General features: G+C 38.1%; 50 protein-coding genes. 23 read left to right on the top strand and 27 right to left on the bottom strand.

Features of this window, described 5'->3' with window-relative positions:
* Positions 1-896: autotransporter outer membrane beta-barrel domain-containing protein (locus tag QS62_RS09030; protein WP_197496289.1), on the top strand; the 896-nt coding region annotated here is incomplete at its 5' end.
* A gap of 198 nt (positions 897-1,094) precedes the next feature.
* On the opposite strand, the gene QS62_RS09025 is transcribed toward QS62_RS09030, so the two are convergent.
* The 8 genes from QS62_RS09025 to yjgA all read right to left on the bottom strand — a co-directional run bounded on the left by QS62_RS09025 (position 1,095) and on the right by yjgA (position 8,599).
* A complete protein-coding gene (locus QS62_RS09025; RefSeq protein ID WP_066109077.1) occupies positions 1,095-1,712 on the bottom strand; it encodes a YfgM family protein in 618 nt (205 codons plus the stop codon).
* 11 nt (positions 1,713-1,723) lie between these two features.
* Positions 1,724-3,007, bottom strand: a complete 1,284-nt coding sequence (hisS, locus tag QS62_RS09020; protein ID WP_066109072.1) for a histidine--tRNA ligase — start codon at positions 3,005-3,007, stop codon at positions 1,724-1,726.
* Positions 3,008-3,034: 27 nt separating this feature from the next.
* Positions 3,035-4,150 (bottom strand): flavodoxin-dependent (E)-4-hydroxy-3-methylbut-2-enyl-diphosphate synthase, encoded by a 1,116-nt coding sequence (ispG, locus tag QS62_RS09015; RefSeq protein WP_066109069.1) that lies wholly within the window; start codon positions 4,148-4,150, stop codon positions 3,035-3,037.
* A gap of 30 nt (positions 4,151-4,180) precedes the next feature.
* Complete coding sequence (locus QS62_RS09010; RefSeq protein WP_231923697.1) at positions 4,181-5,290, bottom strand: RodZ domain-containing protein; 1,110 nt, start codon at positions 5,288-5,290, stop codon at positions 4,181-4,183.
* An 83-nt stretch (positions 5,291-5,373) separates the two neighbouring features.
* A complete protein-coding gene (gene pilW, locus QS62_RS09005) occupies positions 5,374-5,934 on the bottom strand; it encodes a type IV pilus biogenesis/stability protein PilW (RefSeq protein WP_066109066.1) in 561 nt (186 codons plus the stop codon).
* A 27-nt stretch (positions 5,935-5,961) separates the two neighbouring features.
* Positions 5,962-7,083 carry a dual-specificity RNA methyltransferase RlmN gene (gene rlmN / locus QS62_RS09000; protein ID WP_066109063.1) on the bottom strand — a complete coding sequence of 374 codons (1,122 nt, stop codon included), beginning with the start codon at positions 7,081-7,083 and terminating at the stop codon, positions 5,962-5,964.
* A 238-nt stretch (positions 7,084-7,321) separates the two neighbouring features.
* Positions 7,322-7,951: a superoxide dismutase [Mn] gene (sodA, locus tag QS62_RS08995; RefSeq protein ID WP_066109060.1), complete on the bottom strand. Its 630-nt coding sequence runs from the start codon at positions 7,949-7,951 to the stop codon at positions 7,322-7,324.
* A 117-nt stretch (positions 7,952-8,068) separates the two neighbouring features.
* On the bottom strand, positions 8,069-8,599 hold the full coding sequence (gene yjgA / locus QS62_RS08990) for a ribosome biogenesis factor YjgA (protein WP_066109057.1): 531 nt from the start codon (positions 8,597-8,599) through the stop codon (positions 8,069-8,071).
* A 114-nt stretch (positions 8,600-8,713) separates the two neighbouring features.
* Here yjgA and pmbA point away from each other — a divergent pair, with 114 nt between their 5' ends.
* From pmbA to tilS, 5 genes are all read left to right on the top strand, one after another.
* Positions 8,714-10,063: a metalloprotease PmbA gene (gene pmbA / locus QS62_RS08985; protein WP_066109054.1), complete on the top strand. Its 1,350-nt coding sequence runs from the start codon at positions 8,714-8,716 to the stop codon at positions 10,061-10,063.
* Between the two features lie 265 nt (positions 10,064-10,328).
* The gene (locus QS62_RS08980) at positions 10,329-11,273 is read left to right on the top strand and encodes a bile acid:sodium symporter family protein (RefSeq protein WP_066109051.1); all 945 of its coding nucleotides are present in this window, start codon (positions 10,329-10,331) and stop codon (positions 11,271-11,273) included.
* An 86-nt stretch (positions 11,274-11,359) separates the two neighbouring features.
* The gene (accA, locus tag QS62_RS08975) at positions 11,360-12,313 is read left to right on the top strand and encodes an acetyl-CoA carboxylase carboxyl transferase subunit alpha (RefSeq protein WP_066109048.1); all 954 of its coding nucleotides are present in this window, start codon (positions 11,360-11,362) and stop codon (positions 12,311-12,313) included.
* A gap of 12 nt (positions 12,314-12,325) precedes the next feature.
* Positions 12,326-13,189 carry a pyridoxal kinase PdxY gene (gene pdxY, locus QS62_RS08970; protein WP_066109045.1) on the top strand — a complete coding sequence of 288 codons (864 nt, stop codon included), beginning with the start codon at positions 12,326-12,328 and terminating at the stop codon, positions 13,187-13,189.
* A 4-nt stretch (positions 13,190-13,193) separates the two neighbouring features.
* On the top strand, positions 13,194-14,489 hold the full coding sequence (tilS, locus tag QS62_RS08965; RefSeq protein WP_066109042.1) for a tRNA lysidine(34) synthetase TilS: 1,296 nt from the start codon (positions 13,194-13,196) through the stop codon (positions 14,487-14,489).
* Between the two features lie 6 nt (positions 14,490-14,495).
* Here tilS and purN read toward each other — a convergent pair whose 3' ends face one another.
* Together purN and purM are read right to left on the bottom strand one after the other, a co-directional pair.
* Entirely contained in the window at positions 14,496-15,146 is a 651-nt protein-coding gene (purN, locus tag QS62_RS08960) for a phosphoribosylglycinamide formyltransferase (RefSeq protein WP_066109039.1), read from the bottom strand.
* Positions 15,146-16,186: a phosphoribosylformylglycinamidine cyclo-ligase gene (gene purM / locus QS62_RS08955; protein ID WP_066109037.1), complete on the bottom strand. Its 1,041-nt coding sequence runs from the start codon at positions 16,184-16,186 to the stop codon at positions 15,146-15,148. The genes purN and purM overlap by 1 nt, the downstream gene beginning before the upstream one ends.
* 206 nt (positions 16,187-16,392) lie before the next feature.
* Here purM and upp point away from each other — a divergent pair, with 206 nt between their 5' ends.
* The 3 genes from upp (at position 16,393) to hda (ending at position 19,123) form a co-directional block, all read left to right on the top strand.
* A complete protein-coding gene (gene upp, locus QS62_RS08950; RefSeq protein WP_066109034.1) occupies positions 16,393-17,019 on the top strand; it encodes a uracil phosphoribosyltransferase in 627 nt (208 codons plus the stop codon).
* Positions 17,020-17,070: 51 nt separating this feature from the next.
* Positions 17,071-18,327 (top strand): uracil-xanthine permease family protein, encoded by a 1,257-nt coding sequence (locus QS62_RS08945; protein WP_066109031.1) that lies wholly within the window; start codon positions 17,071-17,073, stop codon positions 18,325-18,327.
* A gap of 100 nt (positions 18,328-18,427) precedes the next feature.
* Positions 18,428-19,123: a DnaA inactivator Hda gene (gene hda, locus QS62_RS08940; protein WP_066109028.1), complete on the top strand. Its 696-nt coding sequence runs from the start codon at positions 18,428-18,430 to the stop codon at positions 19,121-19,123.
* A 2-nt stretch (positions 19,124-19,125) separates the two neighbouring features.
* Here the strand turns inward: hda and QS62_RS08935 are convergent, their stop codons facing one another.
* The gene (locus QS62_RS08935; protein ID WP_066109026.1) at positions 19,126-19,434 is read right to left on the bottom strand and encodes a DUF5377 family protein; all 309 of its coding nucleotides are present in this window, start codon (positions 19,432-19,434) and stop codon (positions 19,126-19,128) included.
* A gap of 112 nt (positions 19,435-19,546) precedes the next feature.
* Between QS62_RS08935 and QS62_RS08930 the strand changes: the two genes are divergently transcribed.
* Entirely contained in the window at positions 19,547-20,608 is a 1,062-nt protein-coding gene (locus QS62_RS08930; RefSeq protein ID WP_066109023.1) for an AI-2E family transporter, read from the top strand.
* Positions 20,609-20,613: 5 nt separating this feature from the next.
* Here the strand turns inward: QS62_RS08930 and mreD are convergent, their stop codons facing one another.
* The 3 genes from mreD to QS62_RS08915 all read right to left on the bottom strand — a co-directional run bounded on the left by mreD (position 20,614) and on the right by QS62_RS08915 (position 23,220).
* Positions 20,614-21,102: a rod shape-determining protein MreD gene (gene mreD, locus QS62_RS08925; protein ID WP_066109020.1), complete on the bottom strand. Its 489-nt coding sequence runs from the start codon at positions 21,100-21,102 to the stop codon at positions 20,614-20,616.
* Between the two features lies 1 nt (position 21,103).
* A complete protein-coding gene (gene mreC, locus QS62_RS08920) occupies positions 21,104-22,102 on the bottom strand; it encodes a rod shape-determining protein MreC (protein ID WP_066109017.1) in 999 nt (332 codons plus the stop codon).
* A gap of 65 nt (positions 22,103-22,167) precedes the next feature.
* The gene (locus QS62_RS08915) at positions 22,168-23,220 is read right to left on the bottom strand and encodes a rod shape-determining protein (protein WP_156536746.1); all 1,053 of its coding nucleotides are present in this window, start codon (positions 23,218-23,220) and stop codon (positions 22,168-22,170) included.
* A 344-nt stretch (positions 23,221-23,564) separates the two neighbouring features.
* On the opposite strand from QS62_RS08915, the gene QS62_RS08910 reads away from it, so the two are divergent.
* Positions 23,565-24,362 (top strand): YadA family autotransporter adhesin, encoded by a 798-nt coding sequence (locus tag QS62_RS08910; protein WP_066109015.1) that lies wholly within the window; start codon positions 23,565-23,567, stop codon positions 24,360-24,362.
* Between the two features lie 101 nt (positions 24,363-24,463).
* On the opposite strand, the gene QS62_RS08905 is transcribed toward QS62_RS08910, so the two are convergent.
* The 5 genes from QS62_RS08905 to QS62_RS08885 all read right to left on the bottom strand — a co-directional run bounded on the left by QS62_RS08905 (position 24,464) and on the right by QS62_RS08885 (position 31,633).
* Entirely contained in the window at positions 24,464-27,538 is a 3,075-nt protein-coding gene (locus QS62_RS08905; protein WP_066109012.1) for an efflux RND transporter permease subunit, read from the bottom strand.
* Positions 27,539-27,561: 23 nt separating this feature from the next.
* Positions 27,562-28,752, bottom strand: coding sequence for an efflux RND transporter periplasmic adaptor subunit (locus QS62_RS08900; protein ID WP_066109009.1), 1,191 nt, complete (start codon positions 28,750-28,752; stop codon positions 27,562-27,564).
* A 28-nt stretch (positions 28,753-28,780) separates the two neighbouring features.
* Positions 28,781-29,356 carry a TetR/AcrR family transcriptional regulator gene (locus QS62_RS08895; protein WP_066109006.1) on the bottom strand — a complete coding sequence of 192 codons (576 nt, stop codon included), beginning with the start codon at positions 29,354-29,356 and terminating at the stop codon, positions 28,781-28,783.
* Between the two features lie 196 nt (positions 29,357-29,552).
* On the bottom strand, positions 29,553-30,641 hold the full coding sequence (locus QS62_RS08890; RefSeq protein ID WP_066109003.1) for an aldo/keto reductase: 1,089 nt from the start codon (positions 30,639-30,641) through the stop codon (positions 29,553-29,555).
* Between the two features lie 134 nt (positions 30,642-30,775).
* Positions 30,776-31,633 carry an alpha/beta fold hydrolase gene (locus tag QS62_RS08885; protein ID WP_082966170.1) on the bottom strand — a complete coding sequence of 286 codons (858 nt, stop codon included), beginning with the start codon at positions 31,631-31,633 and terminating at the stop codon, positions 30,776-30,778.
* 107 nt (positions 31,634-31,740) lie between these two features.
* On the opposite strand from QS62_RS08885, the gene QS62_RS08880 reads away from it, so the two are divergent.
* A complete protein-coding gene (locus QS62_RS08880; protein ID WP_066109001.1) occupies positions 31,741-32,652 on the top strand; it encodes a LysR family transcriptional regulator in 912 nt (303 codons plus the stop codon).
* 2 nt (positions 32,653-32,654) lie between these two features.
* On the opposite strand, the gene QS62_RS08875 is transcribed toward QS62_RS08880, so the two are convergent.
* Both QS62_RS08875 and QS62_RS08870 read right to left on the bottom strand, forming a co-directional pair.
* Entirely contained in the window at positions 32,655-33,482 is an 828-nt protein-coding gene (locus QS62_RS08875) for an NADPH-dependent F420 reductase (protein WP_269147576.1), read from the bottom strand.
* A 154-nt stretch (positions 33,483-33,636) separates the two neighbouring features.
* Complete coding sequence (locus QS62_RS08870; protein WP_066108996.1) at positions 33,637-34,926, bottom strand: citrate synthase; 1,290 nt, start codon at positions 34,924-34,926, stop codon at positions 33,637-33,639.
* Positions 34,927-35,286: 360 nt separating this feature from the next.
* Here QS62_RS08870 and sucA point away from each other — a divergent pair, with 360 nt between their 5' ends.
* From sucA to sucD, 4 genes are all read left to right on the top strand, one after another.
* Positions 35,287-38,100 carry a 2-oxoglutarate dehydrogenase E1 component gene (sucA, locus tag QS62_RS08865; protein ID WP_066108991.1) on the top strand — a complete coding sequence of 938 codons (2,814 nt, stop codon included), beginning with the start codon at positions 35,287-35,289 and terminating at the stop codon, positions 38,098-38,100.
* A 15-nt stretch (positions 38,101-38,115) separates the two neighbouring features.
* The gene (odhB, locus tag QS62_RS08860; protein ID WP_066108989.1) at positions 38,116-39,321 is read left to right on the top strand and encodes a 2-oxoglutarate dehydrogenase complex dihydrolipoyllysine-residue succinyltransferase; all 1,206 of its coding nucleotides are present in this window, start codon (positions 38,116-38,118) and stop codon (positions 39,319-39,321) included.
* Between the two features lie 84 nt (positions 39,322-39,405).
* Positions 39,406-40,572, top strand: a complete 1,167-nt coding sequence (gene sucC, locus QS62_RS08855) for an ADP-forming succinate--CoA ligase subunit beta (RefSeq protein WP_066108986.1) — start codon at positions 39,406-39,408, stop codon at positions 40,570-40,572.
* On the top strand, positions 40,572-41,441 hold the full coding sequence (gene sucD / locus QS62_RS08850) for a succinate--CoA ligase subunit alpha (RefSeq protein ID WP_065233791.1): 870 nt from the start codon (positions 40,572-40,574) through the stop codon (positions 41,439-41,441). Before sucC ends, sucD begins: the two co-directional genes overlap by 1 nt.
* Before the next feature lie 1,423 nt (positions 41,442-42,864).
* Here sucD and QS62_RS08840 read toward each other — a convergent pair.
* The 5 genes from QS62_RS08840 to QS62_RS08820 all read right to left on the bottom strand — a co-directional run bounded on the left by QS62_RS08840 (position 42,865) and on the right by QS62_RS08820 (position 48,198).
* Positions 42,865-44,160, bottom strand: coding sequence for an ATP-binding protein (locus QS62_RS08840; RefSeq protein ID WP_066108982.1), 1,296 nt, complete (start codon positions 44,158-44,160; stop codon positions 42,865-42,867).
* 226 nt (positions 44,161-44,386) lie between these two features.
* A complete protein-coding gene (gene gorA, locus QS62_RS08835) occupies positions 44,387-45,739 on the bottom strand; it encodes a glutathione-disulfide reductase (RefSeq protein WP_066108979.1) in 1,353 nt (450 codons plus the stop codon).
* Positions 45,740-45,846: 107 nt separating this feature from the next.
* The gene (locus QS62_RS08830) at positions 45,847-46,689 is read right to left on the bottom strand and encodes a 23S rRNA (adenine(2030)-N(6))-methyltransferase RlmJ (protein ID WP_066108976.1); all 843 of its coding nucleotides are present in this window, start codon (positions 46,687-46,689) and stop codon (positions 45,847-45,849) included.
* A 10-nt stretch (positions 46,690-46,699) separates the two neighbouring features.
* Positions 46,700-47,242 (bottom strand): methylated-DNA--[protein]-cysteine S-methyltransferase, encoded by a 543-nt coding sequence (locus QS62_RS08825; protein WP_066108973.1) that lies wholly within the window; start codon positions 47,240-47,242, stop codon positions 46,700-46,702.
* Between the two features lie 59 nt (positions 47,243-47,301).
* Positions 47,302-48,198 (bottom strand): DMT family transporter, encoded by an 897-nt coding sequence (locus QS62_RS08820; RefSeq protein WP_066108970.1) that lies wholly within the window; start codon positions 48,196-48,198, stop codon positions 47,302-47,304.
* A 184-nt stretch (positions 48,199-48,382) separates the two neighbouring features.
* Between QS62_RS08820 and ruvA the strand changes: the two genes are divergently transcribed.
* The 6 genes from ruvA (at position 48,383) to QS62_RS08790 (ending at position 52,296) form a co-directional block, all read left to right on the top strand.
* On the top strand, positions 48,383-49,000 hold the full coding sequence (gene ruvA, locus QS62_RS08815; protein WP_066108965.1) for a Holliday junction branch migration protein RuvA: 618 nt from the start codon (positions 48,383-48,385) through the stop codon (positions 48,998-49,000).
* An 18-nt stretch (positions 49,001-49,018) separates the two neighbouring features.
* The gene (gene ruvB, locus QS62_RS08810; protein WP_066108962.1) at positions 49,019-50,020 is read left to right on the top strand and encodes a Holliday junction branch migration DNA helicase RuvB; all 1,002 of its coding nucleotides are present in this window, start codon (positions 49,019-49,021) and stop codon (positions 50,018-50,020) included.
* A 233-nt stretch (positions 50,021-50,253) separates the two neighbouring features.
* The gene (gene infC, locus QS62_RS08805) at positions 50,254-50,796 is read left to right on the top strand and encodes a translation initiation factor IF-3 (protein ID WP_082966169.1); all 543 of its coding nucleotides are present in this window, start codon (positions 50,254-50,256) and stop codon (positions 50,794-50,796) included.
* Positions 50,797-50,898: 102 nt separating this feature from the next.
* The gene (rpmI, locus tag QS62_RS08800; RefSeq protein WP_013745268.1) at positions 50,899-51,096 is read left to right on the top strand and encodes a 50S ribosomal protein L35; all 198 of its coding nucleotides are present in this window, start codon (positions 50,899-50,901) and stop codon (positions 51,094-51,096) included.
* Between the two features lie 59 nt (positions 51,097-51,155).
* Complete coding sequence (gene rplT / locus QS62_RS08795; protein ID WP_066108956.1) at positions 51,156-51,509, top strand: 50S ribosomal protein L20; 354 nt, start codon at positions 51,156-51,158, stop codon at positions 51,507-51,509.
* 79 nt (positions 51,510-51,588) lie between these two features.
* Positions 51,589-52,296: an ACP-like domain-containing protein gene (locus QS62_RS08790; RefSeq protein ID WP_066108953.1), complete on the top strand. Its 708-nt coding sequence runs from the start codon at positions 51,589-51,591 to the stop codon at positions 52,294-52,296.
* A 61-nt stretch (positions 52,297-52,357) separates the two neighbouring features.
* Here the strand turns inward: QS62_RS08790 and QS62_RS08785 are convergent, their stop codons facing one another.
* A complete protein-coding gene (locus tag QS62_RS08785; RefSeq protein ID WP_066108950.1) occupies positions 52,358-52,648 on the bottom strand; it encodes a YfcZ/YiiS family protein in 291 nt (96 codons plus the stop codon).
* Positions 52,649-52,877: 229 nt separating this feature from the next.
* On the opposite strand from QS62_RS08785, the gene QS62_RS08780 reads away from it, so the two are divergent.
* Complete coding sequence (locus QS62_RS08780) at positions 52,878-54,185, top strand: porin (protein WP_066108947.1); 1,308 nt, start codon at positions 52,878-52,880, stop codon at positions 54,183-54,185.
* The last annotated feature ends 63 nt before the right edge of the window (positions 54,186-54,248 follow it).

Genomic DNA, 54,248 nt, shown 5'->3' with positions numbered 1-54,248 from the left:
GTACAACTAATCGAAGCTTAATGGAATCAGCCGATTTAATGCACCGTTATTTACCAGTCGACCGTTGTGGCGCACAAGGTGATAACCACGCTTGGATAAATCTATTAGGCAGTTGGTCAACGCAACAAGCTGATGGCAAACGTTCCGGATATGACGCTAATCATCAAGGAATTGCGATGGGAAGCGACCGTTGTTTCACTGAAAACGTAAAACTCGGTATTTATGCGAGTGCGGTACATTCTAAAGCGGATAGTCGCGGTATTGCTGATAAGCATCAAATGAAAGCCAATAGCTGGCAAGTGGGGTTATATGGTAATGCCATTACCTCAGCGAAAACCGATATTGAAGCTTATATTGGTGTCGGTAAAGCGGAGATTGATGGTAAACGTTATACCCAGCTCAACCAGAAATTAGCGAAGAGTGATTACAATGCCGATATGATGAGCGCCGGAATGGGTGTTAATTATCACTTAAGTGATGCGATTACGCCATTCTTACGCTTAGATTACACTCGTATTGGTGCGGATAGTTATCACGAAACTGGCGCAGAGTTAATGAACTTAACGGTAAAAGGTCAAACCAGCGAAGCCTTAATCGCTAGAACGGGAGTTAAATTTGATAAAGCTGTTACCGATAAACTTTCACTCTATGCTAAAGCGAGTGTCGGGGTAGATTTACTGCATCGTGAGCAAGCGATTACCGCCGCATTTAGCGCCTTACCAACCAATACCTTTAGTGTGAAAAATGGTAAGTTTGGTCGGGTGATTGGTGATATCGAGTTAGGCAGCACCTATCATTTCACACCAAATGTCAGCTTGCAATTCGGCGGACAAGCGATAGGACGTGAAGGTAGTCATTCTTTAGGTGTACAGGCGAATTTTAATATTCGTTTTTAATCACGTTTTAGTTGCTTAACGTAAATCTAAATAAAATATCTCGCTATCCGCGGGATATTTTTTTATCCAAATTTCGCCACAAAGCACAGCCCTTAATTCAAATGATAAAAAAACTCATCACAAAATATTGAGCTGAATCTAAATAATAAAAAATTCCCCTCTTTAAGCAAATAAAGAGGGGAATTTAGCAATAAAGAATTAAAGATTATTTAATTGAACTTGTAGCCATTGAGCTTCTAACGGATTAGCAGTAGTTAATGCGGTTTCAAACGCTTTTTTCGCTTCCTCTTTTTTACCCATAGCGTAGTAAATTTCGCCCATTAACATTGATTTACGACCTTGCCACGCTTGTTCAGAAACTTTATTCAAAGTCGCTAAAGCGGCATCAAATTGCTTTAATTGCGTTTGTACATTCGCCAAACGTAATGAAATCAATGATGATAAAGCAGCATCTTTGGTATTACCCAATGCTTCTGTTAATGTAGCAGCGGCTTTTTCCCATTGTTTTGCATCAACTAAACTTTTTGCTTTATCTAATAACAGGAAAGTCGCATAAACATTGTCAGGGTTTTCTTTAATAAATTGCGTTAATTGCGGATTATCAGCAGTTGGATTAGCTTCAGTTGCTGCCAAAATTTGACTAAAGTTTGCTGAAGATTGGTGTACTTTACTAAGTTGGTAGCTTTGCCAATAACGCCAGCCAAATACACCAGCAATTGCCAAAATCACTGCCAGAATAATCACCTTACCGTTTTCTTTCCACCACTGCTTAATTTCTTCTATTTGTAGTTGTTCATCACTTGTTGTATAAGCCACAATTTCTCTCCTTAATGAGATTGATAGAATGGAGTTAAATAGTTAATTATCTCGCTCATTGGTAAGGTTACTTGTTCTGCACCACTGAGAAGATCTTTGATGACGACTTGTTGTTGAGCAACTTCATCTTCGCCAAGGATAATAGCAAATTTTGCTCCAGATTTATCAGCGCGTTTAAATTGCTTTTTGAAATTACCGCCGCTGCAATGTAATAACACTTTTGTTTGCGGTAATTGATCACGAATTTGTGTCGCGACTTGTAACGCCGGTAATGTAGTGTTATCGCCCTGATGGACAATATAAATATCCACATTTGGATTGATTGGTAAATCGGCGACCACTTCTTGAATTAATAGTACTAAACGCTCTAAACCCATCGCAAAACCGACTGCTGGTGTAGCGTGTCCGCCAAGTTGCTCTACCAAACCATCATAACGACCGCCGCCACAAACGGTACCTTGCGCACCTAACGCACTGGTTACCCATTCAAATACGGTTTTGTTGTAATAGTCTAAGCCACGCACCAATTTTTGGTTGATTTCATACTTGATGCCATATTGATCAAGAATGCTGCATAGGGTTTCGAAGTGCTGACGTGAATCATCATCTAAATAGTCGTGTAATTTTGGCGCATCGTTTAACACTTCTTGTACTTTTGCATCTTTGCTGTCAAGAATTCGTAATGGATTGGTGGTTAAACGGCGTTTACTATCTTCATCAAGAATATCGAAATGTCCTTGTAAATAATCGACCAACGCAGCGCGGTAGTTCTTACGTGCTTCTAATGAACCGATAGAGTTGAGTTGTAGTTGTACGTGATCCGCAATGCCAAGATCTTGCCAAAGTTTTGCGGTCATAATAATTAATTCAGCATCAATTAATGGATTGGCAATACCAAAAACTTCTACTCCAAATTGATGGAATTGACGATAGCGGCCTTTTTGTGGGCGTTCATAGCGGAACATTGGCCCGATATACCATAGACGTTGTTCTTGGTTATAGAGTAAACCATGTTCGATACCTGCGCGGACGCAACCAGCGGTTCCTTCTGGGCGCAAAGTTAAACTTTCTTCATCACGATCATTGAAAGTAAACATTTCTTTTTCAACCACATCGGTGACTTCACCGATAGCGCGTGCAAAAAGTGGAGTAGATTCAACAATCGGCATACGAATTTCGCTATAACCGTAACTGTTTAAACGGTGTTTAACTTTATTTTCCACCCATTGCCAGAGCGGTGTATCACTCGGCAGATAATCATTCATTCCACGAATTGCTTGAATTGTTTTTGCCACGTTAATTTCCTATTTAAATTACTTAAGTTAAATTTGTTCTACTTTAATTTGATTTTTCGGATCTAAAGCACTGACACGTGCTCGAATTTGTGCTTCTAGTTGATCGATTAACTGATCATTATCAAAACGTTCTTTTTGGCGTTCGCCAGCTAAATAAAAGCCGCTTTTCTTATTACCACCAGCAACGCCAAGATCGGATACTAAAGCCTCGCCCGGCCCATTTACCACACAGCCGATAATTGAAACATCTAACGGCATCGTAATATCTTCTAAGCGTTGTTCTAGTGCATTAACTGTACCGATTACGTCAAATTCTTGACGCGAACAAGTTGGACAAGCGATAAAGTTAATACCACGAGAACGGATACGTAATGATTTAAGAATATCAAAACCGACTTTAATTTCTTCTACTGGATCAGCAGCGAGCGAAACGCGTAAAGTATCACCAATTCCCTCTGCAAGCAACATACCTAAACCGATAGCGCTTTTTACCGCACCGGATCTTGCGCCGCCAGCTTCGGTAATACCTAAATGCAATGGCTGCTTAATTTGTTTTGCTAATAAGCGGTAAGATTCTACGGCAAGAAAGACATCGGAAGCTTTTACGCTCACTTTGAATTGATCAAAGTTTAAACGGTCGAGAATATCGACATGACGTAAAGCGGATTCTAATAATGCTTCTGGTGTAGGTTCGCCATATTTTTCTTGTAAATCTCGCTCCAAAGAACCGGCATTTACGCCGATACGAATTGGAATATTTTTATCTCTGGCACAATCGACAACGGCACGAATACGATCTTCACGCCCGATATTACCTGGATTAATACGTAAGCAATCGACACCATATTCAGCGACTTTTAATGCAATACGGTAGTCGAAATGGATATCGGCAACAAGCGGTATATTGACTTGTTGTTTGATAAGTTTAAAAGCTTCTGCTGCATCCATTGTTGGTACAGAAACACGCACAATATCAGCGCCAACACGTTCTAATGCTTTGATTTGTGCGACGGTTGCTTCAACATCGGTAGTACGAGTATTGGTCATTGATTGTACGGCGATAGGCGCACCATCGCCAATCGGCACATTACCAACATAAATGCGAGTTGATTTTCTACGTTGAATAGGTGATTGTTTTAACATAGCTTAAATTCTTATTTTGATTGATTTCATTTATTGTTGTGCTGGTAGTGTTAATTTAGCAACACGACCATCAATTTTTAGTGGAACATCTTGTCCTTGATAAGTAATTTTCACATTTTGTGGTGCGCCAATAATTAATGAGTATGGCGGTTCACCTGTTAAATCAAGAATTTCACCTTGACGGTATTCACGTTCCGCTAAAGTTTTACGATTAACATCTTTTACACTTAGCCAGCAGCTTTCACCGGTAATTTCAATTTTTAAATTGTTTGGAATAACATCAGTTGCAGCAGGGGCACTTTGGTTTGGTGTCGTTGTTGCTGCGGTTGCTGATGTTGCTGTGCCATCAATTTTATTCATTTCGGTAGTTAATGCTTCGGTAGAAGTGTTCGGATAAGTAATGTTGCTATCATTACTTTTCGTGGTGTCTGTTGGTGCGGCTGCTTGTGGCGCAGTTGTTTGTGGCGCAGCATTATTATCACTAGTAATTTGTTCTACTACGGCGTTATTTTGTTGTTCCGCAGTAGCATCGGCAGTCGCTTGTGCTGAATTGTTAGCGTTATTAGCAGCATCTGGAGCGGTTAAAGTATCAGTAACTGGAGCTGGCTGATTATTCGCGGCAGTTTCAGTTGTTTTGTGCTCTTCAACAAAAGTTTCTCTTTCGCTGTTAGAACGTTGATGATCTTGCCACCACCATAATACGGTCATGCCAATAATTACAATCAGTACAATCCAACTTAGTGGACGTAGCCAATGGTGGTGAGATACGTAACGATTCACTGAATTTTTAGTGCGATGATTTTTATTTAAATCATTTTTTACTTCTTCGCCAAATACAGTTTGTGTTTGGATTAATTCCGCAGGTAGTTTGAGAAATTTTAAATAACTGCGAAGATAGCCGCGCGCAAAGGTTGCCGGGATATGTGGAATAGTAAATTCGTTATTTTCAAATTGTGTTAATACCGCTGTTTTAAGATTCGTTTTTTCTGCGACTTCTTCAATGGTTAGCCCTAATTTTTCACGAGCTTGGCGTAATTGCTGTCCTAAATTTACGCTATTAGAGAGTTGTTCTTGATCCATAATAAAAGTTAATTGTAGTTGAATAGGATAATATCTTGAGTGATGGCAATAATCTGCCATCAGTTACTCGTTAAACGTTGGGCTATTATACAGGAATGAATAACAAGAGTGGAACACTTACAAGAGATTCACTGCAATTCTTATTAATTTTTTATCCGTTGTTGCAACGCTTCTGCCTTTTCGGGTGCATATTTTTTTAGCTGCATAAGCCCAGTATTTACTTTCTGCTGATCATTGGCGAGATAGGCACAAATCACAATATTTTCGTAGGTATCAGCGAAATGATAGTAGGCTTTACTGGCTAAGGCTTTGTCGAAAAATTGGAAAGCTTGCTCAAATTGACGTTGATTACAGAGATAAGTGGCGTAATTGTTTAAGACGTCGCCATTGTCTGGCACTAATTGTAGTGCTTTTTGGTAATAGTGATCTGCTTGTTGGTTTTGTGCAGTGTGTTGATAAAAATATGCTAAACCAAGATAGGGTAAATAGTCATTTGGTGTGTGTTGTAGAGCTTTATCTAAATTCGCTTTGGCAAGTGCTAAATTACCTTGAGCTAGATAAGCAAGACCTAATTCTACTCGAGTTTTTGCTGCCGCTGCGTTACCGCTGGTCGGTTGTTTGGTAGGTGAGGAGCTACAAGAAAAAAGAGAGAGTAGTGAGAAAAATATGATGGCTAATTTAGATAAAGAAGAGATTGATAACATATTTTCCTCACTTATTTTGTTTTAAGTTTAAGATTGATTAATAGCAATTGCCTTACCAAAGGCACGTTTTTGTGCAGTACGTTTTGTACGGTCAATTACATCGCCCGCTAATTGTCCGCAAGCCGCATCGATATCATCACCACGTGTTTTGCGCACGATCACTGTAAAACCATACTCCATTAAGGTCTTTTGGAAGCGGTCAATTCTTGAATTAGAACTTTTGTTGTACGGCGCTTCTGGGAACGGATTCCATGGAATTAAATTGATTTTACAAGGGGTATTTTTTAATACTTTCGCTAATTGATGTGCGTGCTCAATTTCATCATTAACATGATCAAGCATCACATATTCAATGGTGACTTTACCATGATTGGCATTGGAGATTTTTAAATAGCGATTAACAGAATCAATTAAGGTTTGAATATTATATTTTTTGTTTAGCGGTACGATTTCATCACGTAATTTATCGTTTGGCGCGTGTAGAGAAATTGCTAATGCAACGTCGATCATCTCGCCTAATTTATCTAATGCCGGTACGACGCCGGAAGTGGAAAGCGTTACGCGACGTTTAGATAAACCATAACCAAAATCATCGAGCATAATTTCCATTGCCGGAACTACATTGCTGACATTCAATAAGGGTTCGCCCATTCCCATCATTACTACGTTAGTAATTGGGCGAACATTAGTTTCGCCAAAAGTTCCTAATACTTTAGAAGCACGCCATACCTGTCCAATAATTTCAGAAACAGTCAGATTGCGGTTGAAACCTTGTTGAGCGGTAGAGCAGAATGTACAAGCTAATGCGCAGCCAACTTGTGACGATACACAAAGTGTTGCTCGATCCGCTTCCGGAATATAAACACTTTCAATTTGTTGGTCACCAACTTGCATAGCCCATTTGATAGTGCCGTCAGAAGAACGTTGTTCTACGGCGATTTCTGGTGCTTTAATTTCGGCAACTTGTTTTAATTTTTCACGCAACACTTTGTTAATGTTGGTCATATTGTCGAAATTATCTTCTCCGTAGTGATAAATCCATTTCATAATTTGATCAGCGCGGAAAGGTTTTTCGCCAAGTGTTGCTAAAAAGTTGCGCATATCTTGACGTGTTAAATTTAATAAATTGGTCTTTTCAGTTGTTGACATAAATAAATCGCCTCGTTATTACACATTATGGCTGGAGTGTGCTTAATGTAGTGAGTATAAAAAGCACGAATTTTACTGATTTGTAGTGCGTTATGCTAGTAAATTTATTGGGTTATTTGTTGGTTGTAAGCAGAATTTTGTGCAGTAGATCGACAAAATAACAAATATTGCAAAATTAGCTGCTGTTGTAAGCATAAAAAAAGCCGCTTTAGTGCGGCTTTCTGGCAAATAAGCTAAATTATTTTGCTAAATGATCTTCATAACGTTTAGCTACGAAATCCCAGTTTACGACATTCCAGAATTCTTTGATGTAGTCTGGACGACGGTTTTGGAATTTTAAGTAATAAGCGTGTTCCCAAACATCAAGACCTACAAGTGGGAAGCCTTCGCAACCAGCAACTTCTTTACCCATTAATGGGTTATCTTGGTTAGCGGTAGAAACAACTGCTAATTTACCATCTTTCACGATTAACCATGCCCAACCAGAACCAAAACGGGTTGCAGCAGCTTTTTCAAATTCCGCTTTGAATGCGTCAACAGAACCAAAATCACGTTCAATCGCTTCTTTTAATTTACCTTGTAAAGTAGTACCTTTTTTCAATGATTTCCAGAAAAGAGAGTGGTTGAAGTGACCACCAGCGTTGTTACGTAGTGCAGTAAATTTTTCTGCTGGTACTTTATCTAAGTTAGAAGAAAGTTGGCCTGGGCACATATCTTGTAATTCTTGTGATAAACCCTCTAATGCAGCATTTGCATTATTCACATAAGCTTGGTGGTGTTTGCTATGGTGGATTTCCATAGTTAACGCATCAAAATGTGGTTCTAAAGCGTCATAAGCGTAACCTAATTCAGGTAATTTGAAAGCCATAATTTCATCCTCTGTTGTTAAAAAATGTTAATAAACGGTGTCATATAAGTACCGAAAACGGCCAAAATCTTAACAAATTTTTTGAAAGAAAACACCTTTATTTTTGATAACAAAAACCTATACATCCAAAATATGTTCTTTAAGGTATTGATAAATCTCACGATATGCTTTTGGTGGAGTATTGTTTTCCTTTTCTTTTAGCGCATTACGAATTAATGCACGTAATTTTTGGCGTTCCAATGTTGGATACTCATTAAGCAATTCGGTAATAGTTTCATCACCATTGCTTAATAAAGCTTCACGATAAGCTTCAATTTTGTGTAATAAAATTTGTTGCTGATTATGCTTATTTTCAATTTTATCCAATGCAGCTTGAATGGGTTCAACATCACGTTGCCGTAATAATTTGCCAATATATTGAATTTGACGGCGATAACTTTCACGAGAAAGACGTCTGGCCAATTGAATTGCGTCGGCGAGTTGATCATCTAATGGAATTAGATTTAACGAACTTTCCGGTAAATCAACGATTTTTTGTCCGAGCTGTTTTAACATTTCGGCATCACGTTTAATCTCACTTTTACTCACCCAAATGATCTCTTCATCCTCTTCTTCTTGCCACTCTAACTCTTTATTTTTATGTCGCATTTCCGTTTTCCTATTAGTAATAATGTGAAATATGGCGCTACATTCTAGCAGAAGATCTGTGATTTTTTATATAATCCTTTTCCATTGATAAAAAAGTGCGAAAGAGAGAAGAAGATGACGCAACAAAAACAACAAGATTTTCTACAACAGCAACAGCATCTTTGTAATGCAGTCGATTACGCTTTATCACTAGCGGCTCAAGCTGGCGCGGCTGCGGAAGTAAGTATCACGAAAGTAACAGGTTTGAGCGTTTCTACCCGTTTAAAAGAGATTGAAAATTTAGAATTTAATAATGATGGTGCATTAGGGATTTCTGTTTATGTAGGGAATAAAAAGGGCAATGCTTCGACTTCGGATTTAAGCAATGAGGCGATTAAACGTACAGTAGAATCAGCATTATCTATTGCGAAATATACTTCGGAAGATGATTGTACAGGTTTGGCACCAAAAGAGTTAATGGCATTTAATCCGCCAGATTTACAGCTGTATCATCCAACTGATATTTCGGTTGATCGTGCGGTGGAACTGGCATTATCTGCGGAAACAGCAGCGTTAGATTATGATGCTAAAATTGTTAATAGTGAGGGAGCTAGCTTTAATTCAAGTGAAGGCATTCGCGTTTATGGCAATACTTATGGGGTGTTGAATAGCTATTTATCGTCACGTTATTCGCTTTCTTGTAGTGTGATTGCTGAACAAAATCAGGCATTAGAGCGCGATTATGAATATACCATTTCTAGAAATTTTGCTGATCTTCAATCTGCATTATGGGTTGGAGAAAATTGTGCGAAAAAGACATTAGCACGTTTAAATCCGCAAAAATTAAACACATTACAAGTGCCGGTGATCTTTTTGAATGATGTGGCAACCGGTATTATCGGGCATTTAGCTTCGGCGATTAGTGGTGGATCTTTATACCGTAAATCTTCATTTTTATTAGATCAATTAGGGCAACAAGTTTTACCATCTTGGTTCCAAATTAGTGAAAGACCGCACTTATTAGGACAATTAGCTTCAACGCCATTTGATAGTGAAGGCGTAATGACACGCGATCAGGAAATTATTACGGATGGTGTGTTACAAACTTATCTATTGACTTCATATAGCGCTAGAAAATTAGGTATGCAGACAACAGGACACGCTGGCGGTATTCATAATTGGTTGGTGAAACCAAATTGTGCTGGTGGTTTGGCTGCCTTACTAAAACAGATGGGAACGGGGTTATTGGTTACTGAATTGATGGGACAAGGTGTTAATTTGGTAACAGGAGATTATTCGCGTGGTGCTGCAGGATTTTGGGTGGAAAATGGTGAAATTCAATTTCCAGTAGCGGAAATTACTATCGCAGGCAGTTTGCCGGAGATGTTAAAACAGATTATTGCGGTAACGGATGATGTAGAAGAGCGTTCAAATATTCGTACTGGTTCTATTTTAATTGAAAATATGAAAGTGTCTGGTGAATAATTTTATAAATGAGAATAATTCTTATTGACATTAAAAAATAATCTGCTACTATTCAACACAGGTCGGCATAGAGTGAGTGTGCAGTCCGAGTAGTAGTAGAGTAGAAAGTAAATTTGTAGTAGTGAAAAGGCGAGGAAGGGATTCCCCGCCTTTTCTTTTTTCTAAAAAAAAGTGATAAATCGATTGAAAATTTTCAATAAAGCGGTAAATTCTTAGAGCTTTTACTAATTAAATAATAATTTAGCAGTATCTAAGGATAAAAATTATGCAAACATTACAAAAAATCAGCCAGTTTGCTGGCAAAACTTTTTCAATCTGGGTATTACTTTTTGCCTTCCTAGCTTATCAATTTCCAAGTTTTTTCGCCGGGTTTGTTGCTTATGTGCCTTATTTATTGGGAATTGTGATGTTTGGTATGGGAATTACCTTAACAGTACAAGACTTCAGTGAAGTAGTAAAACATCCAAAAGCTGTTTTTATTGGTGTGGTAGCACAATTTGTGGTGATGCCGGGCATTGCTTATGCATTAGCAAAAGGTTTTAATTTACCGCCTGATTTAGCTGTTGGTGTGATTTTAGTGGGCGCGTGCCCAGGCGGTACTTCATCTAACGTGATGACTTATTTAGCGAAAGGAAATACGGCGTTATCTGTAGCTTGTACTTCTGTTTCCACTTTATTAGCACCATTCTTAACTCCAGCGGTATTCTATGTATTAGCGAGTCAATGGTTGGATATTGATGCTTATGCAATGTTTATTTCTGTATTGAAGATTGTGTTATTCCCAGTTTTCTTAGGTGTTCTTGCTAGAACATTATTAACGAAACAAATGGTGAAATTAGGTACTTGTACCCCATTAGTTTCAGTTATTGCAATCGTGTTGATTTTGGCTGCGGTAGTAGCAGTCAGCAAAGACAAAATTATTGAATCTGGTTTATTTATCTTCTTTGTCGTGGTGTTACATAACGGTTTAGGTTATTTGCTTGGTTTCTTAGTAGCGAAACTCTTTAAGTTGAATTTAGCAGATAGCAAAGCGATTGCGATTGAAGTAGGGATGCAAAATTCTGGTTTAGGTGCTGCATTGGCAACGGCTTATTTTAATCCGATTGCTGCAGTACCAAGCGCGGTGTTTAGTTTTTGGCACAATATTTCAGGGCCGATTTTGGCAACGCTTTTTGCTTCAATGAATAGTAAAGAAGAGTTACGAAAATAGAAAAACACTGCAATTCAGTAAAAAAAAGCATAGAATAAGCGGCATTATTTTGTCGCTTATTTCATTAACAAATAAAAAGGAACAATATGAATCAAGATTTTTTAGATTTTGAATTACCGATTGCCGAACTTGAGGCAAAAATTGACTCACTACGCGCGGTATCTGGGCAAGATGATAAAATCAATCTTGACGAAGAAATTGCTCGTTTAAAGAAGAAAAGTGAAGAATTAACGAGAAAAACTTTTGCAGATTTAACGGCTTGGCAAGTTTCTCAAATGGCACGTCATCCACAACGTCCTTATACATTAGATTATATTGAACATATTTTTACTGAATTTGAAGAGTTGGCAGGTGATCGTGCTTTTGCTGATGATAAAGCGATTGTAGGTGGTATTGCACGTTTAGATGGTCGTCCAGTGATGGTAATCGGTCATCAAAAAGGGCGTTCAGTAAAAGAAAAAGTAAAACGTAACTTTGGTATGCCAGCGCCGGAAGGCTATCGTAAAGCGTTACGTTTAATGCAAATGGCAGAGCGTTTTAAGATGCCAATTATTACTTTTATTGATACACCGGGAGCTTATCCGGGCGTTGGTGCAGAAGAGCGCGGACAATCAGAAGCGATTGCGCGTAATTTACGGGAAATGTCGATGTTAAAAGTGCCAATTATTTGTACCGTAATTGGTGAAGGTGGTTCCGGTGGTGCGTTGGCGATTGGCGTCGGTGATAAAGTGAATATGCTGCAATATAGTACCTATTCTGTTATTTCTCCGGAAGGTTGTGCTTCTATTTTATGGAAAAAAGCGGATAAAGCTTCAACTGCTGCTGAGGTAATGGGATTAACAGCGGATCGTTTGAAAAAATTATCATTAATTGACAGCATTGTTGAAGAGCCACTTGGCGGTGCACACCGTAATCTTGAACAAATGGCAGAAAATTTAAAAGCACAAATTAAAACTGATTTAGAAGAGTTGGCATTATTAGGTCACGAAGAGCTTCTAGATCGCCGTTATCAAAGATTGATGAGTTACGGTTATTGTTAGTAGGAAATTGTAATGAAGAATGTTTTATCAATACAATCTCATGTCGTATATGGTTATGCGGGAAATAAAGCGGCAGTATTGCCGATGCAATTATTAGGTGTAGATGCTTGGGCATTAAATACAGTGCAGTTTTCTAACCATACCCAATATCAACGTTGGAAAGGCATGGTGATTCCAAAAGAACAGATTGCTGAAATCACGCAAGGGATTGCGGATATTGGCGCGTTGTCAGAATGTGATGCAGTGTTATCAGGTTATATTGGTGCGGCGGAGCAAGGACAAGAAATTTTAAATACAGTAAATGCAGTCAAAAAAGCCAATCCAAATGCGATCTATTTTTGTGATCCAGTGATGGGGCATCCGGATAAAGGCTGTGTAGTGGCGCCTGGAGTTGCAGAATTTTTAGTCAGTGATGCAATGAGCCAAGCTGATATTATTGCGCCAAATTTGGTGGAGTTGCGTGAGTTAAGCGGTTTAACGGTAGAAAACTTTAGCCAAGCATTAGCAGCGATAGAAGCGATTTTGGCGAAAGGGCCAAAGACAGTGTTGGTGAAACATTTAAGTAAAGTGGGACAAGATCCAAATAAATTTGAAATGGTGTTAGCTACCCAGCAAGGAATGTGGCATATTAGCCGTCCGTTGCATGAGTTTGTTGGTCGCGATCCTGTCGGTGTTGGCGATATGACCAGTGCAATTTTCTTAGCTAATCTATTGAATGGAAAATCAGAGATTGAGGCTTTTGAGCATACAGCAAATGCGGTTAATGATGTGATGACTGTAACCAAAGAGTCGCAAAAATATGAATTACAAATCATTCCAGCGCGGAATTATATTGTAAATCCAATCAGCCAATATAAAGCGGTAAAAATTGCTTAATCATATGTGTTCATTGATTGATGAATTAATTAAACAAATTAACGAAAACGCCTTGCAGAACAAGGCGTTTTTAATTGGTTTTAGTGGTGGTGTAGATTCAACAGCATTATTGCACCTGTTTGTTGAGTTACGCCAACGTTATGATTTTCCACTACGAGCTATTCATATTCATCATGGACTAAGTGTTAATGCTGATCATTGGCTAGAACATTGTCAGCAATTTTGTGCACAATTTAAGATTCCTTTTATTGCCAAAAAAGTGCAATTAGCGTCATCAGCAAATATTGAAGCGGAAGCACGAAAAGCGCGTTATCAAGCTATTCAAGCAGAATTACAAGCGAATGAAATATTGGTTACGGCTCATCATTTAGATGATCAATGCGAAACTTTTCTGTTAGCGCTAAAACGTGGTAGTGGCGTGAAAGGGTTATCGGCAATGCCTACACAAACACAATTATTTTCAGTGCCGATTTTTCGCCCTCTGTTAAGGATTACCCGATCTCAATTAGAGCAATATATTACTGAACATCAATTAGCGACCATTTTCGATGAAAGTAATGATGATACGAGATATGAACGTAATTTCTTACGCAATGAAGTGTTGCCATTATTAAGAGCACGTTGGCATAGTATTGATCAAGCGATTGTTCGTTCTGCTCAATTATGTGCGGAACAGCAACAATTATTAGAAGAGCTATTACAACCGATTTTGTTACAACATTTGTCCGCTGATGGTTGTTTTAATCTGCAGCAGTTTGCTGATTATTCGAGAGAAAAACAAAAACAATTATTGCGGTTATGGTTAGCGCATTGGCAGCAACCAATGCCGACACAAAAACAGTTGCAAGTTTTGTTAGATGAAGTGGTGGCAGCAGAACAAGATCGCCAACCGGAATTACAGCTTAATAATCGAATGGTACGTCGCTTTCAGGATCAGCTATATTTAACACCGATCTATCAATCATTACAGCAACAGATATTGCCATTAGCAATTGGGCAAACTTTATTATTACCTGATGGTTTAGGCGAAATTAGCTGTGAACAATCTGCTCAAGGTTTGCTATTGAGTTGGCAGCAACATCAATTCGTTGTGCTACCACCAGTGAATTTTCAACAGATGACTATTCGTTTTCATTATTCAAAGAGAGTAAAAATTGCTCCGCAAGCAAAACATACTGACATCAAAAAAGTTTGGCAAAAATTAAAAGTGCCAACGTGGCAGAGAACACGTATCCCGTTACTCTTTATTGATGAACATTTTTATGGGGCTATCGGCTATTTTAAGAATTATGCAGAATAACTTGCATTATTCTGCATCTGCTAAGGTTTTAATAATCGGTGTTGTTAATGGTTGGTTATCGAAATAGGCTTGATCGCGAAATACTAAGCGTTGTTCAACAAACCAATTAATAATTTGCGGATAGTAGTATTGTTCGTAATGCTTCACTCGAGTCGATAAACTCTCTTCCGTATCTTCTGGTAAGATTGGTAACTTGAATTGAAAGACTAACTGCCCGCCATCCATTTCTTCATTGACAAAATGCACACTAAAACCATGTTCTGTATCTTTATTTTCTAAAGCACGTTGATAAGTATGTAAACCAGGATATTTTGGCAATAAAGATGGGTGAGTATTTAATATCTTACCAGCAAAACGTTGCGTAAATTCAGCGGTAAGAATCTTCATATAACCGGCTAAGACAATTAAATCAACTTGATATTCAGCCAGTAAATCACCAATGGCTTGATCCATTTGTTGGTTGTCAGCAAAATTTTTACGCACAAAAACGTGGGTAGGAATATTAGCTTTTGCTGCACGTTGTAAGCCATAGGCGCTGGCTTTATTGCTAATCACTGTAACAATATCAGCATTGAGCTGACCAGCGTTACAAGCGTCAATAATCGCTTGTAACGTTTGTCCTTCACCAGAAATTAAAACAGCAACTCTTTTTTTCATTAGCGAATCACAACTTGTTGAGTTTCTTGTGGTTCAAGGTGTTCAATTTGTCCAATCACCCACGCTTTTTCACCAGTTTGCGCTAATAAAGCTAGAGCAGTTTCAACATCTTCTTGTGGTAAAGCAATCACCATACCAACACCACAGTTGAAAGTACGATACATTTCATAAGTATCAACATTACCGTTTTCTTGTAACCAACGGAATACTGATGGCCATTGCCAGCTTTTCTCATTGATGACTGCACGTACATGATCAGGTAATACACGAGGAATATTTTCCCAGAAACCACCACCAGTTAAATGTGCAATAGCGTGTACATCAACGTGTTTAATTAACTGAAGGATAGATTTCACATAAATTTTAGTTGGAGCAAGTAAATGATCAGCTAATGGTTTTCCATCGAGTAATGTTTCTGCTGGTGAAACTTTTGCAAGCTCAATGATTTTGCGGATTAATGAATATCCATTAGAGTGTGGGCCAGAAGAGGCTAAAGCAATTAATGCGTCACCAACACGTACTGCGCTACCATCAATGATTTCATTTTTTTCCACAACACCAACACAGAAACCGGCAAGGTCATAATCGTTAGCGTGATACATACCCGGCATTTCTGCTGTTTCACCGCCAATCAATGCACAACCAGATTGTTCACAACCGTCAGCAATTCCTTTGATTACATCGCTTGCAACGTCAACATCAAGTTTGCCAGTAGCATAATAATCAAGGAAAAACAGTGGTTCAGCACCTTGTACAATTAAGTCATTAACACACATAGCCACTAAGTCAATACCAATGGTGTCATGCTTATGAAGATCAATCGCTAAACGAAGTTTTGTGCCTACGCCATCAGTACCGGAAACCAAAATTGGTTCTTTATATTTGGTCGGAATTGCACATAACGCACCAAAACCGCCTAATCCGCCAATCACTTCGGCGCGGCGAGTACGTTTTACATGAGGTTTAATTCGATCAACTAATTCATTGCCTGCATTAATATCAACGCCAGCGTCTTTATAACTTAATGTTTGTTTGTCCACATTTGCTCCTTAGGTGGGTTGACAACTATCATCGGGCGCAGATTGTACACGATTAAGCAATCGTTTGCGATATAGATCACTCATAAATGCAAGAAATATTTTGCGATAGATTAGGTTATTTGCAGATTTTTGGTAGTGAGTATGGCTATTTGCGAATTGGTAGTTTAAAATCGTGCGATTTTTTTGAATTTTGAGAGGGCAACAAAATGAAAATCGTTGAAGTAAAACATCCGCTTGTAAAACATAAACTTGGTTTAATGAGAGCGGCTGATGTTAGCACAAAACATTTCCGCGAATTAGCGACAGAAGTTGGTAGCTTATTGACTTATGAAGCAACCGCTGATTTGGAAACGGAAGTCATAACGATTGATGGTTGGTGCGGACCGGTACAAGTTGAACGTATTAAAGGGAAAAAAGTGACTGTTGTGCCAATTTTACGTGCCGGTTTGGGAATGATGGAAGGCGTATTAGAACATATTCCAAGCGCTAGAATTAGTGTAGTGGGAATGTATCGTAATGAAGAAACCTTAGAACCAGTACCTTATTTCCAAAAATTAGCGCCAGATATGGAAGAGCGTTTAGCGATTATTGTTGATCCAATGTTAGCGACTGGTGGCTCAATGATTGCAACAATTGATTTGTTGAAAAAAGCACAATGTCCAAGAATTAAAGTATTGGTATTAGTGGCAGCGCCAGAAGGTATTAAAGCGTTACAGAATGCACATCCTGATGTAGAGCTTTATACAGCATCAATTGATGATCATCTGAATGAGAATGGTTATATCATTCCAGGTTTAGGGGATGCCGGCGATAAGATATTCGGTACTAAGTAGTATTGAATATCTTTTTTTTAGTTAATTTATCCAGAGAGGTGAAACTATTTTATGAGTCAAGATACTCAATCTCAAATTGCTGAAAGCAAAGTGAAGCAGGCGTTTGTCGGTCTGCAAATGTTGTTCGTTGCTTTCGGTGCATTGGTGTTGGTGCCGTTGATTACCGGTTTGGACAGTAATACCGCATTATTGACTGCCGGTGTCGGTACGTTGTTGTTTCAATTATGTACCAAACGCCAAGTGCCAATCTTCTTAGCATCTTCTTTTGCCTTTATTGCACCAATTCAATACGGTATTGCTACTTGGGGTTTAGCAGTAACTTTAGGTGGACTGGTTTGTGCCGGTTTAGTCTATGTGGCATTAAGTGCATTAGTGAAATTGAAAGGTGTTGAAGCGTTACAACGTGTATTTCCACCGATTGTAGTTGGTCCGGTAATCATCATTATCGGGATGGGACTAGCACCAGTTGCCGTTGATATGGCACTTGGGAAAAATAGTAATTATAGCTACGATCAAGCGCTTATCGTATCAATGATTACATTATTGACGACTTTAGGTGTTGCGGTATTTGCTAAAGGAATGATGAAATTAATTCCAATTATGTTTGGTATTGCAGCTGGCTATATTGTTTGCGCTTTTATGGGGTTGATTAACTTACAACCTGTTTATGATGCACCTTGGTTTAGCGTCCCTACGATTACAACACCAGAGTTTAAGTTAGAAGCGATTTTATATTTGTTACCAATTGCGATTGCACCTGCAGTAGAACACGTTGGTGGTATTATGGCAATTAGCTCTGTAACAGGAAAAAACTTCTTACAAAAACCGGGCTTACACCGTACTTTGCTTGGTGATGGAATCGCAACATCTGTTGCTTCTTTTTTAGGTGGTCCACCAAATACAACTTATGCAGAAGTGACTGGCGCGGTGATGCTAACTCGTAACTTTAATCCAACGATTATGACTTGGGCAGCCGTTTGGGCGATTGCAATTTCATTCTGTGGCAAGGTTGGCGCCTTTTTATCGACAATTCCAACCATCGTAATGGGTGGTATTATGATGTTGGTATTTGGTTCAATTGCAGTAGTTGGAATGAGTACCTTAATTCGTGGTAAAGTGGATGTCACAGAATCACGTAATCTTTGTATTATTTCGGTAGTGATGACCTTTGGTATCGGCGGTATGTTTGTTAATTTTGGTGAAGTTTCATTAAAAGGTATCAGCCTTTGCGCTATTGTGGCGATTTTATTGAATCTAGTTTTACCAAAAGAAGCTAAGAAAGCAGAAGAAACTGAAGTATCACAATAGTTGCTGAAAAAATCGGAAAACATCAGGTGGAAAACTTGCTCAACCTGATGTTTTTCTTTATTCTTATAACCAATTTTTTCTTTGCTCATTAGGTAGTTTTTTGCAGCATCAATATATTTTACCCATTCACGAATTTGATCCTGAAACATTTGAGAATTTTGATGCACAGCATAATCAAGTGCTATGTAGTTCTTTATTTGAAAATTTTGCTCATTTACATCAACCATTTTTCTATCTATGGGGAACAAAGAGTAGCGGTAAAACCCATATTTTAAAAGCAGCAAATAATCTATTTTTACAGCAAGAACGGGCTTCTATCTATATTCCATTAACTAAAACCAATTATTTTTCACCAGAAATTTTGGAATCATTGGAAGAGTTGGATTTAGTTTGTTTAGATGATCTTAACGCGGTTGCGGGTAATCAAGAGTGGGAAGTGGCAATTTTTGATCTATTTAATCGGATTAAAGAGAGCGGTCATACGCTATTACTGATTAGTGCAAATGCACCAGCGCAGCAACTTGCGATTCAATTACCAGATTTACGTTCTCGCTTAAGTTGGGGAGAAAGTTATCAGTTAGCGGAATTATCTGATGATAAAAAAGCAGCTGTGTTGCAACAAGCTGCTCGTAAACGAGGGTTAGAATTGCCTGATGAAGTGGCGAAATTCCTATTAAATCGTTTAGATCGCGATTTAACTTACCTCTTTTCTATTTTAGACAAATTAGATAAAGCCTCTTTACAAGCGCAGCGAAAATTAACTATTCCGTTTGTGAAAGAGCAGCTTCATCTGTGATGTTAGGCTAATTGGCTTTGTAATTGTCCAATTTTGACACCTAATAAGCCCAATGAAACGGGATCTAATGACTCACCTAAAAATTTAAATAGGCTCTCTAAATCAGCAAATTCTTGTGTAAATTCAATATGATTTTCGACTTTACGGGTAAATTGATAATGTAATGATTGCTTTGTATAAATAGCATCTAATTGAATAGAAACAGTTTCAAATAAATGATTTCTTGCGCCTTCTTCACCGGGATCGCTTTGACGAATCACCCAACTATTTTGATACAGCGGATAGGTTTGAATTTCAGTTGTGTTGTTCATTATTATTTCCTTGATATTACTAGTGAAAAGGTGCGCATAGTATAGATTTAGTCTTTATTCAAGTAAATAACTTGCTTATAATCTAAGAGCTTTTGATGCAAGGAGTTTTGATATGTTAGCCGTTTTTAAAGAGTGGTATAAACGTCGTTTTAGTGATCCACAAGCCGTAGGATTATTTAGTTTAATTTTAATTGTTTTTGCAGTTTTTTATTTCTTTAGTGATCTTTTTACACCATTATTGATTGCGATTGTATTGGCTTATTTATTAGAACTCCCAATTCAATACCTTTCCACTAAATTTCGATTTCCACATATATTGGCATTAATTGTCGTTTTAGGCGGCTTTATCGCAATGGTCTTTTTTATCCTATTAGTGATGGTGCCAACATTGTGGAATCAAACGGTAAATCTCTTGAAAGATTTACCAACAATGAGTAATCAACTACATCAATGGGTATTATCATTACCGGAGAATTATCCAGAATATGTCGATTATGCGATGATTGATACGATTTTTAATAGTGTGCGTGAGAAGATTCTCGGTGTTGGTGAGTCTGCATTACGTTATTCATTAGTTTCTATTGTCAGTGTAGTCACTATCGGTATTTATGCCTTTTTGGTGCCGTTGATGGTTTTCTTCCTTATCAAAGATAAAGATTATTTAATTGCTGGAGTTACTCGATTTTTGCCGCAAAATCGCCAATTGGTAAACCAAGTTTGGGATGAAATGAAACAACAAATTGCGAATTATATTCGTGGTAAAGTGGCAGAAATTGTGGTGATGACTGTAGTCAGTTACGTTACCTTTTTGTTGTTTGGTTTAAATTATTCACTGTTATTAGCGGTCGCTATTGGTTTGTCAGTGTTAGTGCCTTATGTGGGCGCAGTATTGGTAACCATTCCACTAGCATTAGTTGCATTATTCCAATTTGGTTGGTCTGCAACATTTGGCTATTTAATGTTGGTTTATACTATTACACAAATCCTTGATGGCAATTTATTAGTGCCTCTATTGTTTTCTGAAGCAGTAAATTTGCACCCTTTAGTTATTATTGTGTCAGTGATTTTCTTTGGTGGTTTGTGGGGATTCTGGGGTGTATTTTTTGCTATTCCATTAGCCACATTAGTAAAAGCGATTATTAGTGCATTACCGCCAATTAATGTGGCTGAATAATTTGCTTAGCGTAATGATAGTTTACGGCGCAATCCACGCAAAATAAGGAACAGCCATGGCCATAACACGCCGCTTAAAATTGCGCCGGCAATTTCTTGTGAATTGAAAATGGCGCTATGCAAAAAGAGTTCCAGTAAGAAGATCGCGATGCGAATAATAAATACGCAGAGAATTACCAATAGGCTTTGCTGCCATAAAGAGAGATTGCGTAGAATCATTGAATTGACTGCAATTAAATAAGCGAATACAGAAAGAATTAACGCATGAATTCCTAAAATAGAACCGAGTACTAAATCCCAAACTAATCCAGTCAAAAAGGCCATCCCAATATTAATGCGTCCGGGAATTGCCATTACCCAATATAACAGCACTAAGATCAGCCACGCTGGACGATAACCAGAAAAATCTGCCGGCCAAGGCATAATTTCAAAGACTAAAGCGATAATAAAAGTGACGGCAATCATCAGCCATTGGAATACTACATTTGGTCTCATACTATTCTTCTTCTACTTTTTCTTTAGTTGGTAATGGCTTATCCAAGTTGTCAGCAGGTAATGCACTATTTCCTTCTGCTGGTGGCTCTGTTGATGGTGCAGCTTGTTGTGATGACAAACGTTGTTTCACCACCTCTTTAATTTGTGCTGGCGAATTACTGTTTAAGCGTTTCATATCTTCATTAGTTGGCCAAAGCAGCAACAAATAGCGTAATCTTTCTAATGAAGCGAGTGGTTTAGCAATAACGGTAGCAAAATAGTTGTTACCTTCACGAGAAACAGATTCCACAATCGCGACTGGATAACCTTCAGGGAAACGCCGACCTAAACCAGAAGTAACTAAGAGGTCGCCTTTTTCAATATCAGCAGAGCGAGAAACATTATCGAGTACTAGTTCATCTGGACGCCCTGTTCCACTAGCAATGACGCGGATATCTGAACGTAATACTTGTAATGGAATAGAATGAGTAACGTCAGAAATTAATAACACGCGACTGGTATTGTGGCCAACAGAGATAATTTGCCCAACGACACCTTTTTCATCAATCACTGGTTGGCCAACATAAGCGCCATCTTTTTCACCTTGATTGATCACCACTTGTTGGCGATAAGGATCGGTTTCAGCGGTTAAAACTTCCGCAATTTTCTTATATTCATCATGACGTAACGGTGAATTTAACAACAAGCGTAAACGTTGATTTTCTACTTTGAGTTGATCAAGTAGAAGTAAATCAGCATTTTTTTCTAACAATTGATCTTTTAAAACTTTATTCTCAATTTGTAGGGTACTGGTATCCACTAAATTATCAGATACACCATCTAACACTGAACGTGGTGTATTAGCGAGGTAATAGATCCAACTGACAGTTGTTTCTAACATACTTCGGATCTGTAATAAATTGCGTGTTTGTCCGTCGGAAAACATTAAGATTACCGATACAAATACTGCAAATATTAGTCTAACGCCAAGAGAGGGAGATTTTGTGAATATTGGTTTCATACCATCAAATTACAAAATAAAGCAGCTTGAGGACAAGCTGCTCTAATTGAGTTCAAGATCAAAGATTACTCATCACTAAAAATGTCACCGCCAAGCATATCGATCATTTCTAATGCTTCACCGCCACCACGAGCAACACAAGTTAATGGATCATCGGCAACAATAACCGGTACACCTGATTCTCTAGAAAGCAGAATATCAATATTCTTCATTAAGGCACCGCCGCCAGTTAGTACCATACCGCGTTCAAAAATATCCGCAGCAAGTTCTGGCGGACATTGTTCTAGTGCAGTGCGTACAGCACGCACGATACCATCAAGCGGTTGTTGGATAGCTTCTAAAACATCACGTGTATTTAAAGTAAAGGTTCTTGGCGCGCCTTCTGCAAGATTATGTCCATGCACTTCCATTTCTAAAATTTCATCGCCTTCTTCGATATAAGCGCTTGCTAATTCTTTCTTAATTCTTTCAGCAGTAGTTTCACCAATAGAAGAACCGAAAGTACGACGTACATAAGCAATAATGGCTTCATCAAAACGGTCACCACCGATACGTACAGAAGAGGAGTACACTACGCCGTTTAATGAGATAACAGCAACTTCAGTTGTACCACCACCGATATCGATCACCATAGAACCGGTTGCTTCTGATACTGGTAATTTTGCACCAATTGCTGCTGCCATTGGTTCTTCGATCAAGTGAACTTCGCGTGCACCAGCACCGTAAGCAGATTCTTTAATTGCACGACGTTCAACTTGTGTTGCACCTGCAGGAACACAAACTAATACACGAGGGCTAGGGCGCATAAAATTATTGCGATGTACTTGTTTGATAAAATATTGCAACATTTTTTCTGTCACAAAAAAGTCAGCAATTACACCGTCTTTCATTGGACGAATTGCACTGATACTTTTTGGTGTTCTACCTAGCATTAATTTTGCTTCACGACCCACTGCCGCGATACTTTTGAGTGAGCCAACACGATCTTGACGAATGGCAACGACTGAAGGTTCATCAAGTACGATGCCTTGACCTTTAACATAAATAAGGGTGTTAGCAGTCCCTAAATCGATAGAAAGGTCATTAGAAAATAAACCACGAATTTTTTTAAACATAATTTTCCGCTTATTTGAGTAATTAAATTAGGGTTGTTTTTTTACAGTGAAAAAATTGGTGTAAATTTACCAAAAAATCAGGCTGTTTAATAGGGAGAGGATAGGATTTTTTTGATATTCTCTCCCTTCTAAAGGAGGTGTTTTGCGATACAGAGCGGTAAAAGGTAAAAAAACAGAGTGCGGATCACAAATATCATTTTCTCTAATTGATTTCTACCCCCCCCCCTAGGTAGAATGCTTATAACAAAAAGTCTTTTTATGAATTAACTTAGAAATTAAAGCTTAAGATAAGCAATAAGTTAGTCTAAAAAATGTGAGTAACTAAACTAAAATAAGGGGAAATATCCATGTTAATTAAATTAGATAGATCATTTTTTATGTATTTAACACTGATGTTGTCAATATCTTTTAATGTTTTTGCTAAAGATGAGAGTAGTGGCGATGAAATAGTGCCTGCTGACGATTGTGCTCCTTGTGAGAGACTAGATCTTATTGATGCCATACTTGGTGTTAATACTTGGGAAAAAGTAAGCAACTATTCCGATAAACAATCAGATTTTTACAAGGATGTAGTTCTGAATTCTATTCCTGGCGAAGAGGGCAATGATCCCGATGCTGTTGCAAAAATGAAAGAATTTATAAAGGGAAACACAATAATTGGGACATTAGAAAGCGGCATAGAGACAAATAAAACTGACATTAGTGGGAATAAAACTTCGATAACAGATAACAAAAACGCGATAGATGCGAATAGAATTGTTATAACCAACAATACTAATGCGATAAATGCGAATAGAACTGTAATAGAAAATCATGAAGATCGTATTCAACAACTTGAAAGCAGAAAATTAAATTTGGATAAGCAAATTAATCAATTACATCGCGATATAAAATCATTAGATGATCGTCTTGCTAGTGGGATTGCAGCTAGCAATGCAATGGCTGGTTTAGTTTCGGCGACTAAAGATGGAAAAAGTATGATTGCTGTCGGTTTGGGGACTTATCGTGATCGTAGTGCTATTGCGATTGGAATATCAAGATTAAGTGATAATGGGCGTTGGAAAGCAAAATTTAGTTTTGCAACAGGAATGAATGGTAGTAATAAAGATCTTAGTACATCAACGTCTATTGGCTATCAATTCTAATTGTTGTTGAATCTTAAATGAAAATGTTCCTTTTTTGTTTTTAGATTATTGATAAAGGTCTGGATAATGCTCCAGACCTTTTATTTTATTAAAGGGGATAATTAAGAAGCGCTTTCTTCAAAGACTGGCAACGGCTTGTGTTTACTTGCTACTAAGGTATAAATTACCGGTAATACAAATAAGGTAAACAATGTGCCGATAGCTAAGCCAGATACGATGACGATACCGATACTGAAACGAGATACCGCACCGGCACCGCTTGCGTAAAGTAACGGAATCAAACCGGCGATCATTGCGGCGGTGGTCATCAGAATTGGACGTAACCGCACTTTTGCCGCATAGCTGATGGCTTCAATACGATCTTTGCCGAAAAGTAATTGTTGTTCTTTTGCTACTTCACACATCAAGATTCCGTGTTTGGTGATTAAACCGACCAAAGTAATCAATCCCACTTCTGAATAAATATTGAGCGTTGTACCGGCAATGCCGAATAACGACAGAATATTTAACATCAATAACGCGCCACTGATTGCCAACGGTACGGAGATCATAATGACCAACGGATCGCGCATTGATTCGAATTGGATGGAAAGTACTAAGAAGATAATCAGTACCGCTAGTACGAAAGTGACTGCAAGCGCATTACCTTCCTGTACGAATTGACGTGCTTCGCCTTTGAAGTCATAGCTGTAATTGCTTGGCAACAAAGAAGCCCCTTCACCTTCAAACCACTCTACCGCATCACCAACAGAGCTGGTCGGCATTGGAATGGCACTGATAACGGCGGAACTTAACTGATTGAAACGGCTTAAAGAAAGCGGTTCAGAGTTAATTTCCATTTTGATTAAGTTACCGAGCGGCACAGAATCACCGTTTGCAGCAGTAACGAAATAGTTATTCAAATCTTCCGGATTTAAACGGTCTGCACGCGGCACTTCAGAAATGATTTTATAGGAACGTCCGTCGATACCGACACGAGTGATTGTGCCGCCGGCGAGATAACTTCCCAATAATTTACTGATCTGCTGCATACTGATACCGTAAGTACCTGCTTTTTCTTTGTCGATAGTAATGTGCATTTGCGGTGTATCGAATTTCAAATCAAGGCTGTTATAAATAAACTTACCGGATTTTCTTGCCGCATTTAACACTTGTTCTGCCACTAACGCAATTTTGTGAATATCATCCGCAGAGGTGATAACGAAACTGACCGGAGGTCCTTGTTCACCGGTTTCAATTTCTGGGAAAGAGAAGCCGTTTACACTGATTTCCGGAATAGCTTTCGCTTTCTGGTTGATCTCATTTGCAATTTCAGTTTGGCTGCGGTCACGATTGCTCCAGTTGGTCAAACTGGCGATTGCCAATGAACGGTTGGTACTCGGCACACCGGAAATCACCATAGAGAATTCCACTTCAGGCGTTTCTGAAAGGATTTTCTCATACTGTTTCATTGCATCCTGTACATAATCAATATTGGCATTAGATGGTGCTGTACCCAATGCTAAAATCGCACCTTTATCTTCATTCGGGGTTAATTCACTGGAAAGATTGCTCATTAACACCGGCAAGCTGGCGAAAATCAATACCGCAAAGAAAATCACCAATTTACGGCTGTCCAACATCAATGCCAACATACGTTGATAGAGATCAGTTACGCTGTTCAAAGTACGTTCAACACGAATTTCCAGTTTGGTCGGATTGGTGTGAGCTTTGAGGATATTACCGCACATCATTGGTGACAGTGTTAACGCAATAATACCGGAAATAAACACCGCACCGGCAAGGGTTAAGGCGAACTCTTTAAACAGCGTTCCGGTAATTCCGCCCATCAACGCCATTGGTGAATATACCGCACAAAGCGCAATAGTCATTGAGATAACCGGAGTGGCGATTTCACGTGTACCGATAATTGCCGCACGGAATGGGGTTTCGCCCTCTTTGATATGTCGGTCGACATTTTCCAACACTACGATCGCATCATCCACCACCAGACCGATAGCGAGAATCAACGCCAGTAGCGTCATCAGGTTGATCGAGAAATCAAAGAATTGCAGCAACATAATTACCCCGATAAGTGAAATCGGAATAGTGACCACCGGAATAATCATTGCACGGAAAGAGCCTAAGAACATTGTGATCACGACAAGCACGATTACGGTTGCTTCAAAGATGGTGTGAATAACCTCGTTGATAGAGTCGTTAATCGCAATGGTTTTATCGTAAAGTACACGACTTTCGATACTGTTAGGTAAGCTTTCTTTAATAGAGTTATAAAGCGGATAAATGTTTTTTACCACAGTTAATGGATTAGCATCAGCGGCAGGATCAATGCCCAAAACAACAGCATTTTCACCATTTGCAGCTGCACGAGCATTATCACTTTCTTTATCCATATCAACTTTAGCAATATCGCCAAGTTTTACGATATTGCCATTTTTAGAGAATAACACTAAGTTGCGTAATTCATCGGCAGATTTTGTGGTAGTATCAACTTTGTTTTTATAAGTTACATAATAGCTATTGGCACTACCGGCTGCAGTTTGCACGTTATTTTGGGATAATGCTCCCATTACATCGCTGGCAGATAAACCAAGTGCAGCCATTTTTTCAGGTTGTAACCAAATGCGTAAGGCATAAGAAGCACCACCGAAAACTTCTACTTTTGCCACACCGGATACAGTAAAAAATTGAGGTTTTACAACACGTTCAATATAGTCAGTTACCTGACTGGAATTTAGTTCTTTCGAGGTGAAGCCGATATACATAATACCGGAACCACCAGTAGAAGAGGTAATAGTCGGGTCTTCAATATCGGAAGGTAATTGCGAACGAACAGAGTTCACTTTTGCCAATACATCCGCCAAAGCACCGTTCGGATCGGCATTTAACTTCATTTTTACAGTAATGCGAGAAGAACCTTGCGCACTGGATGAAGACATATAGTCAATGTTATCCGCTTGCGCAACCGCTTCCTCGATTTTTGAAGTAATAAATGCTTCGACCAATTCCGCGTCCGCTCCCGGATAAGCTGTCGTGATATTAATCACGGTAGTGACAAGTTTTGGATATTCCCGAACTGCCAGTTTTGATATTGCTTGTAATCCCAGAATGACAATCAACAAGCTAATCGAAATGGCAAGCACTGGGCGTTTAATAAAAAGATCGGTAAATTTCATCTTTTTTCCTAATTTGCTAATGCTTAAAGATTAGTTTTTGTTTCTGGTTCAGTAGCACCAATCACCGGTTTATCAACCACTCTGACATAACTGCCGCCGCTGACATTCTGCAACCCACCGGTAATGATATAGGTGCCGGCTTTAAGTGCAGGGTTTGCTGCTAATTGAGCGTGAACACTGCGACGGTCTTTAGTTTGCACTGTGATTTGTTGTGCTTTATAGACATTATCCAACGGTTGGTCGCCGAGTTTCGCTTTATCTTCTTCTGTAAGCGGAACGAGGATATAAGCGGTTTCACCATACATATTGTAGCTGATGGCAACTTGCGGCACGACCACTTGATTGGTTTCGGTTTGACGTTCTACTTTAAGATGAACGAACATACCGGAAATTAATTTGGTTTGCCCTTCAAAAGTGGCTTCCACTTCGACTAACCCGGTGGATTTGTTAATAGCCGGTTCGATCGCGGTGATTACTGCTGAGAAAGTTTCATCAGGATAAACATCGCTAACCGCTTTTACTTGCTGTTGTAGATGTAATTGACTGAGTTCGTCTTGTGAAATGCCGAAATTGACTTTCATTTTGCTACGATCTTCAACACGTACAATTTCAGTACCAGCAGTAACATACTCACCAACATTAACTTTGACAATCCCTGCTTCGCCATCAAAAGGTGCAATAATTTGGCGACGTTCAATGGTTGCTTTAAGTGCATTGATGGTGGCAACAAGGTTTTCATAAGTGGCTTTCGCATTGTCTAATTCTGTTTTTGAAACACTGTTAGTCTTTGCTAAAGAAAGATAGCGTTGATAAGTTAATTTAGCGGCAGGCAATTTTGCTTCTGAAGCAATAAGATTTGCCTTTTCAACAGAATTATCTAGTTCAACTAACACTTGTCCTTTTTTCACATGTTGACCAGATTTAATGTTTACGCTTTGGATCATCCCTGTCGATTGTGCACTTAACATTGCGCCTTGATTTGGACGGATTAAGGCGGTGCTATTGATTACAGGAATCCAATCTTGCGGTTCAATTTTAATTGCCGTAATTGGGGTAATATTAGGTGGCATATTCGCTAGAAACTCATTTGTCTTGGTTTGCTTAATAAAGTGTGCTGCAATAACTAGCGCAAATATTAAGATGGCAACCAACAAAATAATTTTTACTAGGAACTGTTTTGAACGACTAGGCTTCACTGCCTGAATATCAGTCATTTAATCTTCTCCGTATAAATGAAATTAGTTAAGAAATAGGTAAAATAGCATTCCAGCTATGTTTGATAACTTGTTCTAGCATCTGTTTATCACTTTTAATATGTAGATGTAGATCCTTTTCGACCATTTTAAAAGCACTTTCTAGGCTTAAGCTAAATAGAACTTCTTTTGGTAAATCAGCAAGTTCTCCGGATTGTTTTCCTTTATTAACGAAATGAAACCAGGCATCTTGTTCTGGATTGTGGCATTCACGTGTCATTTCATAAAAATCAGGTAATGCTTTATATTGATTCACGTTAAGAATGATGTAAGGTTTATTGTGTAATAAATCCCAAATGTTCCACCACATTTGTCGATATTGATCAAATAGTGACATTTGTGAGTTAACTCCTTTATCTATACATTCCTGAACTTGTTGGAAAATATTAAAAGCCAAGCGCTTTAAAAGTTCTTCTTTGCTTTCAAAATAGATATATATCGTACCAGCAGCAATTCCTGCTTCTTTAGCGATTTTTTGCATGGAAAGTTGGTGAATACCATATTGTGCGATTAATTTTTCCGTCGAATGGAAGATATGTTGAAGCATTTCATTTTCTGCTGTCATTGGATTATTTTGCCCCCTTCTTTTATTATGAATGAACGTTCGTTCATTCTATTTTTTTTGTGATCAAAGTCAAGATTTTTATCGAGCTAAACATCAGAAAAGAGTAGTGAAAATCGGGGTAGGACTAATATCAGAAAAACTAATAGCACAAAAGCAAAACGGTACTTTTGTGCTATGTTTAATTCAAGATAGATATTTAATAATGATCCTGTGCATCACGCGGACCGTAAGGGTGTATTTGTGAAGGTACTCCGTTAACGGTTGTACCGCCTTGATGCAGAGCAGTGGCATTACCGCGCAAAAACGCTATCGGGAACGGCAATGTCGGCTCGGTCAATTTATCCAATTGCTGAATATGTTGATCATCCAGCTGCAAGCTGAGTGCCTGTACATTGTCTTCGAGATGTGCCAAAGTGCGCGCGCCGATAATGGTCGTTTGCACACCGGGACGATTTTGCACCCAAGCCAAAGCAACACGAGGAATGGTGCTGTTCAATTCTTTGGCGATAGCGGCTAAAGCGTCAACAATGGCAAAATGTTTTTCCGTCATACGCGGCGCCATTAATGCTGCACGACCGCCGGAAACGGTTTTCAGATTATCACGTCTATATTTGCCGCTGATGCGTCCTGCCGCTAACGGTGCCCAAGGCATAACCGCCATTCCCAGTTCTTGCGCCATCGGGATCAATTCGCCTTCCACTGTACGCTCGGCAAGTGAATATTCGATTTGGGTGGCAATAAACGGTGCCCAATGGTTTTGACGGGCAATCATTTGTGCTTGTGTCGCTTTCCATGCCGGTGTATCGGAAACGCCAAGATAACGGACTTTGCCTTGTTTGACCAAGTCATTGAGAACGTTCATTGTTTCTTCAATCGGCGTATTTTTATCCCAATGGTGCATCCAATATAAATCGATGTAGTCGGTACGCAGACGACGCAACGATTCATCGCAAGCGGCAATAATTGCTCGCCGACTTGCTCCGCCGCCATTCGGGTTGCCGGGCGAAAGATTAGTACCGAATTTGGTGGCAATAATCATTTTTTGCCGTTTGCTCGGTGACGATGCAAGGTGATCACCGATAATTTTTTCGGAATGCCCTTTGGTATAGCCGTTAGCGGTATCAAGAAAATTGCCGCCTAATTCAATATAACGGTCTAAAATGGTTTGTGAATCTTTAACACTTGATCCCCAACCCAAATCTTCGCCGAAAGTCATTGTTCCTAAGGCAAACGGGCTGACACGCAAACCCGATTGACCTAAAGTGATATAGTCATCTAATGCCATACTTGGTCTCCTTAAAACAGATTGAGCCAGTGAAAAGGGAGAGGCAGCCAACATGGCGAGTAAGGCTGTACTCTGGATAAAACGTCTTCTGTTGAATGATGTTGTTTGCTCTTGTTGCATGATTTCATCTCCTTTTAACGAACGTGTTGTAATAATTCCGCGGTTTCCTTCGGTGCAGTTAACATCGCGGCGTGACTGCTGTTGACAACAAAAGTGTCGCCGATATGTTCTTGCTGAAATCGTTGATAAATAGGGCGGAATAATGCACCGTTAAAACGTCCGGCTAAAATAAAGGTATAGGCAATATGTTTAGGACGTTGTGTCAATGCTTTTGACGGTTGTAAAAATGTACCGACAGGTTGCGGACTGATGCGCGGTGCAACATATGCGGCAAGTTTCGCGTCTGTAATGCCGACTTCCTGCATAGATAAAGGCGGAATATCTTGATTATTGCCTGCTAAATCAGCCATCATCGCTAAATAGCTTTGATCCGGAATATAGCTGGCTGCTGAACGTCCTTTTTCAGGAAAGTAGGCGTCCAAATACACCATAGATGCAATACGATCCGGGATTTGGGCAACCACATTGCTGATTACCATTCCGCCGTAGCTCCAACCGACCAATACAACGTTGTGTAAATCTTCATCTAAAATCAGATTGACAATATCGTCAGTGTGGGTATCCAAATTGATGCCTGTTTGGCGTAAATGACGACGATCTCCTAATCCTGTTAGGCTGGGTGTATAGACGGTATTCCCGGCAGCACGCAGTTGTTGTGCGACATCTTTCCATACCCAACCGCCAAACCAAGCCCCATGCACCAAAACATAAGTGCGTGATTGGCGATTCTCCTGATTTGTCGATACGGCTGACGATACTGCTGTTGCAGCAGTATTTTGTGCAACGGCATGATTTACACCGGAAAACAGCAACAGTAATGAAACGAAAAAAGTCCACACCATTCGCCATTTAGCAGTAGAAAATAAATGCATAAATATTTGCCCTCATTTGATTTATTGGTGATGAGTGACATTATGAAATCTTTTATTTATACTGTGAAGAACAACAATTTGAATGTTAAGGTGAATATATTTCAACAATGAGCAGAGAAAATTTAGCCGATTTACAGGCATTCGCTTTGGTTGCCAGAGAGAAAAGTTTTGCGCGTGCAGCTGCGAAATTAGGCTTATCGCGTTCAGCATTGAGCCATACGATCAATGCTTTAGAAAAACGTTTGGGTATTCGTTTATTAACGCGGACGACACGCAGCGTATCGACAACCGATGCCGGAGCAAGATTGCTGGCAACATTGGAACCGCGTTTGGCGGATATTGAAGCTGAGCTGACCGCTTTGACGGAATTTCGCGAAAAACCGGCAGGAATGGTGCGTATCAGTGCGGCAGATTATGCCATTAATATGTTGTTGTGGACGAAATTAATGCCGTTGTTAAAGTCAAATCCGGATATTCAATTAGAGCTGAATATGAATTACGGTTTAATTGATATTGTGGCTGAAGGGTTTGATGCCGGTGTGCGTGCAGGAAATTTAATTGCAAAAGATATGGTTGCGGTATTGATTTCGCCTAATGAACAGTTAGTCGTTGCCGCCGCACCTGAATATTTAGCCCAAAACGGTACACCGACAACGCCGGATGAATTAACGCATCATAGCTGTATCAATCTGCGTTTGCCGACTTATGGCGGATTGGCTGTGTGGGGATTGGAAAAAGAGGGAAAAGCCGTTAATGTGCGTGTTGATGGTCGCGTGATTGTCAACAGTACTTTTATGGTTTTAGAAGCGACACTGGAAGGATTAGGTATCGGTTATATTCCGTTGAAATTGGCTGAACCGCACTTCCAATCAGGGCGTTTGGTTCCGTTGTTACAGGAATGGTGGACAAGTTATGATGCTTATTTATATTATCCGAAACGGCGACAAACTTCGTCCGCGTTTGCCGCTGTCTTGGATGCCTTAAGAGTGAGTCCGCCACGCAAACGGAAAACACGATAACGCTATTTTGCTTGCCGCTGTTGATAAATTTCAGCAACTAATTGTGTATGAATGGTTGGTAAATCTTCGGCATAACCGCCGACAGGAAAGTGCCGTTGCGTATTTGCCGCCATCTCTTTGACTTGTGACGCGGTTAAAGGTTTGCCTGCGTGCGTCAAATAATATTGACGCGCCTGTTCTTCATTGAATTCGTCAGGAATAGTTGGCACATACGGCCAAACATATAACGGCGTGCCGGGTTCAATCCGCCAGCTTTCAGACAGTGTACCGATATCAACCGCGTTATAACCGATGTGCTGAATAAATTCGATAACGGTTTGTTTTGCCGCTTCATCATCACCGGCAACAGGCAATGTTGTTCGTTCCGGATGATTGAGCGGACGCGCATTGGCATATAAATGATGAAAATCCAGATTATGTAACGCTTTGACGACAAAGCTGTCTTTAAGATGATGTTGAATCATTTCACTACTGGTCAAATGTGCCTGATCCAAATCGGGAAAATGACCGTCACGCACCGACGGATAATAATTCATCGTTTCGATCACGATTTTAGATGACAACGCTTTTACCGGCAGCATTTGATAAGCGGAAAACGGAATAGCGGCAATCACCAAATCGCTTTGAAAGGCAACTTCTTCTACGGATGCGATTTTCGCTTTATCACCTAAAGATTGTTTTAATGCCGACGCATTTTTCGATTGGCTGAGAATGACATCATAACCCTGTTCGACGCATAAACGTGCAAGCGCACTGCCGATCATCCCCGTACCGAGAATACCGATAGTATGTAACTGCATTGAAAACTCCTTATTTTTACAATTTTTGATAACATTATCTGTGTTTTTATTGGTGTGGAGAAGTCAATAAACTTGAATGCAGTGATGTAGAAATTTCAACAATTTAACAATAAAGAAGAGTAGATAAAAAACACCCACACCATTATCGCTAATAGTGTGGGTAAACAGTTAAGGTAGGAGGAATTTAAATTTTATCCATTGGTTCAAAATCACGTTGTTTCGCGCCAGTATAAATTTGACGTGGACGAACGATTTTGAAATTACCTTGGTTATACATTTCTTTCCAGTGCGCAATCCAACCTACGGTACGTCCTAAAGCGAACATTACAGTAAACATTGAAGTTGGAATACCGATAGCTTTCAAGATAATACCAGAGTAGAAGTCAACATTTGGATAGAGATTCTTTTCAATGAAGTATGGATCGTTAAGCGCGATACGTTCTAATTCCATAGCAACATCGAATAATGGGTTATCAATTTTTAATTCTTGTAATACTTCATGACAGGTTTGACGCATTACTTTTGCACGTGGGTCATAGTTTTTATATACACGATGACCGAAGCCCATCAAACGGAATGGATCATTTTTGTCTTTTGCACGCGCAATAAATTCAGGAATACGATCAACAGTACCAATTTCTTCAAGCATATTGATACAAGCTTCATTAGCACCACCATGAGCTGGTCCCCAAAGTGAAGCGATACCTGCTGCGATACAAGCAAATGGGTTTGCACCAGAAGAAGCTGCCGTACGAACAGTTGAAGTCGAAGCATTTTGTTCGTGGTCAGCGTGAAGAATAAAGATACGATCCATTGCTCTTTCTAATACAGGGTTGACTACATAAGGTTCACAAGGTGTTGCAAACATCATATATAGGAAGTTACCTGCGTAAGATAGATGGTTTTGTGGGAACATAAATGGTTGGCCGATAGAGTATTTATAACACATCGCCGCTAAAGTAGGCATTTTGGCCAATAAACGAATTGCTGTTAATTCGCGGTTTTTCGGATCTTTAACATCAATAGAGTCATGATAGAACGCTGCTAATGCACCACTTACCCCACACATTACCGCCATTGGATGTGAGTCACGACGGAATCCGTTAAAGAAGCGGCTAAGTTGTTCGTGTGCTAGTGTGTGACGTTTAACGAGTTGAACGAATTCTTTATATTCTTGTAAGGTAGGACGTTCTCCGAAAAGTAATAAGTAAGCTACTTCTAGATAATCTGCATTTTCTGCAAGTTGGTCAATTGGATAACCGCGGTGTAATAAGATTCCTTTGTCGCCGTCAATATAAGTAATAGATGATTTGCAAGTAGCGGTTGACATTAAGCCGGGGTCAAAAGTGAAGAGTTTTTGTGAAGTAAGTGATTGTACATCAACTGCATCATAGCCTAGTGTTGCTCTATGTACTGGTAGGTCATATTCGCGGCCATCACTAAGCGTTAGCTTTGCAGTAAGTTCTTCTGACATAAATTCCTCCTTATATTGTCTTTCTTAGAAATAAGTCAGTATGATATTGTTAGCTCATTTATATATATGTTAATAACTTGTTATGCAATATATCACCATTATTTTTTGACTGCTCCTATTTTTTTTTAAAATTAGAGGTAGATCAAAAAATTTCTGGGGATTGTTTGTTTTGTTTTTGTTAAAAATGTAACAAATGTCACAGAAAATAATTTTTTAATGGACGATAATAAGCATACTCCAATTTCGAGTGAATCTTCTAGCTATTTTATAGGAGTAACATCGAATTTGTTGTTAAACTTATAAACTAGTGAAAAAAGTTGTAGCGCAACTGTTGTAAGTAAAAAAGTGAAGGACTTATCAATGCAATCTAACAATACAATGAAAGAATGGCTCGCCTCAACCGCATTTGGAGGCGCAAACCAATCTTATATTGAAGATCTTTATGAATCTTATCTAACCGACCCTAACAGTGTTTCCTCAGAATGGCAGTCAATTTTCCAACAATGGAAAGCAGAAAACGATCAACCACATACTCCAATTAAAGACTATTTTAGACGTTTAGCTAGTGAAAGCCGTCGTGGTCAACAAACTGTAATTGATCCTGAAGCAGGTGCAAAACAAGTTCGTTTATTACAATGGATTAATGCATATCACTTCCGCGGACATTTAAATGCCAACCTTGATCCACTCAATATGTGGAACCGTCCAAAAATCCAAGAGCTCGATTATCACCATCATGGTTTTACCGATGATGAGCTAGATGAACGTTTTAATTTAGGTCATTATGCGTATCAACGCGAAAGCATGACGTTGCGTGAAATTGATAAAGCGTTAAAAGAAACCTATTGTGGGCATATTGGTTTAGAATTTATGCACGTAACTAATGTCGAAATGCGTCGTTGGTTACAAAGTAAAATTGAATCTGTATTAAATAAACCGTTGTTTAATAAAGAAGAAAAATTAACGTTCTTAAAAGAACTAACAGCGGCAGATGGTTTAGAACGTTATCTTGGTGCCAAATTCCCAGGCGCAAAACGTTTCTCTTTAGAAGGTAGTGATGCTTTTATTCCATTGATGAAAGAAATTATTCGTCATGCCAGCAAACATGGTGTGAAAGATGTTGTGATGGGAATGGCGCATCGTGGACGCCTCAATATGTTAGTTAATGTATTAGGTAAGAAACCAAGTGAATTATTTGATGAATTTGCCGGGAAGCATGCAAGTAATAGAACCGGTGATGTGAAATATCACCAAGGTTTTTCGTCTAACTTTATGACAGAAGATGGGCTAGTGCATTTGGCATTAGCTTTTAACCCATCACACTTAGAAATTGTAAGTCCAGTAGTTATCGGTTCAGTACGTGCTAGACAAAATCGCAGCCATGATACTGAACGTCAGAATGTGTTAGCAGTAACTGTTCATGGTGACTCAGCGGTTGCAGGGCAAGGAATTGTACAAGAAACCTTAAATATGTCAGCGACTCGTGGTTATACTGTAGGCGGTACCATTCGTATTGTTATTAATAACCAAATTGGTTTTACCACTTCTAATCCTAATGATACCCGTTCAACAGAATATTGTACTGATATTGCGAAAATGATTCAGGCACCGATTATCCATGTTAATGGTGATGATCCTGAAGCGGTAGCGTTTGCTGGTCGTCTTGCGGTGGAATATCGTGCTAAATTTAAACGTGATATCTTCATTGATCTTATCTCTTATCGTCGTCATGGGCATAACGAAGCTGATGAACCGTCAGCAACTCAACCGTTGATGTATAAGAAAATTAAAGGACACCCAACTCCTCGCAAAGTGTATGCTGATTTATTAGTAGAACAGCAAGTAATTTCAGAGGAAGAAGCGACAGCTATCGTGAATGATTATCGTGATGCATTGGATCGCGGTGAATGTGTGGTGCCGGAATTTGTACCAATTGATATGAACAAAATTGACTGGTTACCATATTTAAATCATAGCTGGACTTGTCCATATGAAAGCAAATTCCCACAAGATCGTTTTAAAGCGTTAGCGCATAAGATTAGTGAATATCCAGCTAATCATCCATTACAAAGTCGTGTAGCGAAAATTTACGCTGATCGCCAAGCGATGGCAAAAGGTGAGAAACCATTTGACTGGGGTATGGCGGAAACAATGGCTTATGCCACTTTACTCGATGAAGGTAACCATATCCGTTTATCTGGTGAAGATGCTGGACGTGGTACATTCTTCCACCGTCATGCCGTCTTACATAACCAAGAAAATGGTACAACTTATACTCCATTGCAACACCTTCATGATCAACAAGGTGAATTTGAAGTTTGGGATTCTGTACTTTCAGAAGAATCAGTGTTGGCATTTGAATATGGTTTCGCTACCACAACACCAAGAACTTTAACTTTATGGGAAGCACAATTTGGTGATTTCGCTAACGTGGCACAAGTTGTAATCGACCAATTTATCAGTTCAGGTGAACAAAAATGGGGCAGAATGTGTGGTTTAGTGATGTTGTTACCTCATGGTTATGAAGGTCAAGGTCCAGAACATTCATCTGCACGTTTAGAGCGTTATCTACAACTTTGTGCTGAAGATAATATTCAAGTTTGTGTGCCATCAACACCAGCGCAAGTTTACCATATGTTAAGACGTCAATTATTACGTAAAGTACGTCGTCCACTTATCGTGATTACACCAAAATCTTTATTACGTCATCCATTAGCTGTTTCAGAAATGGCAGAACTTTATGATGGCGAATTCAAAAATGCGATTGGTGAAATTGATAATTTAGATGCAAAACAAGTAAAACGTGTCGTGTTATGTTCAGGTAAGGTTTATTACGATCTGTTAGAAGAAAGACGTAAACGTGAAATCACTGATGTGGCGATAGTACGTATCGAACAGTTATACCCTTATCCACATACAGAGATGAAAGAAATTTTATCAGCGTATCAACACGTCACTGATTTTGTATGGTGTCAAGAAGAGCCACAAAACCAAGGTGCTTGGTATTGTAGCCAACATAATTTCTATGCGTCCTTACCAGAAGGCACGAAGTTGCGTTATGCAGGACGTCCAGCGTCTGCATCACCAGCGGTAGGTTATATGTCATTACATATCAAACAACAAAAAGCGTTGATTGATGATGCACTAACTATTGAATCAAAAGAATCTAACTAAGTAGAGGATATATAAATGAGTAATGTTGAAATTGTTGTTCCTGATTTGCCGGAATCTGTTGCCGATGCAACTGTTGCCACTTGGCATAAAAAAGCAGGTGATTTTGTTAAACGTGATGAAGTGCTTGTTGAAATTGAAACCGATAAAGTGGTGTTAGAAGTTCCTGCGAGTATTGATGGTGTTTTAGATAGCATTGTTGAAGAAGAAGGTGCAACTGTTGTTAGTAAACAACTATTAGGTAAGTTACGCGAAGTAAAAGAAGGCGAAGAAACTAAAGCTAGCGTTAACCAAACTGAACCAACCCCTTCAGATCGTCAACATGCTGCGATTGAACCTGATAGTTCAAATGATGCTTTAAGCCCAGGGGTACGTCGTTTACTTGCAGAAAAAGATCTTGATCCGAGCAAAATTAAAGGTTCTGGTGTAGGCGGACGTTTAACTCGTGAAGATGTTGAAGCTTATGCTGCTTCTGTATCGACTGCGAAACCGGCAGTTGAAGAAGCTGCACCGGCATTAGCAGCACGCAGTGAAAAACGTGTACCTATGACTCGTTTACGTAAACGTATTGCTGAACGTCTATTAGAAGCAAAAAATAGTACAGCAATGCTTACTACTTTCAATGAATTGGATATGACTCCAATCAAGAAATTACGTAAACAATACGGTGAACAATTTGAGAAGAAACATGGTGTACGTTTAGGCTTTATGTCTTTCTATGTGAAAGCAGTAGTAGAAGCGTTAAAACGTTATCCAGAAATCAATGCCTCACTTGACGGTGATGATATTGTGTACCACAACTATTTTGATATTAGTATTGCTGTTTCAACGCCACGCGGCTTGGTAACACCAGTATTACGCGACTGTGATCAACTCAGTATGGCTGAAATTGAGAAACAAATTAAAGTATTAGCGGAAAAAGGTCGTGACGGTAAATTAACTGTTGAAGATCTCACAGGTGGTAATTTCACTATTACCAACGGCGGTGTGTTTGGTTCATTAATGTCAACACCGATTATCAACCCACCACAAAGTGCCATTTTAGGTATGCATGCGATTAAAGATCGTCCGGTTGCGGTGAATGGTCAAGTTGAGATTCGTCCAATGATGTATCTTGCCTTGTCTTATGATCACCGTTTAGTTGATGGTAGAGAGTCAGTCGGTTTCTTAGTAACCATTAAAGAATTGTTGGAAGATCCAACACGTATCTTATTAGAAATCTAAGCTAATAATTATTACTACATTCAATCAATGCCTGCCATTAGTGATTAATGGCGGGCGGTGCAAATGCAATCAATAGGAGAAAGCATGAATTTACATGAATATCAAAGTAAGCAAATTTTTGCTGAATATAACTTACCTGTAAGTAAAGGTATTGCTTGTCAAAACTTAGAAGAAGGTTTACAAGCGATGAAAACATTAGGCGGCAATGAATGGGTAGTAAAATGTCAAGTTCATGCTGGCGGACGTGGTAAAGCGGGCGGCGTAAAATTAGCTCGTACTGAACAAGAAGTCGCCGAATTTTTTGATCGCTGGTTAGGCAAACGTTTGGTTACTTTCCAAACTGATGCGAATGGTCAACCAGTTAATACAATTTATATCGAAGAAGCTTCACAAATCCAAAAAGAGTTGTATGTAGGAATGGTAATTGACCGTTCATCACAATCAGTAGTCTTTATGGCATCAACTGAAGGTGGGGTAAATATTGAAGAAGTAGCAGCAAAAACACCACATTTATTACATAAAGTTTATGTGGATGCACTAATTGGTGGTATGCCATATCAAGGTCGTGAGTTAGCGTTTAAATTGGGTTTAAATCCAGAACAAACCAAACAATTCACACAAATGTTCTGCCAATTAACCAAACTCTTTATCGAAAAAGATGCGGCATTACTCGAAATTAACCCATTAGTAATTTTAGAAAGCGGAAAATTACATTGTTTAGATGCGAAAGTCGTGATTGATGGTAATGCGTTATATCGTCATCCAGATTTACTCGCAATGCGTGATTTAAGCCAAGAAGATCCACGTGAAGCGGAAGCAGAAGAATCACAACTTAACTATGTTGCGCTTGATGGTAACATCGGTTGTATGGTGAATGGTGCTGGTTTAGCAATGGGAACAATGGATATTGTTAAACTTCATGGTGGTAATCCGGCGAACTTCCTCGATGTTGGTGGTGGTGCAACAAAAGAACGTGTGGCAACAGCCTTCAAAATTATCCTTTCTGATAAAAATGTAAAAGCGGTATTGGTAAATATCTTTGGTGGTATTGTACGTTGTGACTTGATTGCTAACGGAATTATTGATGCGGTGAAAGAAGTTGGTATCAATGTACCAGTTGTGGTGAGATTAGAAGGAAACAACGCTGAATTAGGTCGTGAAATTCTAGCAAATAGTGGACTTAAAATTATGGCGGCCAATTCATTAACAGAAGCGGCACAAATGGTAGTTAAAGCTGCGGAGGAAAAATAATGTCTATTTTAATTGATAAAAATACAAAAGTTATTTGTCAGGGTTTTACTGGCGGTCAAGGAACTTTCCATTCAGAACAAGCTTTAGCTTACGGTACTCAATTAGTCGGTGGGGTTTCACCAAATAAAGGCGGCACAACTCATCTAGGTTTACCAGTATTTAATACTGTTCGTGAAGCAGTAGAAGCAACAGGCGCAACAGCTTCTGTTATTTATGTACCAGCGCCGGGCTGTAAAGATGCAATTTTAGAAGCGATTGATGCAGGTATTCAGCTAGTTGTTTGTATTACTGAAGGTATCCCAACAGTGGATATGTTAGTAGTAAAACAAAAACTTAACCAAACTGGTGTACGTATGATTGGCCCTAACTGCCCTGGCGTAATTACTCCGGGTGAATGTAAAATCGGTATTATGCCAGCACATATTCACAAAAAAGGTAGCATTGGTATCGTATCTCGTTCAGGTACATTAACTTATGAAGCTGTAAAACAAACTACTGATGAAGGTTATGGCCAATCAACTTGTGTTGGTATTGGTGGTGACCCAATTCCAGGTTCAAGTTTTATTGATATCCTTAAACTATTTGAAGCTGATCCTGAAACGAAAGCGATTGTGATGATCGGTGAAATCGGTGGTTCGGCAGAAGAAGAAGCGGCAGCTTATATTAAGCAACACGTCACTAAACCAGTTGTTTCTTATATTGCTGGGGTAACTGCGCCAAAAGGTAAACGTATGGGACACGCAGGTGCGATTATCAGCGGTGGTAAAGGAACCGCAGATGAAAAATATGCAGCACTTGAAGCAGCAGGCGTGAAAACTGTACGTAGCTTAGCTGATATTGGTAAAGCATTACGTGAGTTATTAGGCTAGTTAGTATTTTAATTACTAAAATTAAATGAAAGAAATCCGCCGTCAGGCGGATTTTTTGTAGCCTGGTAGAAATATATGTATATTTTACTTATCTCGCTGAAGTTAATATTTTTATTAACTATCAAAATTTAGAAATTTTCTCCTTAGAGATGAAAGAAGTGGTTAGTATAGAAACTAAATATAATATATTATTTATAAATTATAAAAATAATGTGTGTAAAATTAGTTTTGATGATTTATTTTCTATCAAAATGATATAAGAATATACTTATTAAAACATATAAAATAAAAAGTAGTTATTTAAATTAATTTTGAATAAATATATACAAGTACTGAGTTTAATAGATTTTAAAAATTTTTTATCGGAGGAAATTTCTCTGAAATGCTAAAGCTAGATATTCTAATAATTCTATATTAAAAATAAAGAAAGACTAAATAATGCAATTAAAGATTTATCAAATATTCAAGGGGATGAAGGATGTTTGATAAAAGTATGGATATAACTATTCGTCAAAAGGAATCAAAATAATGAAGAAAAAATATTAGGAGTATGTAGTATATTCATATGTTATTATGTTTGTTTTATAGTGATTTATCTGTTATTTAGATTGCTTGATTTTTTTATGATAAAGTTTTTATTTTTGATATAAATATTTTATAATAGTATGTTATCGAAAGCATTATTAGCAACAATTTTTACAGTTTTACTTGCAAAAATTGGAAAGATGTTTGGACTGAAATAATTACTTTTTTCTCAAAAATTTAGTTTATCTATATACATAATAAAAAATGAATAGAGATAATAGAAAAATGGTTTTTAGTATTTTTGATATGTTATTTATATTTGTTGGTAATTGGAACACCTATTTTTATTTTAAGATATATTAACTATGGGGATTTAATTGATTATAGAAATTTTTATTGATTGCTAAAAGGATCGATGTTTATATTCTTATTTGTATTTTATATGTTAGATTTATTAATTGAAAAATATTTTGCTAAAACTTTAATTGGTTCTGCTATTGGGAGTATTTCTGATTTTGGAATAGATAATATTTTATCAAGAAATAAAGAGGGTAATAAATAATGAAAATTTTCATATATGGATTTATTGCAGTTTATGTGGGAATAATTTCAGGAAAAATATTTTCTTTTCTATTTGATAAATACATTAATGATATTACAAGTAGCATTGATTTTTTTGAACCTATAGCAAATTCAATTATAGGGGCTATTATAATATATTTTGTACGTATAATTTTTCGAAGAAATGATTAAATACATACCATTGGCAAATAAGATATTTAAAAATTAGTGAGTTATAATTGTTAGTGAATTAGCAGAAAAAAATTATCACTAAATATCTTTTATCTGTAATCCTCAAAAACTTCATCAAATCATAAAAACAAAATAAGTTGGTATCTTAAGCTAATTTCTTACTCAAGGCATATAACGGTATATTTACCACCCAATCTTGTTCTTTGTAATCCGCCATTGATAATCGTAGTGCCTGTTTAGGTTGATACTGATCAACATACACTTTTAAACTTTTTGCTTTAAGATTTTCTTCAGCTTTTACTTCGATAGGCGTAACATCCTGTCCTTGTTGTAAAATAAAATCGACTTCGGCGGTGCCTTTTTCCGTTGCCCAGTAGAAGATAGGATTATCTTGTAGTACTAGCAATTGTTGTAAGACATATTGTTCTGTTAATGAACCTTTAAATTCAGTAAATAGACGATTACCTTCTAGTAGAATACTTGGATCTAAGTAACTTTGTGCGGCAAGTAAACCAACATCAAGACTAAATAATTTAAAAGCATTATCCTGATAAGCACTAAGAGGTAAGTGAGGTTTTTTAATACGTTGCACAGTATGCACTAAGCCACTATCTTTCAGCCATTGTAGAGCGAGCTCATAGTCTTTGCTTCTTGCACCTTTCTGTAGATGAGTATAGAAAAATTTTTTATTTTCTTTAGCTAGTTGTTCTGGGATGCTGTTCCATAAGGCTCGTACTCGTTGTACGGTTTGCCCATCTTGAATATGTTTAGAAAAATCCTGTTCATACGCCATTAATAGATTACGTTGTACTTGACGTACTTCATCTAAATTTTGTGTTGCAACAAAGTTTTTAACTGCTTCGGGCATACCACCAACGAAATAATATTGACGCAATAACTCAATATAATGAGATTTCATCGTACTAATTAACACCCAATCTTGCATCTTCAATAGTTGAACGAGATCATCTTTACCCATTGCCCATAGAAATTCTTGAAAATCCATTGGATAAATTGGCAAGAAATCGACTTTTCCTACAGGAAAAGAGGTTTGATGGTGAAGTGATATACCTAATAATGATCCTGCGGCAATAATATAAAATTGGGGAGCATTTTCATAAAAATATTTTAGAGAAGATAATGCTTGTGGTACTTCTTGAATTTCATCAAAAATCAGCAATGTATTTTCAGCCTGGATATCAACACCACTTTCAATTTTTAGTCCTAAAATCAGCCGATCGATATTGTAATCTCCAGAAAATAAGGTTTTCATTCTAGGATTGTTATCAAAATTGATATAGGCAACCTGATCAAATGCCTGTTCACCAAAATGCTGCATTATCCAGGTTTTACCAACTTGTCTTGCGCCTTGTATAATTAGCGGTTTACGATTGTTTTTTGTTTTCCATTTCTGTAATAAAGCTAAGATATGACGTTTCATTTTGCATCTTCTGTTCTGGATTTTTTATTATTATAGAGTGATTAAAACACTTTTTCCAAGGAAAAAGTGAGTTGGTTAAACACTTTTTTCAATGAAAAAATGTTATTTTTTACATTTTTTCTAAGGAAAAAGTGTGAATTGGTGTTTAGAAAGAATATCGACCTACAAAAAATATACCCCAACAAAGTTGGGGCATATTGAGATATTGAATGTTTGTGCGTTGTGTTTAACGCATAGTAACAAACTCTTCTGAGCCTGTTGGGTGAATTGCCACTGTATTATCAAAGTCTTTTTTGGTAGCACCCATTTTGATTGCCACCGCAAAACCTTGAATCATTTCATCAACACCAAAACCAATACCATGTAAACCAACGATTTTTTCTTCAGCACCAACACAAACCAATTTCATTCGACAAGGTTGGCGATGTTGAGTAACGGCAGTGTACATAGAAGTGAAAGTAGATTTATACACTTTCACCTGTTCTGCACCATATTGTTCAATTGCTTGTGGTTCAGTGAGACCAACGGTACCAATCGGTGGGTGGCTAAATACCACAGTTGGAATAAGGTTATAATCTAAATGTTCATTTGGTTTGTTGTTAAATAAACGTTCAGATAAACGACGACCAGCGGCTACTGCCACAGGAGTCAATTCAACTGCACCAGTGTTATCACCAACAGCATAAATACCTTTAACATTGGTATTTTGGTATTTATCAACTTCAATAAATCCTTTACTGTTCGTTTTTACACCAGCGGCTTCAAGGTTTAAGTTATCTGTCATTGGAACACGACCAATCGCCCAAACAAGGCAATCAACAGTTTGTGAACGACCATCTTCAAGGAATAACGTTAAGCTACCATCTGCGTTTTTGACCACTTTTTGTGGTACAGCTTGAGTATGTAAAGTTGCACCCTCGTTATTCATAATTTCAACTAAGGTTTCCACAATTAGTGGATCAAAATTACGAAGAGGAGCGTGTTTACGTACGAATAGATGCGTTTCTACGCCAAGATTATGTAATACGCCAGCAAGTTCGACAGCAATATAACCTGCCCCAACAACAGCAACGCGTTTCGGTAATTCTGTTAATGCAAATACACCATCAGAATCGATCCCATATTCTGCACCTTCGATATTTGGATGACTTGGACGACCACCAGTTGCAATTAAGATATGTTTTGCTCTGATTTGTTCACCGTTTACTTCAACAGTATTAGCGTCAACAAATTTAGCGAAGCCACGAATGACATCAACTTTGTTATTACCAAGAACACGTTCATAAGATTGATGAATGCGATCAATATAAGCTTCGCGGCTCTCACGTAATTTAGCAAAGTCAAAACGATTAACGGTAACATCAAAACCATAATCTGGAGCATAAAGATTAATAGCTTCGGCGATTTGTGCACCATACCACATTACTTTTTTCGGTACACAACCTACGTTTACACAAGTTCCGCCTAAATATTTCGCTTCAATAATGGCACATTTTTTGCCGTAACTGGCAGCACGATTAATCGATGCAATACCGCCACTACCGCCACCGATAGCAATATAATCATATTCTCTCATTATACTTTCTCCTATATTTTATTAGGTTCTGTTCAAGTATGTGTATTTTGACCAAATTCAGTCAGTGATACCAACTGTTACGATAAATCAGTTTAATCGGTAATAGCGATTTACTCTGGTGTGATCCAATTGACTGACCAATGTCCGGTTCCTTCTGGCGCTAATACTTTTGTCAAATAAGGCAATACCTCTTTCATTTGGCTTTCGAGTTTCCAAGGTGGATTAATTACAATCATTCCGCTTGCCGTCATACCACGTTGTGCTGTATCAGGACGAATTCCTAACTCAATTTGTAAGATTTTACGAATTTGTGTCGCTTCAAATGCGTGGATCATTTTTTTCACTTGTTGGCGTAAAACCACCGGATACCAAATAGCATAAGTACCTGTTGCAAAACGTTTATAGCCCTCAATGATAGCTTCTACGACTAACTGATAATCTTCTTTTAATTCATAAGGCGGATCGATCAAAATAAAACCACGACGTTCTTTTGGCGGTAATGCAGATTTTAGCTGTTGAAAGCCATTTTCTAATTTAACCTGAACATTTTGGCTTTTAAGCATATTTTTACGTAATAGTGGATAATCGCTAGGATGGATTTCGGTAAGAATAGCGCGATCTTGCGGGCGTAATAGATTTGCCGCTAATAATGGCGATCCCGGATAAAAGCGTAATTTGCCAGAATTATTCACTTTTTTAATTTGTGCTAGATAGTATTGCACAATCTCTGGCACATCTTGTCGTTCCCATAACGCGCCAATACCGTCAACAAATTCTGCTGTTTTTTCAGCTTCAAAGCTTTGTAATGAATAAAGCCCTGCACCAGCGTGAGTATCTAAATAAAGAAAGCCTTTTTCTTTTTGTTGTAAGGCTTCCAAAATTAATAATTGCACAATATGTTTTAATACATCAGCATAGTTGCCAGCGTGAAAACTGTGGCGATAACTTAGCATAAAAATCCTCTTATTTTTCTAATCGATTCCAATGTTTAGGAGTAACAAACTCAATACCCTTATCAATAAAGGTAATATTTTCGTGTTTAAGTAGATAACGTTTTACAGGCAAACCACCGCCAAACCCTGTTAATTGTTGCTGTTTCCCTAAAATACGATGGCAAGGCACAATAATACTAATTGGATTACGTCCAACGGCACCACCTACAGCACGTACTGCTTTAGGTTTACCAATACGAGTGGCAATATCAGCGTAAGTTGCTGTTTGTCCAAATGGAATTTGTAATAGTTGCTGCCAAACAGCTTGCTGAAACTCTGTACCTAGTAATTTTAATGGTAGATCAACAAACGCATCTTGTTGTCCTGCAAAATAGTTATGCAGTGCCTGTTCTGTTTGTTGTAAAACAGGATGATGATCAGTGACTAACCAATGTTCACTTTGCCGCTCAAATTCAGCAGTGAACAAAATACCAATTAAATGGTGTTGATGTGCTAATAGTTGTAATTTTCCCACAGGGGAATCCATTGTTTGTAAAAAGATCTGTTCTTTCATTTTTTCCCTCTTATGGAAGCACAAAAAAGACGCTATTTTGCGAAAAAATTGGTTAGTTCTCAAGTAGATTGTCGATTTCTACCTTTGAGTAAACCAAGTAAATTTTGAATTCGATAAATTAATAATGCCGATAAGATTAAAGCGCTACCGATAATTTTCACTGTTGTCAGTTGTTCGCCGAGTAAAATTACGCTCAAAATAATTGTCCAAACCGGTTCAAGCAGCATAATAATTGAGGCATTTGCAATATGGCAGTAGCGCTGTCCGATAGTTTGTAACATATAACGGAAATTAGTACCAATTAAGACACTGGTTGCTAACCAACCAATTGCTGATGAAGGGATCTCACTTTGCCACTCTTCGGTAAGTAAAGAGTAAGATAAACAAAGCACACCAACAACCGCAAGTTGTAATGTAGTTAGCGGTAAAGGGGCAATGGACTTGGAATATTGATTATGTAATACGAAATAAATGGCAGAGAATAATGACGCCAGTAAATATAATGAACTATCGAGTGAAAAGTGAAAATCTCCTTTAGAATTTGCTAATAAATAGACACCGCATAGCGCAGTTGGTAAAGCAATCCAGAAAGTACGCAATGGTTTATTACGAAAGACTAGCCAAGAAATTAATGGGGCTAATAACATTGATACACTTAATAAAAAGGCACCAGAACCTAAATTATTATTAAAGGTAATAGCGATAATCCAAGTCGCCATAAAAATCGCAAATACTAAGCCAGTAGAGAGTGCACGCAAAATTTCAGAATGAGTTAAACGCTTAAATTGTGGATAGGCAAAAGGGAAGAAAATTAGTGCAGCAGAGAAGAAACGTAAACCAATAAAACCAACGGGTGGAAAGCCAACTAAAGCATATTTTGAAAAGAACCAACCTGCTGCCGCTAAAATAGAAACAAAAAAGAGTATAATTTCACCGCTACCATTAATATTTTTCATGCCTGATATCCATTTTCTTTTTTTATTGTTATGTATTATCGGCATTCATTAGAAGCGTGTAAAACCTTTTTCTAAAAGAATTGATCAATTGTTGTTATAGCGAAAATGGCTTGATTAAAGTTACTGGATGTTTATACAGTTTTCTTGTATGCTATGCAGCAGTTTTTTTGTGAGGTTGAGTATAATGATTGGGCATTTACGAGGTATTTTGTTAGAGAAGTCACCGCCAGAAATCTTGTTAGATGTTAATGGTGTCGGTTATGAGTTGTTATTACCAATGACAAGTTTTTATCATCTGCCAGAAATTAATATGGAAACCACGCTTTATACGCATTTAGTGGTTAGGGAAGATGCCCATCTCTTATTCGGTTTTTATCAAAAACAAGATCGCACATTATTTCGTGAATTGATTAAAACAAATGGTGTTGGTCCTAAATTGGCATTAGCAATTTTATCGGCGATGTCAGTGAGTGAATTTGCTTATGCAATTGAGCATGAAGAGTTATCAAAATTAGTCAAAATTCCTGGTGTAGGTAAGAAAACAGCAGAGCGTTTACTGGTAGAATTAAAAGGCAAATTTAAACAGTATCCACAAGAAGATTTCTTTGTTGAGAAGAAAGTTGGTGCAACAATGGATGAACCTATTGTGATGGCGGAATCTTCGCCAGTGGACGATGCAATTTCTGCATTAGTCGCTTTAGGTTATAAACCAACAGAAGCGGAAAAAATGGTGAAACGAGTTGCACAGCCAGATCTCAACAGTGAACAATTAATTCGTGAAGCATTAAAAAATGCGCTGTAATACAAAACGGTAGAAAAGATGATTGAAGTAGATCGCATTATTAGTCCAACCGCTAAAGCAGAAGAAGAGTATATTGATCGCGCAATTCGCCCTAAATTATTACAAGATTATGTCGGACAGCCACATGTACGTGAGCAGATGGATATTTTTATCAAAGCAGCCAAAATGCGCCAAGATGCTTTAGATCATCTATTAATCTTTGGACCACCTGGGTTAGGTAAAACTACATTAGCAAATATTGTCGCTAATGAAATGGGCGTTAATATTCGGACTACTTCAGGGCCTGTTCTTGAAAAAGCGGGCGATCTTGCCGCTATGCTGACAAATCTTGAACCGCACGATGTTTTATTTATTGATGAAATTCACCGCTTATCGCCAGCAATTGAGGAAGTACTTTATCCAGCAATGGAAGATTATCAATTGGATATTATGATTGGTGAAGGGCCGGCAGCGCGTTCGATCAAATTGGATTTACCACCGTTTACCTTGGTGGGAGCAACAACCAGAGCAGGTTCGTTAACTTCACCGTTACGAGATCGTTTTGGTATTGTGCAACGCCTAGAATTTTATTCAATTCCTGATTTAACCTCGATTGTAATGCGCAGTGCCAACTGTCTTAATTTGCAAATCGCCGATGAAGCGGCACACGAAATTGCTAGACGTTCTCGTGGTACACCGCGGATTGTTAATCGTTTATTGCGTCGTGTACGAGATTATGCCGATGTAAAAAATGGCGGCTTTATTTCACAAGAAGTTGCCAAATCAGCATTAAGTATGTTGGATATTGATTCAGAAGGTTTCGACTTTATGGATCGCAAATTATTAATGGCAATTATCGAACGTTTTGATGGCGGCCCAGTGGGTTTAGATAATCTCGCAGCGGCAATTGGTGAAGAGAAAGAAACGATCGAAGATGTGTTAGAACCTTATTTAATCCAACAAGGTTTTTTACAGCGTACACCAAGAGGTCGTATTGCTACCTCACATACTTATCGCCATTTTGGGATCACTCAAGTATAAAAAATTAACAATTTTATTGCTTCTTACCGAAAAACTGGTCGGAATAGGATTATTATTGAGGAAAAATACAAGAGAGAGCTAGAGTTGTTATTGCAACCTTAACTGAAATCTTATAGAATTTGCACGTTTTTTGCCAAAGAACAGGCAAACTATTTATAAATAGAACTTCTGCTTAAGAAAAATTGTAAAGAAAGCAGTGCAGTTGTAAGTGAAATTATTAGAGGAACAAGACTATTAAAACCGTAAAAAAAGCCCCAGCAACTAATCGCCCGAATCGTATTAATGATGAAATTCGTGTGAAGGAAGTCCGCTTAATTGACCAAGATGGTGAACAAGCGGGTATCGTATCTATCCAACAAGCGTTGGAAATGGCGGAACAAGCCGATCTTGATCTAGTTGAAATAAGCCCTAATGCTGAGCCACCAGTGTGTCGCATTATGAATTACGGTAAGTTCCTCTATGAAAAGAGCAAAACTGCAAAAGAGCAAAAGAAAAAGCAGAAAGTAGTTCAAGTAAAAGAGATTAAGTTCCGTCCAGGAACTGACGAAGGCGACTATCAGGTAAAACTACGCAGCCTGATTCGCTTTTTAGAAGATGGGGATAAAACCAAGATTACGCTACGTTTCCGTGGTCGTGAATTGGCTCATCAACAAATTGGTATCGAGATGTTAGATCGTATTAAAGCAGATTTAGCAGATTTAGCTGTCGTTGAATCTGAACCATCTAAGATCGAAGGTCGCCAAATGGTGATGGTACTTGCCCCGAAAAAGAAATAATAATTAGTGCAACTCAAGTAATAGAAGTAACGATCAATTAATCGTTACTTTTTATTCGCCTAATTATTGGTGATTAATAGTAAACAATGCGGAGTTAAACTCATGCCTAAAATTAAAACAGTACGTGGTGCTGCTAAACGTTTCAAAAAAACTGGAACTGGCGGTTTTAAACGTAAACAATCTCATCTTCGTCATATTTTGACTAAGAAATCAACTAAACGTAAACGTCATTTACGTCATAAATCAATGGTTGCGAAAGCAGACCAAGTTTTAGTCGTAGCTTGTTTACCATACGCATAACCTACGGTTTTGCGAACGTTTCGTTATTTTTTAAGTACAAATAGACAAAGGAGATTCCTATGGCCCGTGTAAAACGTGGTGTTATCGCAAGAGCTCGTCATAAGAAAGTTCTTAAGGCAGCTAAAGGTTATTATGGTGCACGTTCTCGTGTATATCGTGTTGCTTTCCAAGCAGTAATTAAAGCTGGTCAATATGCTTATCGTGACCGTCGTCAACGTAAACGTCAATTCCGTCAATTATGGATTGCTCGTATCAACGCTGCAGCGCGTCAAAATGGTTTATCTTACAGCCGTTTCATCAATGGTTTGAAAAAAGCTTCTGTTGAAATCGATCGTAAGATTCTTGCTGATATCGCAGTATTCGACAAAGTTGCATTTGCTGCATTAGTTGAAAAAGCAAAATCAGCACTTTAATTAACCGAATTATTTTAGTTCGTGAGAAGGGATAGTGGTAATAACACTATCCTTTTTTATTATCAAAGGGAGAATAACGATGAAATTAAAAACAGTAGCAATTGTGGCGTTAGTGGCTTGTTTGCAAATTGGTACGGTGAATGCGGCTGTTACCGAAAATAACTTCAATGTGCAATTTCCGAAAGGGGAAAATTATGCAGAGTTAAATGGAACAATCCAAGGCTATGCCGTAGATCGTTATAGCTTTTATGCGAAAAAAGGACAATTAGCGGAATTAGAAGTATTACAAAAAGATCCACAGATTCAATTTTCCTTAGCATATGCGAAAAAAACAAAGCAAGTTGATTTAGCGGCAAGTCGTCAGTTATTACCTTATTCAGGTAAATATATTTTAAGTGTGTTTCAAACACGTAATGATGCTCGCAAACAACCGAAAGAACATCGCATTTATAATGTTAAATTAATCATTTCAGATCAGTTAGAAAAAGAGAAGCAAACCACATCTAATCACATTACTTACCGTTGCGATAATGGCAAAACATTAGTTGTGACATATACAAAACAGCAAGCGGCGGTGTTATGGCAAGATAAAACACAATTGTTACCATTGGATAAAAAGTTGAGTAACAGTAATAATCCAGTATTCGCTAATCAGCAATATTTACTTAGCTTAGATACGCTAAAGGATGAGGATTGGCAAACCAGCAAAATTAACTCGTGGCTACAATTAGGTAAAACTGCGACAGACGATAAAGTGTTATTGCAAGAGTGTGTTGTGACAAAATAACTGCATTGAAAATAATAGTGTGTAGTAAAACTACACACTATATAAAGAAAAGTTTTCGTAATTAACGAGTAGAGAGTTGGAAAATCATGGTTTCTGCTTGGCAACAGAAAGTGAAGTTTGCATTAAGTTGATAACCACCATCAACTGCAACAATTTCACTACTAATTTCACAAGGATCGCTTTCCGCTGCACGCGCTTTTTCAGTTAAATAAGCAAGTGCTTCTTTAGCTTGTTCTTCACTTTCATACACTTGACTGAAACTCACACTACAATCTTCATTATCAATTACTGTACCAACATCAACACAGCAACATACTTTTGCTTCTTCAGGTTTACATTTCATTTGGCTCATAAATAACTCCATTTCAAAAAAAGATATAAAAAAACAAATTTATTTTAACACGAGATAAAGAGAAAACGGTGCAGAGTTGCGTAATTTTGATCTATATCAAGAGTAAAATTGAACTACTGGTCTAATCACTGTATAGATAACCATAAATCGTATTGAGTTAAGGTAAAAATTTCCATAATATGCGAGCCTTAAAATTAAAATATTTTTTATAACTACAAGGAATAACTCAATGCGTTTACTTTCCAAAACTCTAATTGCAAGTTTAGTGGCAGTGGCATCTCAAGGTGCGTTCGCTTCTGCTTTCCAATTACATGAAACCTCAACTTCAGGTTTAGGTCGTGCTTATGCTGGTGATGCAGCTATTGCCGAAGATGCTTCTGTTGTAGCATCAAATCCAGCATTAATGACATTCTTTAAACGTCCTGAAATTTCTGTTGGTGGAATTTATGTAAATCCGAATATTGATTTGACTGGTACTTTCTTAGGACGGAATGCTGACCATAAGAATATTGCAACAAAAGAAGTTCTTCCTTATGTTTATAGTGTTTATCCAATCAATGATCGTTTTTCTATCGGTGGTGGCATCAATGTTAATTATGGATTAGCGACTGAATTTGATGACAATTATGCAGCTGGTCCTTTTGGTGGTAAAACTGATTTAACCACAATAAACTTTAATTTAAGTGGTGCTTATCGTGTAACTAATAATTTTAGTGTGGGTGCAGGATTAAATGCAGTATATGCTGATGCAGTAGTGGAACGTTATTTAGGTGGATTATCACAATTAGATCCACGTTTGTCTCTTCTTGGTTTAAAAAATTCTAGTGTATTACATAAATTAGAAGGTGATACTTGGGGTTATGGTTGGAATGTTGGTGCAGTTTATGAGTTTAATGAAAATAACCGTATTGGTGTATCATATCATTCACATGTATCACTAGATTTTGATGGTGATTATTCAACAGATATTCCTGTAACTCCTGCATTGATTCCTAGTTTGAGAGGACCTCTTACACTTCGTCAAGCATTAGGTGTTAAAGGGGGAAATGGTTCAGGTTCATTAACATTACCTTTACCAGCTTATTGGGAAGTGGCAGGTTACCATCGTTTATTACCAAAGTTTGCGGTTACTTATAGTGTAAAACGCACTGAATGGAGCCGTTTTAAAGAATTATATGCATATCGTGACGGACAACAATTATTCCAGAAAGATGAAAACTTTAGTGATACTACCCGTATTGCGCTTGGTTTTATCTATGATGTAGATGATAAGTTAACATTACGTGCTGGTGTAGCTCATGATGAAAGTGCTGTACCAAAAGGTTATAATTCAATCTCAATTCCAGATACCGATCGTACTTGGTACACTTTAGGGGCAACTTATCGCTTTACGCCAAACCTTTCAGTTGATGCTGGTTTTGCCTTTATTAAAGGTAAAAACTTGAAATTTACTGAAGAACAAAATGGTATTGCAGGAACATTTGATTCTAAATCAACTGCAACACTTTACGGTTTAGGCTTAAATTACCGTTTCTAATTTTCTGCTAGTAGTAATAGCGACAAAAAAGGCTGAACTTTGTGTTCAGCCTCAGACTGTTGA

Source organism: Gallibacterium salpingitidis (assembly GCF_001678495.1).
Classification (GTDB): domain Bacteria; phylum Pseudomonadota; class Gammaproteobacteria; order Enterobacterales; family Pasteurellaceae; genus Gallibacterium; species Gallibacterium salpingitidis.
This window is presented reverse-complemented; position numbering and strand designations above follow the sequence as displayed.

Bases quoted from the DNA above. Each gene is read 5' to 3' on its own strand.
- ispG (WP_066109069.1), bottom strand. From the start codon at position 4,150: ATGTTAAAACAATCACCTATTCAACGTAGAAAATCAACTCGCATTTAT.
- QS62_RS09010 (WP_231923697.1), bottom strand. From the start codon at position 5,290: ATGGCAGATTATTGCCATCACTCAAGATATTATCCTATTCAACTACAA.
- pilW (WP_066109066.1), bottom strand. From the start codon at position 5,934: ATGTTATCAATCTCTTCTTTATCTAAATTAGCCATCATATTTTTCTCA.
- rlmN (WP_066109063.1), bottom strand. From the start codon at position 7,083: ATGTCAACAACTGAAAAGACCAATTTATTAAATTTAACACGTCAAGAT.
- sodA (WP_066109060.1), bottom strand. From the start codon at position 7,951: ATGGCTTTCAAATTACCTGAATTAGGTTACGCTTATGACGCTTTAGAA.
- yjgA (WP_066109057.1), bottom strand. From the start codon at position 8,599: ATGCGACATAAAAATAAAGAGTTAGAGTGGCAAGAAGAAGAGGATGAA.
- pmbA (WP_066109054.1), top strand. From the start codon at position 8,714: ATGACGCAACAAAAACAACAAGATTTTCTACAACAGCAACAGCATCTT.
- QS62_RS08980 (WP_066109051.1), top strand. From the start codon at position 10,329: ATGCAAACATTACAAAAAATCAGCCAGTTTGCTGGCAAAACTTTTTCA.
- accA (WP_066109048.1), top strand. From the start codon at position 11,360: ATGAATCAAGATTTTTTAGATTTTGAATTACCGATTGCCGAACTTGAG.
- pdxY (WP_066109045.1), top strand. From the start codon at position 12,326: ATGAAGAATGTTTTATCAATACAATCTCATGTCGTATATGGTTATGCG.
- tilS (WP_066109042.1), top strand. From the start codon at position 13,194: ATGTGTTCATTGATTGATGAATTAATTAAACAAATTAACGAAAACGCC.
- purN (WP_066109039.1), bottom strand. From the start codon at position 15,146: ATGAAAAAAAGAGTTGCTGTTTTAATTTCTGGTGAAGGACAAACGTTA.
- upp (WP_066109034.1), top strand. From the start codon at position 16,393: ATGAAAATCGTTGAAGTAAAACATCCGCTTGTAAAACATAAACTTGGT.
- QS62_RS08945 (WP_066109031.1), top strand. From the start codon at position 17,071: ATGAGTCAAGATACTCAATCTCAAATTGCTGAAAGCAAAGTGAAGCAG.
- QS62_RS08935 (WP_066109026.1), bottom strand. From the start codon at position 19,434: ATGAACAACACAACTGAAATTCAAACCTATCCGCTGTATCAAAATAGT.
- QS62_RS08930 (WP_066109023.1), top strand. From the start codon at position 19,547: ATGTTAGCCGTTTTTAAAGAGTGGTATAAACGTCGTTTTAGTGATCCA.
- mreD (WP_066109020.1), bottom strand. From the start codon at position 21,102: ATGAGACCAAATGTAGTATTCCAATGGCTGATGATTGCCGTCACTTTT.
- mreC (WP_066109017.1), bottom strand. From the start codon at position 22,102: ATGAAACCAATATTCACAAAATCTCCCTCTCTTGGCGTTAGACTAATA.
- QS62_RS08910 (WP_066109015.1), top strand. From the start codon at position 23,565: ATGTTAATTAAATTAGATAGATCATTTTTTATGTATTTAACACTGATG.
- QS62_RS08905 (WP_066109012.1), bottom strand. From the start codon at position 27,538: ATGAAATTTACCGATCTTTTTATTAAACGCCCAGTGCTTGCCATTTCG.
- QS62_RS08900 (WP_066109009.1), bottom strand. From the start codon at position 28,752: ATGACTGATATTCAGGCAGTGAAGCCTAGTCGTTCAAAACAGTTCCTA.
- QS62_RS08895 (WP_066109006.1), bottom strand. From the start codon at position 29,356: ATGACAGCAGAAAATGAAATGCTTCAACATATCTTCCATTCGACGGAA.
- QS62_RS08890 (WP_066109003.1), bottom strand. From the start codon at position 30,641: ATGGCATTAGATGACTATATCACTTTAGGTCAATCGGGTTTGCGTGTC.
- QS62_RS08885 (WP_082966170.1), bottom strand. From the start codon at position 31,633: ATGCATTTATTTTCTACTGCTAAATGGCGAATGGTGTGGACTTTTTTC.
- QS62_RS08880 (WP_066109001.1), top strand. From the start codon at position 31,741: ATGAGCAGAGAAAATTTAGCCGATTTACAGGCATTCGCTTTGGTTGCC.
- QS62_RS08870 (WP_066108996.1), bottom strand. From the start codon at position 34,926: ATGTCAGAAGAACTTACTGCAAAGCTAACGCTTAGTGATGGCCGCGAA.
- sucA (WP_066108991.1), top strand. From the start codon at position 35,287: ATGCAATCTAACAATACAATGAAAGAATGGCTCGCCTCAACCGCATTT.
- odhB (WP_066108989.1), top strand. From the start codon at position 38,116: ATGAGTAATGTTGAAATTGTTGTTCCTGATTTGCCGGAATCTGTTGCC.
- sucC (WP_066108986.1), top strand. From the start codon at position 39,406: ATGAATTTACATGAATATCAAAGTAAGCAAATTTTTGCTGAATATAAC.
- sucD (WP_065233791.1), top strand. From the start codon at position 40,572: ATGTCTATTTTAATTGATAAAAATACAAAAGTTATTTGTCAGGGTTTT.
- QS62_RS08840 (WP_066108982.1), bottom strand. From the start codon at position 44,160: ATGAAACGTCATATCTTAGCTTTATTACAGAAATGGAAAACAAAAAAC.
- QS62_RS08830 (WP_066108976.1), bottom strand. From the start codon at position 46,689: ATGCTAAGTTATCGCCACAGTTTTCACGCTGGCAACTATGCTGATGTA.
- QS62_RS08825 (WP_066108973.1), bottom strand. From the start codon at position 47,242: ATGAAAGAACAGATCTTTTTACAAACAATGGATTCCCCTGTGGGAAAA.
- QS62_RS08820 (WP_066108970.1), bottom strand. From the start codon at position 48,198: ATGAAAAATATTAATGGTAGCGGTGAAATTATACTCTTTTTTGTTTCT.
- ruvA (WP_066108965.1), top strand. From the start codon at position 48,383: ATGATTGGGCATTTACGAGGTATTTTGTTAGAGAAGTCACCGCCAGAA.
- ruvB (WP_066108962.1), top strand. From the start codon at position 49,019: ATGATTGAAGTAGATCGCATTATTAGTCCAACCGCTAAAGCAGAAGAA.
- rpmI (WP_013745268.1), top strand. From the start codon at position 50,899: ATGCCTAAAATTAAAACAGTACGTGGTGCTGCTAAACGTTTCAAAAAA.
- rplT (WP_066108956.1), top strand. From the start codon at position 51,156: ATGGCCCGTGTAAAACGTGGTGTTATCGCAAGAGCTCGTCATAAGAAA.
- QS62_RS08790 (WP_066108953.1), top strand. From the start codon at position 51,589: ATGAAATTAAAAACAGTAGCAATTGTGGCGTTAGTGGCTTGTTTGCAA.
- QS62_RS08785 (WP_066108950.1), bottom strand. From the start codon at position 52,648: ATGAGCCAAATGAAATGTAAACCTGAAGAAGCAAAAGTATGTTGCTGT.
- QS62_RS08780 (WP_066108947.1), top strand. From the start codon at position 52,878: ATGCGTTTACTTTCCAAAACTCTAATTGCAAGTTTAGTGGCAGTGGCA.